Consider the following 57671-nt stretch of genomic DNA (forward strand, 5'->3'; position numbering starts at 1 on the left):
ACCGTACTGTCGATGAGTATTTCGCTGGTGGCGGTGTTCCTGCCGCTGCTCTTGATGGCGGGCCTGCCTGGTCGGCTACTGCGGGAATTCGCCGTGACGCTATCCGTGGCGATTGGTATTTCGCTGGCGATCTCGCTGACACTGACTCCCATGATGTGCGGCTGGCTGCTGAAACGCCATCAGCCGCGTTCGCGTACCCGTGAACGCGGCGTAGGTCGCCTGTTGATTGCCCTTCAGCAACACTATGCCCGCTCTTTAAAATGGGTGCTAAACCATGCCCGCCTGGTCGGTGTGGTACTGCTCGCCACCATCGCGCTAAATATCTGGATGTATATCACCATCCCCAAAACGTTTTTCCCGGAGCAGGATACCGGTGTGCTGATGGGTGGCATTCAGGCAGATCAGAGCATCTCCTTCCAGGCGATGCGTATTAAGTTGCAGGATTTTATGAAGATCATCCGCGACGATCCGGCGGTGGATAATGTTACCGGTTTTACCGGTGGCTCGCGGGTTAACAGCGGCATGATGTTTATTACCCTGAAATCTCGCGATGTGCGCCATGAAACCGCCCAGCAGGTGATTGATCGTCTGCGTGGCAAGCTGGCGAAAGAGCCGGGTGCGAGTCTGTTTTTAGTGGCAGTACAGGATATTCGCGTCGGCGGCAGACAAGCCAATGCCAGCTATCAGTATGCGCTGCTGTCGGATGATCTGAGCGCGCTGCGCGAGTGGGAGCCAAAGATCCGTAAAGCCCTCGCCGCCCTGCCTGAACTGGCGGACGTGAACTCTGATCAGCAAGATAATGGCGCTGAAATGAATCTGGTTTATGACCGCGCCACCATGTCGCGCCTTGGCATCAGCGTGCAGGAAGCCAACAGCCTGCTGAATAACGCGTTTGGTCAGCGGCAGATTTCGACCATCTATCAACCGTTGAACCAGTACAAAGTAGTGATGGAGGTCGATCCGCGCTACACCCAGGACATAAGCGCGCTGGATAAAATGTTTATCATCAACAGCGAAGGCAAATCGATCCCGCTCTCCGATTTTGCGCACTGGCGTCCGGCCAATGCGCCGCTGTCGGTAAACCATCAAGGATTGTCTGCGGCCTCGACCATCGCATTTAACCTGGCGACCGGCTCGTCGTTATCTCAGGCCAGCGATGCCATTAACCGCACCATGACCCAGCTCGGCGTTCCCTCCAGCGTGCGAGGCAGTTTTGCCGGAACTGCTCAGGTGTTCCAGGAGACGATGAATTCCCAGGTGATCCTGATCCTGGCGGCCATCGCCACGGTCTATATCGTACTGGGTATTTTGTATGAGAGTTATGTCCATCCGCTGACTATCCTCTCAACCCTGCCTTCGGCCGGGGTAGGCGCACTGCTGGCGCTGGAACTGTTCAATGCTCCTTTTAGCCTGATTGCATTAATTGGCATTATGCTATTGATTGGCATCGTGAAGAAAAACGCCATTATGATGGTCGACTTCGCCCTCGAAGCACAGCGCCAGGGTAACCTGAATGCCGAAGAGGCTATTTTCCAGGCCTGCCTGCTGCGTTTTCGCCCGATTATGATGACCACGCTGGCGGCGCTGTTTGGCGCCCTACCGCTGGTGATTTCTGGCGGCGATGGGTCGGAACTGCGTCAGCCGCTGGGGATCACCATTGTTGGCGGTCTGGTAATGAGTCAGTTACTCACGCTGTATACCACGCCAGTGGTCTATCTGTTTTTTGATCGCCTGCGCCTGCGTTTTCGCCGCCATGAGAGAGAGCCCGTTAGTGAATGAATGAACTCCCTAAAAACATACGCTGGCAACTCTGGATCGTCGCCTTTGGCTTCTTTATGCAATCACTGGACACGACGATTGTGAATACCGCCCTCCCCTCCATGGCCACCAGCCTGGGGGAGAGCCCGTTGCATATGCATATGGTGGTGGTTTCTTACGTTCTGACAGTGGCCGTTATGCTGCCCGCCAGCGGCTGGCTGGCGGATCGGGTCGGCGTGCGCAATATTTTCTTCGTCGCTATCGTGCTGTTTACCGCCGGCTCCCTGTTCTGCGCGCAAGCCTCCACGCTCGATCAACTGGTGATGGCGCGTGTGCTACAAGGCGTTGGCGGTGCAATGATGGTGCCTGTCGGCAGGCTGACGGTGATGAAGATCGTGCCGCGCGATCAATACATGGCGGCCATGACCTTCGTCACCCTGCCCGGCCAGGTGGGGCCACTGCTCGGCCCGGCGCTGGGGGGCATGTTGGTGGAGTACGCCTCCTGGCACTGGATTTTCCTGATTAACCTGCCCGTGGGGATTATCGGCGCTATCGCGACCCTCACCCTGATGCCGAATTACACATTGCAAACCCGCCGTTTTGATATCGCCGGTTTTGTTTTGCTGGCTTGCGGCATGGCAACGCTAACGCTGGCTCTCGACGGGCATAAAGGGCTGGGGCTTTCCCCCCTGGCGCTCGCGCTGCTGGTCGCCGTGGGCGCGGTTGCCATTATCACCTACCTGCTGCATGCAAAAGGCAATGATGGCGCATTGTTTAATTTACGTTTGTTCCGTACCCCAACCTTTTCACTTGGTCTGGCAGGCAGTTTTGCCGGGCGAGTGGGCAGCGGCATGTTGCCGTTTATGACGCCGGTGTTTTTACAAATTGGCCTCGGCTTTTCCCCGTTTCATGCGGGGTTAATGATGATCCCCATGGTGCTGGGTAGCATGGGAATGAAACGTATCGTTGTGCAGGTAGTCAACCGTTTCGGCTACCGCCGGGTGCTGGTCTGCTCAACGCTTGGACTGGCATTAGTAAGCTTGTTGTTTATGAGTGTGGCCCTGCTTGGCTGGTACTACGTGTTGCCTGTTGTGTTGTTCTGCCAGGGGATGATTAACTCCATGCGTTTCTCTTCAATGAACACCCTGACGCTCAAAGATCTGCCGGACGAACTGGCCAGCAGCGGCAACAGCCTGTTATCGATGATTATGCAGTTATCAATGAGTATTGGTGTCACTGTCGCGGGTCTGCTGTTGGGGCTCTTTGGCTCGCAGCATCTGTCGGCTGGCAGCGGTATGGCGCATCATGTTTTTCTGTACGCTTATCTCAGCATGGCAGTGGTGATTGCACTACCGGCGTTGCTTTTCGCTCGCGTCCCGGATGACGCCAGCAAAAACGTCGTCATTGCCCGGCGCAAAAGGAGTCAATCATGAAATTCTGGCGGCCGGGCATTACGGCCAAACTGTTTCTCGCCATTTTGACGACCTGCATTGTGCTGCTGATCACCATGCACTGGGCGGTGCGAATCAGTTTTGAGCGCGGCTTTATCGATTACGTTAAGCGGGGTAATGAGCAACGTCTGCAGATGCTGAGCGACTCGCTGGCAGAACAGTACGCCCAGAACGGCAGCTGGCAGTTCTTACGTAACAATAACCGGATGATTTTCCAGTTGCTGCGATCGTTTGAGCGCGAAAATGAGCATGACGAGGATCATGGTGGCAACCCGCCGTACACTAACATTCGTGGCCCTGGAGCCAGTATGGAAGAAGGCATGGGCGGCGAAAGAGATCGTGACATGCCTCCCGTTCCGGAAGGTGAGCCCGAACGGGAACCGGGCCCGCCAGGGCCGGGGATGCCACCGCCTGGCTGGCGCACCCGGTTTTGGGTGGTTGATCTGGATAACAACGTCCTGGTCGGGCCCCGTTCGCCTGTACCGGACGACGGTACCCGCAAAGCCATTCAGGTTAATCACAAGACCGTGGGCTGGGTTATCGCCTCGCCCATTGAGCGGCTGACACGTAATACCGACATCAATTTTGACCGCCAACAACAGCGCACCAGTTGGTTAATTGTGGCGCTTGCCACCCTGCTGGCGGCGATCGCCACCTTCCCGCTGGCGCGCGGCTTGCTGGCACCGGTTAAACGGCTGGTCGAAGGGACGCATAAACTGGCTTCCGGCGACTTTTCAACCCGGGTGACACCCGGCAGCCATGATGAGCTGGGGCGCCTGGCACGCGATTTTAATCTGCTGGCCAGTACGCTGGAGAAAAACCAGCAGATGCGCCGCGACTTTATGGCTGACATCTCCCACGAGTTGCGCACCCCGCTGGCGGTCCTGCGTGGTGAACTGGAAGCGATTCAGGACGGCGTGCGTAAGTTCACTCCCGAGTCGGTGATGTCCTTGCAGGCGGAAGTGGGCACACTTACCAAACTGGTGGATGATTTGCACCAGCTCTCAATGTCTGATGAAGGCGCACTGGCCTATCAGCGTGCGCCGTTGGATGTGGTTTCGCTGCTGGAGATTGCCGCGGGCGCGTTTCGCGAGCGCTTCGCCAGCCGCAACCTGACACTGTCACTGGAAGCGCCACCGCGTGCCATTGTGTTTGGCGATCCTGACAGGCTGATGCAACTGTTCAATAACCTGCTGGAGAACAGTTTACGGTATACCGATGCCGGTGGCGGAACGTCTATCCGGGCGACAACCCAGAATGGCAAGCTGCTCATGTCTTTTGCCGACAGCGCGCCAGGGGTGAGTGATGAGCAGCTAACCCGGCTGTTCGAACGCTTCTATCGCACGGAAGGTTCCCGTAACCGCGCCAGCGGCGGTTCCGGGTTAGGGCTTGCTATCTGTTTAAATATTGTGGAGGCGCACGGTGGCGCTATCCATGCCGCGCACTCGCCTTTTGGCGGGGTTAGCATTACAGTTGAACTACCGCTTGAACGCGAAAAATCGAGAGACATATGACTGAGTTACCCATTGATGAAAACACGCCACGCATTTTGATCGTTGAGGATGAACCCAAGCTGGGGCAGTTGTTGATCGACTATCTGCGCGCGGCCAGCTATGCACCAACGCTGATCAATCATGGTGACCAGGTGCTGGCGTATGTGCGCCAGACGCCACCGGATTTGATGCTGCTTGATTTGATGCTGCCGGGAACCGATGGCCTGACGCTGTGCCGTGAAATTCGCCGTTTCAGCAATGTGCCCATCATTATGGTGACCGCGAAAATCGAAGAGATTGACCGCCTGCTGGGGCTGGAGATTGGCGCAGATGATTACATCTGCAAACCTTACAGCCCACGCGAAGTGGTGGCGCGGGTGAAAACCATTCTGCGCCGCTGCAAACCACAACGTGAGCTGCAGGCGCTGGATGCAGAAAGCCCACTAATCGTAGACGAGGGGCGTTTCCAGGCGAGCTGGCACAACAAATTGCTGGATTTAACACCGGCGGAGTTCCGCCTGCTGAAGACCCTCTCCAGCGAGCCGGGTAAAGTCTTCTCTCGCGAGCAGCTGCTCAATCATCTTTATGATGACTACCGTGTAGTGACCGACCGGACAATAGACAGCCATATCAAGAATCTGCGCCGTAAACTGGAAGCGCTGGACGAGGAGCAATCTTTCATCCGCGCGGTGTATGGCGTGGGGTATCGCTGGGAAGCAGACGCCTGCAAACTGGCATAACCGCGCGTGTCGGGCGGGCTAACCGCCCGACACAGGCTTATTTGCGCACCAGACGCTGTAAACGCTGCTTTTGCCACTGCGCAATCCACCCGTCAAACACAAACAAACGCAACCCTTTCACCAGCAACAATCCTCCCCACATTGCCGCTACCCACAGTGACCAGATGCTTTCCGGCGCGGTACTGCGATTCAGGAAAAAGAGAAAAACGCAAACAATCACCCCCGTCAGCAGCGAACGCCAGAATTTACCCTCGGCCTCGACCTTTTCCCGCGCGGCTTGCACCCGTTGATCCAGCGCGTCGTCACCCGCTTCATCCTGACCGGACAACGCCGTCACGCTCACGCCGAAGACGGCTGCCAGTGCACTCAATGTCTCCAGTGAAGGATGATCGCCATTCTCAATACGCTGCACCGTTCTGACACTCAACGCGGCCATCTCTGCAAGCTGCTCCTGAGACCAGGCGCGGGCAAGACGCAGCGTTTTTACTTTATTGCTACTCATCTTTTCTCTCCACAGATAACCGGCTTGCAGTGTCGCTTAATCCTGGCGCCGGGAACACGATCCTGACCCGACAGCCGCCCGACACGGCCCCGACAGCCCACCGTCAGTATAAGCTGGGGAGCAACACAGGCGACAGACCCATCTTTACTGGTAGGGTATTTTACCGCGAACAAGGGCACCATCCTCTGTATGATAGCTCCCGCAAAAATGGCCGTTTTATCGACAGTCATAACACCAGGCGATGCGGCAAATCGCGTGGCCCACAAAAAAGGAAAGGGATGATGAGGAAATATGGTTACGGCGCGCTGACGCTGCTATTTGCTGCGTTTGGCTGCCAGGCGGAGATTACCGAGGCTCAAATTGCCGCCGACTGCGCCAAAATTACCGATTACGCCAAACAGGGCAACCAATATTATCAGGCCAAAAATTACCCCAAAGCCAGAGAGGCTTTCGAACAGCAAGCCGCATGGATTGAGCAATGTGAATATGGCAAAGATCAGCCCAATGATGTGCTCATGGCGACGGCTTACAATAACGTGGCGCTGACGTGGATCCGCCAGGGCGAATATCGCAAGGCACAAGCCTGGCTGCAAATCATGCCAGACGATCAGAAGTCGCAGTACAATCTGTCGCGCATTCAGGACAAGCTGCAAGCGCTGCCCAAGCCGACCTCTGCCGCCGGGGAGTACTGGCAATACGCCGGGCGTGGTGAATGGGAAGTGCTGACGCTGAAAGCAGACGGCAATGCGCGCTATCAGGCCGATTGGGCAGGTTACTCGTTTGGGATCATGGGGCTTTATTCCGGGCCAAACCTCGGGGAGTTCTCCGAGAAAGTGACGCTTACAAACGGTAAAGGCGACATTAAGCTGCATGATGATATTTCGCAATGCACCATTTCGCTGGCGCTATCGGCAGATATGCAAACCCTGGAAGCCCAGACCGATGACCCGATGAATTGCGGTTTTGGTCATAACGTCAGTGCCGACGGTAAATACCTGCGCGTGCAGTAACGCGCAGGTTTACTCCCCCCGCCCGCAGCGCTACAATTCCCGCCCTAAATTTAGGGGAACTCCCCTACGGCTTCACCCCGGTGAAGCTATCTGACCTGTCATCAGAATGAGAACATCATGTTTAAACCGGAACTCCTTTCCCCGGCGGGAACGCTGAAAAATATGCGTTACGCTTTCGCCTACGGCGCAGATGCCGTTTACGCGGGCCAGCCGCGCTATTCCTTGCGCGTGCGTAATAACGAATTCAACCACGAAAACCTGCAAATCGGCATTAATGAAGCCCATGCGCTGGGAAAACAATTTTACGTGGTGGTGAATATTGCTCCGCATAACGCCAAGCTGAAAACGTTTATCCGCGACCTGAAACCGGTGGTGGATATGGGGCCGGATGCGCTGATCATGTCCGATCCGGGGTTAATCATGATGGTGCGCGAAAACTTCCCGCACATGCCAATTCACCTCTCCGTTCAGGCGAATGCCGTCAACTGGGCAACGGTGAAGTTCTGGCAACAAATGGGTCTGAGCCGGGTGATCCTTTCCCGTGAACTGTCGCTGGAAGAGATCGAAGAGATTCGCACCCAGGTGCCGGATATGGAAATTGAGATTTTCGTTCACGGCGCACTGTGCATGGCCTACTCCGGTCGCTGCCTGCTGTCGGGTTATATCAATAAACGCGACCCGAACCAGGGCACCTGCACCAACGCCTGCCGCTGGGAATACAAGGTGCAGGAAGGCAAAGAAGATGCCATTGGCAATATCGTCCATGTTCATGAGCCGATCCCGGTGCAAAACATCGAACCTACACTGGGCGTCGGCGCGCCGACCGACAAAGTGTTTATGATTGAAGAGGCCCAGCGTCCGGGTGAGTACATGACCGCGTTTGAAGACGAGCATGGTACTTACATCATGAACTCGAAAGATCTGCGCGCCATCGCGCATGTTGAGCGGCTAACAAAAATGGGCGTGCACTCGCTGAAAATTGAAGGCCGCACGAAGTCTTTCTACTACTGTGCCCGCACTGCGCAGGTGTACCGTAAGGCCATTGACGATGCCGCCGCAGGTAAACCGTTCGACGCCTCGCTGTTAGAAACGCTGGAAGGACTGGCGCACCGCGGTTATACCGAAGGTTTCTTGCGCCGCCATACCCATGATGATTATCAGAACTACGAGTACGGTTACTCCGTCTCAGAGCGCCAGCAGTTCGTTGGCGAATTTACCGGCGAACGCAAAGGCCACCTCGCGGCAGTGGCGGTCAAAAACAAATTCTCGGTGGGCGATAGCCTCGAACTGATGACGCCGCAGGGCAACGTCAATTTTACCCTTGAGCATATGGAAAACGCCAAAGGCGAAGCCATGCCTGTCGCCCCTGGCGACGGATACACAGTCTGGTTCCCCGTACCGGAAGATATGGCGCTGGAATACGCATTGTTGATGCGTAATTTTACCGGGCAGTCGACGCGAAATCCGCACGCCTGAGTGCAGAGGGATAGTTAAGCACGGTTATTTATTGCAGGGTAAGATTCTTAGAATCGGATCACATACCGTTGCGGTTAATATGGGTATTATCGCTGTCGCTGAAAAACATAACCCATAAATGCTAGCTGTACCAGGAACCACCTCCTTAGCCTGCGTAATCTCCCTTACGCAGGCTGATTTTTTCTCTCTTCATCCGCTTTTACTCAACTACCCTTTTTCATGAGATACACTTTCTAATGTTATTCAGCCAGGATGAAAAAGGATGCGCAAATTTCCCACAAGCTTATTGATCCTCAACGGTAAAAGCGCCGGTGACGAGACGCTACGCGAGGCAGTGACACTCCTTCGCGAAGAAGGTATGGATATTCAGGTTCGGGTTACCTGGGAAAAAGGCGATGCCGGACGTTACGTCAAAGAGGCAGAGCAGCTTGGCGTCGCAACGGTGATTGCGGCCGGTGGCGACGGAACCATCAACGAAGTGGCAACAGCGTTGGTGGAATGCGCAGGCGACGCTGTACCGGCACTGGGCATTTTACCGCTCGGCACCGCCAATGATTTTGCTACCAGCGCCGCCATACCCGAAACGCTGGATAAAGCGCTGCAACTGGCGATTGTTGGCAAAGCCGTACCGGTAGATATCGCCAGGGTTAATGATGAAACCTGTTTTATTAATATGGCGACGGGCGGCTTTGGGACGCGCATTACCAGCGAAACGCCGGAAAAACTGAAAGCGGCGCTAGGCGGAGTGTCTTACCTGATCCACGGATTGATGCGCATGGATATGCTGAAAGCCGACCGCTGTGAAATTCGTGGCGACAATTTTCACTGGCAGGGCGATGCGCTGGTGATTGGCATAGGTAACGGGCGCCAGGCGGGCGGCGGGCAACAGCTTTGCCCGCAGGCGTTGATCAACGATGGCTTATTGCAGTTGCGTATTTTTACCGGCGATGAACTGCTGCCTGCCCTGTTCACCACCCTGACACAGCCGGATGACAACCCGCACATTGTCGACGGTCAGTCGGCGTGGTTTGAAATCAGTGCCCCTCATGAGATCACTTTTAACCTCGACGGCGAACCGCTGCGCGGCGAACATTTTCGCATAGAAGTGTTACCCAACGCCTTGCAATGCCGGCTGCCGCCAGATTGCCCGTTACTGCGCTAGTCGCACGCCAGGCCGGATCAGGCACAACTGCCTTCTCCGGCCTGCCTTCCTTTAATACGCTGCCACTTCCCGCGCCATTTCACGGCTGTAGCGCTGGCTGGCATTGACCAGCATTTGCGTATACGGCGTTTGCGCTGCCCCGCTGACCAGGTCATCCACCGTGAGCGTTTCCAGGATCCTGCCGTGTTGCATCACCGCGACTTTCTGGCACAGGTGGGCAATCACGCCAAGGTCGTGAGTGACCATCAGGTAAGTCAGGTGCGACTCCTGATGCAATGCCGCCAGCAAATTGAGGATCTCCGCCTGCACCGACACATCCAGCGCCGAGGTCGGCTCATCCAGTAGCAGTACGCGAGGCTCAAGGATCAGCGCCCGGGCAATCGCCACACGCTGACGCTGCCCGCCAGAGAGTTGATGAGGATAGCGATCGCGAAACGCGCGGCTCAATCCGACCTTATCCAGCAAGGTATTCATACGCCGATCGCGGTCGTGAATGCCATGAATGTGTAGCGGCTCTTCAAGAATATCGCCAATGGTATGGCGCGGGTGCAGCGACCCGTAGGGATCCTGAAACACCATTTGTACCAGCCGGCAACGCGGCTGACTAAGGCGTTTTTCCAGCGGCTGATGATTGATGGAAAGCGCGCCATCCCAGTGGGTAAACAGCCCGGCAAGGCACTTCAGCACGGTGGTTTTACCCGACCCAGATTCCCCGACCAGGCCGAAGATCTCGCCAGCCTGCACCGAAAAACAGACATCGCTCAGTACCTGGTTCCGCTTCTCCCCTTCGCCAAACGCCAGGTTGAGGTTTTGCACAGTGATCATTTTGCGCTCCTTATTCGCCCAGCCAGCTGGCCTGGCGCTGCAACACCGGCAGTACCGGGCGGCGATGATGAATTTCCGGCAGGGCGTGGATCAGCCCCTGCGTATAGGGGTGTTGCGCCTGATCTAAGTCTTTCGCCGCAATGGACTCCACGACACGCCCGGCGTACATCACCAGCACCCGGTCACAAAAACTGCGCACCAGGTTGATATCGTGACTGATGAAAATCAGCCCAAGGCCGCGTGACTGGACCAGATCATCCAGCAATCCCAGCACCTGCAAGCGCACAGAGACATCAAGCGCCGAGGTTGGCTCATCAGCAATGACCAGTTCCGGGTCGGTGATCAGCATCATCGCAATCATGATGCGCTGCCCCTGACCGCCCGAGATCTCGTGCGGGTAGAGATGATAAACACGCTCTGGCTGGCGAATACGCACCACATCCAGCATTTCAAGTACTTTGGCCTTTGCGTCAGCTTTCTTACCCGGATGATGCGTTAACCAGGCTTCGGCAATCTGGTCGCCCACGCAAACTACCGGGTTCAGCGAATATTTCGGATCCTGCATAATCATCGAAATCCGTTTGCCACGAATGCCGCGCATTTGCGCTTCATCCACTTTCAACAGGTCGATATTGCCAAACTGCATGCTGTCGGCATGAATGCGCGCTTTTGCCGGGTGCAGACGCAGTAATGCCCGCCCGACGGTAGATTTTCCGGAACCGGACTCACCAACAATCGCCAGTTTTTCCCGCCCAAGCGTGAAAGAGACACCACGCACCGCATGCGTGACTGCCTGGCCGTTGACAAAGTCGACATGCAGATTTTGCACATCAAGAAGCGGCGAATTATTCGCTGCGAGGATCGAGGATGTCACGTAATCCGTCTCCCAAGAAGTTAAACGCCAGACTGTTGATTAAAATCGCCAGCCCCGGAATGGTTACTACCCACCAGCACTCCATCATGTAAGTGCGCCCACTGGAGATCATCGCGCCCCATTCCGGATCCGGCGGCTGCGCCCCCAGTCCTAAGAAGCCCAATCCGGCGGCGGTAAGGATGATACCGGCCATATTCATGGTGATACGGATAATCACCGACGGCAGACAGAGCGGCACAATGTGATGCCACAGCACCCGCACCGGCGAGGCTCCCTGCAAGCGTACCGCTGAAATAAAATCGGCCTGCCGCAACGACAGTGTTTCGGCCCTCGCCAGACGCGCAATTGGCGGCCAGGCGGTGAGTGTAATGGCAATCACCACATGCTCAAGACCCGGGCCAAGTGCCGCCACAAACGCCAGCGCCAGCACCAGGCTTGGGAAAGAGATAAAGATATCGGTCACGCGCATCAGGATCGTATCGACCTTGCCGCCAAAGTAACCGGCGGTAACGCCCAGCAGCAGGCCGAGCGGGCCCACGGTAACGGACACCAGCAACACGATGTAGAGCGTAATCCGCGAGCCATAAACCAGCCGGCTAAAGATATCGCGCCCGAACTCATCAGTGCCGAACCAGTGCGCGGCGCTGGGTGGCGAAAGCGCGCTGTCCAGATCCTGCACCAACGGGTTGTAGGGTGCGATAAACGGCGCAAAGAGCGCCACAATGAGCAGCAGCAAAACAATGCCGCCACCGATAGCGGTCAGCGGATTACGCGCCATTTTGCCAACAAAACCCGCCGCGCGTCCGACGCGCTTTCTCAGCCGCACACGACGCTCATGGCGGGCAGAAGAAACCGGCGAATCAAAAGAGACCGTCATGATTTCGTCCTCGGATCAAAGAGTTGGTACAGCATGTCGGAGAGCAGATTGAGCAGCACGAAGATCACCCCGACCAGGAGCACACAGCCCATCACCGCGTTCATATCACCCAGCAGCAGGCTGCCGGTCAGGTAAGAGCCAAACCCCGGCCAGGAAAAGACGGTTTCAATCAATACCGCCCCTTCCAGCAATGCGCCATAAGCCAGCGCCACCACCGTTAACAACTGCACCAGGATATTGCGAAAGGCGTGATTCCAGATCACCTGCCGCTCGGTCAGCCCTTTCACCCGCGCGGTAATAATGAACTCCTGTGACAGCTGCGCCAGCATAAAACTACGGGTCATACGGCTGATGTACGCCAGCGAATGAAAACCAAGCAACGAAGCAGGTAACACCAGATGGTTGAGCGCATTCCAGAACACCTGACCATTGCCCGCCAGCAACGCATCGACGGTCATAAGCCCGGTGCGACGCGGCACCACACCGTCCAGCCCAAGATCCAGCCGCCCGGCACCGCCAACCCACCCCAGCCAGGCGTAGAACAGCAGCAACCCCATCATGCCGACCCAGAAAATCGGTGTGGAATAACCTGCCAGGCTGATAATGCGCACCACATAGTCAGAGAGACTGTTACGGCGGGCGGCGGCCAGCACGCCGAGCGGGATCCCTAAACCCGCCCCCACGAGAATCGCCATCGTTGCCAGTTCCAGCGTCGCCGGGAAGACACGAACAATGTCGTCCAGCACGGGCTTACCGGTCAGCAGTGCATTCCCCAGGTTGCCATGCAGGAGATTATTCAGGTAAATGCCAAACTGAGTGAGCAGCGACTTATCAAAACCTAACTGCTGGTAGACCTGCTGGTAGGTGCTTTGATCCGCATCCGGGCCGACAATCGCCAGAACCGGGTCGACAGGCATTACCCGGCCGATAAAGAACGTCAGCAGCAATAAACCAAACAGCGTGACAATAACCTGCGTCAGCCGTTTTGACAGACGTCTGGCCCGCGAGCCAGGCGCAAGTATCAGCGTACTCATCCTTTCTCTCCTCCGGTAGACGGGCTTTTATAGACTTCGCGCAGGAAGGTGGTTGCCGAGGGGTGCGACTGGAAATTTTTCACGTCATTACGCACTACCACCGAATCCACCATTTGCGACAACGGGATAAGGGCCGGTATAAGCTGGTCATACCGCAACTGGATTTGCTGATAGTCGGTTTTCTGCTTCTCCGGGTCGCGCTCCAGTAGGGCCTTGTCGATCATCTCATTCAGCGGCTTGTCATAAAAACTGGTACGCCAGCCCTGAAAATTGGTCAGCCGCGCTTCATCGCTGTTGTCCGGGTTATAGACCAGCGCGCGCAGGCTTGAATGGGGGTGCGGCTCAACGCCGCTGCCGCCGCGACCGACCAGCATGTCGAATTTCCGTTCACGCATCGCACCGTAAATCTGGTTGCCAGTGCCGGTGACGATTTTGGCGTTGATCCCTGCCTGCATCAGTGTCGACTGCACGGCAATGGCGATATTCAAAAACGGCTGATCGGCCAGTACCCGAAGAGTGGTATCAAAACCGTCCGGATAACCGGCTTCTGCCAGTAACTTTTTAGCGCGGGGGATATCCAGCCGGTACCCAGGATCTGGCAAGGTCGAGGGCATACCCGCTTTAATAGGGCGCTGATGCAGCACACCGTAACCCGGCATCAAGGCTTTATTTATGCCCTGATAATCAATCAGGTAACGCACTGCTTCGCGCACTTTCGGGTTAGCAAAATGCGGCTCTTTCATGCTCATCGCCACGTAATACACCGTGCCCTTTTGCACCGCTTCTACCGTGACATTGGGGTCTTTACGTAGCGCATTGATATCGGACACCGCCATATTGTTGGCGATATCCAGATCGCCTTTCGCCAGCATCAGACGCAGGGTTTGCGACTCCTGGAAGTGGCGCAGCACCACGCGGCTGAGCTTCGGCGCTTCACGCCAGTAGCCCGGGTTGCGCTTCATACGCAGGACATCTTTTGCCTGCCAGGTTTCCAGCATAAAGGGGCCGGATCCCGCCTCATTGGTGGTCAGCCAGCGGTTGCCCCAGTCATTATTCACGGCATGGCTTTGCACCGTTTTGCTGTCCAGCACCCCCAGATTACCCAGCGCGCCCAGTGAATAAATCACCAGTTGCGGATCGTTGGCCTTAGGCAGACGAATTTGTACCGTGTAGGCATCCGGGGCGGAAATCTGGTCATCAATATTTTTCTTACTGAAACCGTAAGATTTCCATACCGAGGCCTGCGCAAGGTTAAGATGCAGCAAACGGCGCATCGACCACACCACATCCTCTGAGGTCAGCGGATTCCCGGAATGAAATTTGACGTTTTTGCGCAGATGAAAGGTCAGCGTTTTGCCATCCGGACTGATCGCCCACGACTCTGCCAGCGCCGGTTTGACGTTGGTCTGTTCGTTCGGATCCAGTTCCACCAGCGAGTCGTAAAGATTAACCACAATACCGACCACTTCGTTGCCGGTCATGGCCGCCGGATCGAGAGTCAGCAGGTTGTTCATGTTCATGCCAATGATGAGCTGGTCGGGCGGTGTCGCTGCACGCGCCGCTCCACTCCCCATCATCAGCGAGAGCGCAACGAGACACGCTCCGGCAAGCGAGGATTTTTTCATCTTTGTCTACCGTTTGTAGGGTACGTTTTGCCAGATGGCTACTGCCTTACCGGCTTGCGTGGCCCGAAAGTCAGTGCTTCCGGGCTATTGTTATGGGTCAGTCGTGGCTGAGCGTATTGGCTTCGATATAGGCAAAATTGATGTCTTCACCGAGCCCGGGGCGCTGTGGCAGATGGACATAACCGTCCTCATCCATCGGATCGACAAGACTATTGAGGTAGGCCGCCGGTTGGTCGTAATCCAGGAACGGATGCAACAGCCCGCGCTCATACCAACGGCAGTTACGGATAGCACCAATTACCGCCAGACTTGCCGCCCCGTTACCGTGGACTTCACAATCCATGCCAAACGATTCGGCAAGGTTGGCGACTTTCAGCGTCGGCGAGATACCGCCTACGCCATTCGCCCCGGCACGCAGGATGTCGCAGGCCCCCGCTTTCACCCAATCGGCGCGGCTGTGATGCTTACCTCCCAGGCTTTCCGGCCCGATGACGGGAATCGACAGGTTTTCCGCCAGCCAGGCGTAAGAGGACATGCTCTCCTCTTCCATCGGCTCCTCAAACCAGGCGAAGTTGAGTTTCTCCAGCGCCTTGCCGATGTAGAGCGCTTCGGTACGGCTGTACCAGTGATAGCCATCAATCATTAAATCGATATCCGGCCCTACCGCCTCACGCACCGCGGCGCAGGCTTTCACGTCCATTTTTGGGTCTGGCGCGAATTTGACGGGCGGCATCCAGGTATGCAGTTTGATGGCTTTATAGCCCCGGGCCACCAGTTGTTCGGCAAACGCGGCATACTCTTCCGGGGTCGACAGCCCGCCCTCCAGTTCATCGCCGCACATGGTGCTGCCATAGGCCGGGACTTTATCGCGGTAGCCACCCAACAATTTATAAACGGGCATATTGAGTTTACGGCCAATCAAATCCCACAGTGCCTGCTCGACAAAAGACAGTGCGCGTTCGGTCAGCTGATGAGCGCTGCCACGCTGCCAGTGCACCAGATCCTGCCAGATGCGTTCACGGTTAAACGGATCCTGACCCACCATCACTTTGCGGAAAAACGCATTAAGGACAAAGGGACGCACCACTTCCGGCGGCGCAAACGAATACCCTTTGCTGCCATCGTCTGCAGTAATGGTCAGCATGGCCATTTTCGCCTGCGTCTCCGGGCCGGGATGAGAGTGCCCGGCGCTGTCGGAAACCCGTCGCGTTGGGTGCTGAAAGACGGTGACATTTACAGATTCAATTTTCATCATGGATCCTTGGTGTTTTTGAAAAGCTGTTTCATTACAAAATATATGCACAAAAATACGCCGTATCCTCGGACAATCTCCGCTAAGCGGCGGTCATTTTCTGGGCATACGCACAAGGATGCGTGACATTTTTCACAAAAGGTTACGGAAATGTGATGAAGATCGGGAAGGAGAATTCAGGCAATTAAGGCGTTGTTTTAAAGCATTATCCCCTCTGCGAGAGAGGGGATAACGTCCATCAGGCAATGGTGACTTTGGGATCGAGGTAAACATCCTGTACGGCGTTAATCAGCTTCACGCCATCGGCCATCGATTTCTTAAAGGCTTTACGGCCGAGGATCAACCCCATGCCGCCCGCACGTTTATTAATGACCGCCGTGCGCACGGCATCACTCATGTCGGTGTCGCCCCCTGCCGCGCCGCCGGAGTTGATAAGCCCAGCACGGCCCATATAGCAGTTCGCCAGTTGATAGCGCACCAGATCGATTGGGTTGTCGCTGGTCAGCTTGCTGTAAACGCGCTCATCGGTGTAACCGAAATTCACCGCGTTATAGCCGCCGTTATTTTCCGCCATTTTCTGCTTCACAATGTCAGCGCCGATGGTAGCGGCAATGTGGTTCGCCTGGCCGGTCAAATCGGCGGAGGCATGGTAATCGACGCCCTCTTTTTTGAAGGCAGAATTGCGAAGGTAGGCCCACAACACAGTCACCATGCCCAGTTCGTGAGCACGTTCAAAAGCAGCGGAGATCTCTTCAATCTGGCGGCGGGACTCCTGTGAACCAAAGTAGATTGTCGCGCCAACGGCCACTGCCCCCATATTAAACGCCTGCTCGACGCTGGCGTACAGGGTCTGATCATACTCGGTGGGGTAACTCAGCGTTTCGTTATGGTTAAGTTTAACCAGGAACGGAATGCGGTGCGCATAACGACGGGAAACTGAAGCCAGCACGCCGTAGGTCGACGCGACGCAGTTACAGCCAGCTTCAATCGCCAGTTCGACAATATTCTTCGGATCGAAATAGAGCGGATTCGCCGCAAACGACGCGCCCGCAGAGTGTTCGATGCCCTGATCGACAGGCAAAATGGACAGATACCCGGTGCCAGCCAGACGCCCGTGGTTATACAGCGTCTGCATATTACGCAGCACCGCAGGCGGGCGATTGTTATCCACCATCACGCGATCGACGTAATCCTCCCCCGGCAGATAGAGCTGATCAGCGGAGATGGTAATACAACGGTGTTGCAGAAGGCTGTCGGCGTCTTTGCCAAGTAACTGCACAATATCAGTCATAGCTATGCTCCCGTAAGCTTCGCACAGGGCGAAATGGATTGTCCTTACCCATCTGACGATGGGCAGCAATAATCCTGGTCTTCCTGTGCGCGATTTTCCACCGCGAGCGCACTTTTTCAGCATAATCTGCTGGCACGTTTCGTATGCCGGTTTACCACCACTGATGGAAGTGGTGCACCGGCCCAATGCCATGGCCGACCTCCAGCGAGTCCGCCTGTAACAGCGCCGCTGTTAGCCACCCTTTCGCCTCGGCGACAGTGGCCGCCCAGTTGGCATGACGCGGGCGTAACGCCGCCAGTGCAGCCGAGAGCGTGCATCCTGTGCCGTGGGTATTTTTCGTCATCACGCGCGGGGTGGTAAAACGCTGCGCGCCATCACGGGTGAATAACCAGTCCGGGCTTTCGGCGTCGTTAAGGTGGCCCCCTTTCATCAACACCGCTTCACAGCCCAACGCCAATAACGCTTCGCCCTGCGCATGCATCTCCTGTTCGCTACCTGCAAGCGGCGCCTCCAACAGCGCTGCCGCCTCCGGCAAATTAGGCGTAATAAGCGAAACTTGCGGCAGTAAATGCTGCCGCAGCGCCGACACCGCCGATGGCGACAACAGCGGATCGCCGCTCTTGGCAAGCATCACCGTATCCAGCACAACATGACGCACTTGATAGTGCCGCAGCCGCTCTGCCACCGCTTCGACGATGTCCGTCTCTGCCAGCATGCCGATTTTAGTGCTATCAATGCGCACATCGCTTAGCACGGCGTCGAGTTGCGCTGCCACAAAATCCGGTTCGATACGATAAACCGATTGCACGCCACGGGTGTTTTGCGCCACCAGCGCGGTGATCACCGAGCAGCCATACGCCCCCAGTGCAGAAAAGGTTTTTAAATCAGCCTGAATTCCCGCGCCACCGCTGGGATCGGTGCCAGCGATAGTCAGTGCGTTAATACGTTTCATGCATCTGCCCCTGCTGAATGCAGCGCATCAAGGAAGGCCGCCACAAAACTGCCGGGTCCTTCGCTGCGGGCCACCGCCTGGCTCCCGGCTTGCGACATCAACGCGCAGGCCGCGGCGACATTCGCCAGCCGATCGCCAGCAAGCGCGCAGCTGGCCGCCACAACAGCCGACAATGCGCAGCCAGTGCCCACTACTCGCGTCATGATCGCATCGCCACCGGTGACCATCAGGGTGCGTTGCCCGTCAGTGATGTAATCCACTTCGCCACTCACCGCAACGACAGCGCCCGTCTGCCTTGCCAGTGTTTGCGCTGCGGGTAACGCTGCGCTGGCGGTGTCCGTGGTATCGACGCCGCGCCCGCCGCTGCTCATTCCGGCAAGGGCAAGAATTTCCGAGGCATTCCCGCGGATCGCCGCAGGGTGCAAAGTAAGGAGTTGTGCGCAGAAAGAGGTTCGGTAAGTAAGCGCGCCGACGGCAACAGGATCTAACGTCCACGGCGTATCTGCTGCCTGCGCGCTGTCGATGGCCGCGCGCATTGCTTCGGCACGATCACGAGTAAGGGTACCGACGTTAATCAACAACGCATCGGCAATCGCTGCAAACTGCTGTGCCTCTTCGGGTTCAATCACCATCGCGGGCGACGCGCCCAAAGCCAGCAGCACATTGGCTGTAAAAGTCTGAACCACGTCATTGGTCATACAGTGCACTAGGGGAAAACGGCGGCGGAATTGCTGTAACACATGCGCGGTCTGCGCACGATCAAGCAGGTCAGGTTGCATAAATTCGCTCCTGCCCGGCGTGAAGAAGGGATGCCGGGCAGGCATCTGACTTCCCTACGCTGGCATTATCCAGATCAGGTGGTACGGGTATTTCTCAGCCTTCATACGAAGGGCACCCCGAGTCAAAGGGACAGTGCGTCCCGGTCAGCAGAGTAAGGGAATGTGCAGGCGAATACAAGGGAGCCCAAAAAGAGGCGATGGCAGATAATCTGGCGTTGATAAATATCCGCTGATGGCCCCCTGTCGCTCAAGGATCGGGCGCAGTGGCGAAGCAATGGATGTTCGGTGGCCTGCCATTCCCGGCTACGGCTGCGCTACAGGCTGTGGCGATTTTCACTGCTTAAGGATAAGTGCTGCTCCGTTTTACGGGTTTTTCATCATGACGGCGTTGTCTACCCTTACCGGCACTGAGATAAATAACGCATTAACGGAGTATTTATGAAAGCAATCGCCATTACCCACGCGGCCCCAAACGGTAACAACCTGGCCTTCCTGAACGATATCCAACTGCCGCAGCCGCAGGCCAGCGGCCATGACCTGCTGGTGGAGGTGAAAGCCATCTCTGTTAACCCGGTCGATACTAAAGTGCGCGCCGGTTTCAATGCCGAAACGCCTCGCGTGCTGGGCTGGGACGCCGTCGGCGTGGTGAAAGAGGTGGGAGAAGCTGTCACGCTTTTTCGACCGGGCGATGAAGTGTGGTATGCCGGGGCATTAACGCGGCCAGGCAGTAACAGCGAATTTCAACTAGTGGATGAGCGGATTACAGCGCTGAAACCCAAAACGCTGGATAACGCCTCTGCCGCGGCCCTGCCGTTAACCGCTATCACCGCCTGGGAGATGTTGTTTGACCGGCTTGGCATTCGCGAAAACGGCAACGAAGGGGATGTACTGCTGATCGTTGGCGCGGCAGGCGGCGTCGGCTCAATCATTACCCAACTGGCGCGCAAATTGACGCGCATGACGGTGATTGGAACCGCTTCACGCCCCGCCAGCCAGCAATGGGTTCTGGAGCGCGGTGCTCATCATGTGATTGATCACAGCAAGCCACTGACCGAAGAGCTGGCACGGATTGGCATAAAAGAGGTGACGCATGTCGCCAGCCTTACCAACACGCAGGACCATTATCAGCAATTGATTAATGCCCTGAAACCGCAAGGCAAGCTGGCGCTCATTGATGATCCCGACAGTCTTGATGCACTGCCGCTGAAGGCAAAAAGTGTGTCCCTGCACTGGGAGTTTATGTTTACCCGGTCGATGTTTACCACGGACGATATGATTGCCCAGCACCGGTTACTGACACGCGTCGCCGCGTTGATTGACGAAGGTGTATTACAAACGACGCTCGGGGAACACTTTGGTGCCATCAATGCGACTAATCTGCGTAAAGCCCATGCCCTGCTCGAAAGCCAGCGTGCAGTCGGTAAAATCGTGCTGGAAGGCTTTACGGACTGACGGGATGCCAGGATTATTCCCAAAGGTTACAAGCGGATAGCGGAAATTGCTGTTCGCTTTTCCTGCTTTCTCCTGGGTTTGCTTACACTTTTTACCAAAGCGTTATTTTTTCGTTGTTGCTCCCCCGTAAGTTAACGGCAATGATGGCATGCTAATTTATGCAACCGCGTGAAATGGATAAGAACAACCTGGAGAGAGTATGCGTAAAACAAAAATGATGCTTCTGGGCGCGCTGTTGGCAACCGCAACTTCTGCCTTTGCCGAATCGCAGACCACACTGGCTAGTGGGCCGCAATCCTACGAGGTGAAGGAGTTCGTGGCCGATTTCACCAAGTTTAACATCGGTGATACGGTGCCGGAGATGTACCGCAGTCAGGAGTACAACATTAAACAGTGGCAGTTACGCAACCTGCCAGCACCAGATGCGGGTAGCCACTGGACCTATATGGGCGGCAACTATGTGCTGATCACCGATACCGACGGCAAAATTCTTAAAGCCTATAATGGTGATATCTTCTATCACCGCTAAGTAAGGGGCTGGTTTGATTATTCGCCGCTGGCAAGAAAGTGACAGGCCGTTTTTACGTACTCTTTATCTGCGTGCCCGCAAAAGCGGCTGGACGTGGCTCGATGGCAGTGACTGGCAGCTGGAAGATTTCGATGCCGCTGTGCTGGGCGAAACGGTGTGGGTCGCCGAAGAGGAAGGGCACCGTCTTGGGTTCGCCTCGGTCTACGAGAACGACAACTTCCTGCATAACTTGTTTATTGACCCGGATGCACAGGGCAAGGGCGTTGGCAGTGCATTACTCAGGCATGTGCAATCGACCTTTACCCATACCGGATCGCTGAAATGCCTGTTGCTGAATAAAAAAGCGCTGGCGTTTTATCAACGCCACGGCTGGCATATCGAAGCGCAGGGTGCCTCGCCACAAGGGGATTATTTGCTGCTGCACTATGTGCTGAAGTGATGATGCTGAAGTGATGAATGGCAGTAAAACGATGACAGCCGGGCGGCATAAACCGCCCGGCTGTCTGTTTTACACTGCGCGGAAGGCGATGTCGCCGGGGATCACCTCTCCCTGCCAGTAAAGCTGCGCCGCAACGCGCCCGGCGAGCTGGCGGTAAATAGCCGTGAACTCGCTATCCGGGCGGCTCACGACAGTCGGCGTACCGTTATCCAGATCTTCACGCAACGTAATATGCAGCGGCAACTGGCCTAACAGTTGCGTATGGTACTGCTGCGCCAGTTTTTCCGCACCGCCAGTACCGAAAATTGGCTCATGATGACCGCAGTTGCTGCAAATATGCATGCTCATGTTTTCCACAATGCCCAGCACCGGAACTTCCACTTTCTCGAACATGACGATGCCTTTTTTCGCATCGATAAGCGCGATATCTTGCGGCGTGGTCACCACCAGCGCACCGGTTACCGGAATATTCTGCGCCAGCGTCAGCTGAATATCACCGGTGCCTGGCGGCATATCCAGCACCAGATAATCCAGGTCCGGCCACAGCGACTCCTGCAACAGTTGCAGCAGCGCCTTGCTGGCCATTGGGCCGCGCCAGACCATCGCGTTGTCGTCTGTGACCAGATAGCCAATCGAATTGGTGGCTAAGCCGTGAGACATGATCGGCGCCATATGGGTACCGTCCGGCGAGGTCGGGCGCTCATTTTCTGCCCCCAGCATCAGCGGAATGGACGGGCCATAGATGTCGGCATCCAGAATACCGACTTTCGCCCCTTCCGCCGCCAGCGCCAGCGCAAGGTTGACCGCCGTCGACGACTTCCCTACCCCGCCTTTGCCGGAACTGACCGCAATAATGTTTTTCACGCCGTTAACGCCCGGCTGATTTTTCACCCGTTTCAAGGTGGCGATGTTATGCGACAGCTTCCAGTCGATGGCTTTCGCGCCAGTAATGCGTAGCAGCTCAGCGCTGGTTTCTTCTTTCAATACTTCAAACGCGCTGCGCCAGACAAACGGCATGATCAGTTCAATGTGCAGACTGTCGTCCAGCCATGCGACGTGGTGCACGGCTTTCAATGCGGTGAGATTGTGCTTCAGGGTTGGGTGCTGAAAGTTGGCCAGCGTTCCGGCAACCATTGCACGTAAGGCTTCCGGGGATTTGGCCTGGGATTGCGAACTCATCCCGACTCCTTTGTAGTTATGCTGAAAACGACATTGTAGCGGCCAAGTTTACCGCACACGTAATAATTATCCATTTATGGATTAATGCCCTAATCGCTTGGCGCATTAATTCCCCTTTTGGTACTATCGATACCCCTTTTTCTCAAGAAGATGTAATGCCTACTATGACTCAAGTCGCGAAGAAAATTCTGGTAACGTGCGCGCTGCCGTACGCCAACGGCTCCATCCACCTCGGCCATATGCTGGAGCACATCCAGGCTGATGTCTGGGTCCGTTACCAGCGAATGCGCGGCCATCAGGTCAATTTCATCTGCGCGGACGATGCTCACGGCACGCCGATTATGCTGAAAGCACAGCAACTGGGCATTACGCCAGAGCAGATGATTGGCGAAATGAGTCAGGAACATCAAACGGATTTCGCTGGCTTTGACATCAGCTATGACAACTATCACTCCACCCATAGCGACGAAAACCGCGTGCTGTCGGAGCTGATTTACACCCGTCTGAAAGAGAACGGTTTTATTAAAAACCGCACCATTTCTCAGCTCTACGATCCGGAAAAAGGGATGTTTTTACCGGACCGTTTTGTTAAAGGCACCTGCCCGAAATGCAAATCGCCGGATCAGTACGGCGATAACTGTGAAGTGTGTGGCGCCACCTACAGCCCGACCGAACTGATTGAACCGAAATCGGTGGTGTCCGGTGCCACGCCGGTGATGCGCGATTCAGAGCACTTCTTCTTCGATCTGCCCTCGTTCAGCGAAATGTTGCAGGCATGGACCCGTAGCGGCGCGCTGCAGGAGCAGGTGGCGAATAAAATGCAGGAGTGGTTCGAATCGGGTCTGCAGCAGTGGGATATCTCCCGTGATGCGCCCTATTTCGGTTTCGAAATTCCCAATGCGCCGGGCAAATATTTCTACGTCTGGCTCGATGCGCCGATCGGCTACATGGGCTCGTTTAAAAACCTGTGCGACAAGCGCAACGATCTGAACTTCGACGACTGGTGGAAGAAAGATTCCGACGCCGAGCTGTATCACTTCATCGGCAAAGATATTGTCTACTTCCACAGCCTGTTCTGGCCGGCCATGCTGGAAGGCAGTGGTTTCCGCAAACCGACCAATCTGTTTGTGCACGGTTATGTCACGGTGAACGGCGCGAAAATGTCTAAATCTCGCGGCACCTTTATCAAAGCCAGCACCTGGCTCAACCACTTCGATGCCGACAGCCTGCGCTACTACTATGCCGCTAAGCTCTCATCACGCATTGACGATATCGACCTGAACCTGGAAGATTTCGTTCAGCGCGTGAATGCCGATATTGTGAACAAAGTGGTTAACCTGGCTTCGCGCAATGCCGGTTTTATTGCTAAACGCTTCGACGGCGTGCTGGCCGCTGAACTGGCGGATCCGGCACTGTATAAAACCTTTACCGATGCGGCAGCCACCATTGGCGAAGCGTGGGAGAGCCGCGAGTTTGGTAAAGCGGTACGCGAAATTATGGCGCTGGCAGATGTGGCGAACCGTTATGTCGACGAACAGGCACCGTGGGTGGTGGCAAAACAGGAAGGCCGCGATGCCGATCTGCAGGCCATCTGCTCTATGGGTATCAACCTGTTCCGCGTGCTGCTTACCTACCTGAAACCGGTACTGCCGTCGCTGTCGGCACGTGCTGAGGCGTTCCTGAACACGCAACTTGAGTGGGACGCTATTCAGCAACCGCTGCTCGGCCATAAGGTGAACGCGTTTAAAGCGCTGTACAACCGTATTGAAATGAAACAGGTCGAGGCGCTGGTTGAAGCTTCGAAAGAGGAAGTGAAAGCCGCCGCACCGGCTACCGGCGAACTGGCCGACAACCCAATTCAGGAAACCATCAGCTTTGATGACTTTGCCAAAATCGACCTGCGCGTAGCGCTGATTGAGAACGCGGAGTTTGTTGAAGGGTCTGATAAGTTGCTGCGTCTGACGCTGGATCTGGACGGCGAAAAACGCAATGTTTTCTCCGGCATCCGCTCTGCATACCCGGATCCGGGCGCGCTGATTGGCCGCCTGACGGTGATGGTAGCAAACCTCGCTCCGCGTAAAATGCGCTTCGGCATCTCCGAAGGGATGGTGATGGCCGCAGGCCCTGGCGGGAAAGATATCTTCCTGTTAAGCCCGGACAGCGGCGCAAAAGCCGGTCAGCAAGTTAAGTAAAAAATAAGGCGCTGGATTCAGCGCCTTTTTCTATACTCAAATCGGTGTTACACAAATCAATACTTCACATGGAAAACAGGGGATTATCGTGAAATTCAGTAAGCTCATTGCCGCACTCTTTTCTGTTGCTTTACTTACCGGCCTGGCAGGCTGTGGAGAGAAAGAGCAGAGCAAGACCTTCAGCTGGTCACAGGCGGGCACCGAAGTGACGCTCACTTATTACTACAAGGGCGACCAGGTTGAGCGCCAGACGGCGAAAAACAAAATTGAATACGCTTCAATCGGCGCGAAAACCAAAGATGAGGCGATGAAAGTGCTGGATCCCATTAGCAAGAAATACCAGAGCGTGAAAGGGATCAAAGAGAGCGTGGTTTATGAAGAAACCTACGCGCAGGAGACGCTGGATGTGGATTACAACGAAGTTGATTTCTCGGCGTTGAATAGTCTGCAGGGCTCTGAGTTTACCGGCACGGTCAATGGCAAAATTAGCATGAAGCAGTCTGAGCAGTTGCTGAAAGCGCGCGGCTTTAAAGAAGTGCAATAACACCCTGCCCGGCAGCATATTGCTGACCGGGCATGCATCATTTTACAGGCCGGAGCGGGTCATACCGTCATTCGGCCTGTTTTGTTTAGCTCTGTGGTTTCTGGACCCGGCTGGCTAATCCGCGCAGGAAATAGCGCAGGAACTGATCGCCACATTCACGAAAGTTTTTATGCTCCGGTGCGCGCATCATGGCCGTGATTTCCGGCATCGAGACGCGGAATTTTTGCTCGGTCAGGATCGCCAGGATGTCATCGGTTTTTAACGAGAACGCAATCCGCAATTTCTTCAGCACAATATTGTTGTTCAGCTTACGCTCGGCCACCAGCGGTGGAGCGGTGTCATCTTTGCCGCGTTTTTCGTAAATCAACCCGTTCAGAAAGGCAGACAACACAATATCCGGGCAAGGCGCATAACCTGCCTCATCCTCTTTACGCAGCCAGGGTGCGAGCTGTTCAACCGTGACCACCGTGTCTGTGAGTGCCAGAATGCGCACCAACGCACTGTTGTCCACTTGCAGTGTGTAACGCAGGCTACGCAGGATATCGTTATTAAGCATGTTGTTTCCCGGAAATAATGAACCAGCGCGCAGTTTAGGCATCGCACAGGAATTTACAAGCCCAGCGCCTCTTTTAAATTCTTCAGATAACGCCGGCTCACTGGCACCGTCAGGCCATCACGCAGTAATAATTCCGCCTGGCCGTTATCTTCAAGACGGATCTCTTTTAAATGCGCCAGGTTGACCAGATACTGACGATGGCAGCGGATCAGCGGCGTACGGCTCTCCAGCGTGCGCAAGGTCAGCTCGGTAAAGCCTTCTTTGCCCTCATGGCTGGTAACAAACACCCCGCTCATGCGGCTGCTGACAAAAGCAACCTCGTCCATTTGCAATAGCCAGATTCGGCTGTGACCGGTACAGGGAATAAACTTCAGCGCCTCCTGATTCTCCGGCAGCACGGAAACATCCTGTTCATTACGCTCCTGGCGCAGGCGGCTAAGCGTTTTTTCCAGTCGGCGCGCTTCTATCGGTTTGAGTAAATAATCAAAGGCATGTTCTTCAAAAGCCTGAATTGCATACTCATCAAATGCCGTCAGAAAAACCACATAGGGGCGGTTTTCCGGGTCGAGCATACCGACCATTTCCAGCCCGCTGATACGTGGCATCTGGATATCAAGAAAGAGTACATCCGGGCGCAGCTTATGCACCGCGCCGATGGCTTCAACCGCATTGCTGCACTCGCCCACCACATCAATGTCACGCTCTTCCTGAAGCAAAATACGCAGGTTTTCCCGGGCCAGCGGTTCGTCATCAACAATCAGCACTTTTAACATGCGTTTTCCTCCAGCGGGAGTCGCAGAGTGATTCGGGTAAAAATGTCCGGCTCGCAGGCGATGGTCATGCCGCACTCGCTGCCGTAGCGGGCGTGCAGCCGCTTATCCACCAGGCTCATTCCCAGCCCGCTGGCATCGCCCTTCGGTTGATACAGCCCGGCATTGTCTTCTATCGCCAGCAGCAAATACTCCCCTTCCAGGCTGGCATTAATGGTTATTTCACCCACACCCAGCAGTTGCGAGGTGCCATGCTTAATGGCGTTTTCCACTATCGGTTGCAGGGTAAAGGCCGGGAGATGCAGATGAGAGAGCGCGTCCGGCACATGCAACTGCACCTGCAGACGTGACTGGAAGCGCGCCTTTTCTATTTGCAGGTAAGCATTAACATGCTCGATTTCGTCTGCCAGCGTCACAATCTCGGAATGACGTTTGAGGTTCTTACGAAAGAAGGTCGACAGATACTGCACCAGTAAGCCTGCCTGGTCGCTGTCGCGGCGGATCACTGCTTTGAGGGTATTGAGCGCGTTGAACAAAAAATGGGGATTCACCTGCGCGTGCAATAGCTTGATTTCCGACTGGGTAAGCAACGCTTTTTGGCGTTCGTACTGTCCGGCAAGGATCTGCGCCGACAGCAGTTGCGCAATGCCCTCCCCCAACGTGCGGTTGATGGAACTGAACAGGCGGTTTTTTGCTTCATACAACTTAATGGTGCCGACGACGCGCTGGTTTTCGCCACGCAGCGGGATCACCAGTGTCGACCCCAGTTTGCAATGCGGATGCAATGAGCAGCGATATGGCACTTCATTGCCATCAGCGTAGACCACTTCTCCTGTCTCAATAGCGCGCTGCGTCCAGACAGAGGAAATAGGCCGCCCCGGCAGATGGTGATCGTCACCGGTACCGGTAAAAGCGAGGAGCTTTTCCCGATCGGTAATCGCCACCGCACCGATCTCAAGCTCCTGATAGAGCACCTGTGCCACCTTCATGCTGTTCTCTTCGTTAAAGCCCTGACGCAGAAAGCCTTCGGTCGAGGCGGCGACTTTCAATGCCGTAGCAGAGAACGCCGAGGTGTATTTTTCAAACATGGCGCGCTTATCAAGCAGAATGCGCATAAATAGCGCCGCACCCACGGTGTTCGTCACCATCATCGGCGCCGCAATGCTCTGCACCAGATGCAGTGCGCTGTCGAAGGGACGGGCGATCAGCAGGATGATCAGCATCTGAATTAGCTCGGCCACGCACGTCACCGCCCCGGCGGTGAAAGGGCTGAACACCAAATCAGTGCGCCCGCGTTTAATCAGGATGCTGTGCATCAGCCCGCCAAGCAGCCCTTCTACGAAGGTTGAAATCATGCAACTCAGCGCGGTCATGCCGCCCATCGAATAGCGGTGCAGGCCGCCGGTCAGGCCTACCAGCCCACCAACCAGCGGGCCGCCCAGCAAGCCGCCCATCACCGCCCCGATCGCGCGCGTATTGGCAATCGAATCTTCGATGTGCAGACCAAAGTAGGTGCCGAGAATGCAAAAAATAGAAAACGTGACGTAGCACAATAGCTTGTGCGGCAAGCGGACAGTGACCTGCATCAGCGGAATAAACAGACGCGTTTTGCTCATCAGCCAGGCGATAACCAGAAACACGCACATTTGCTGTAGCAACAACAACACCAGATTAAACTCGTACATACCCGCCATACCGCATCAACCGAAACCGCGTACCATACAGGGAGTCGCCTTTCGTTTCTTTGAAGCTTTCCAAAAAAATGCCAAATCGTGCTCAATATCACACCGTGGCGCAGCCTGAAGATACCTTAAGGTAAATCCCGCAGCGCCGGGGGTGGCAGCGGTACGAAAACATCACGGCAGGATGCGGTGGCAACAACCGGCGTTGTCTTACTGGCATTTAATGTTTTATCAACAACACGGCAGCCTTTATACTGAGCCGTCTTAACAAAAGGAGCATGCCATGAAGCCTGGTAAAATTCTCGTCGTCACCCTTTTTCTGCTGATGGCGATCGGCGGGATCAGCGGGGTGATGCTGGCGGGGTATTCGTTTATTGTGCGTGGCGGTGTCGGTTAAGCGCCCGCGCTAACCGTTCAAATCCTCTGTCGACAATGATGGCGGCCAGCGCGACCAGAATCGCCCCTTGCAGCACATAAGCCGTATTAAAACCGCTCAGGCCGATGATAATCGGCGTTCCCAGCGTACTGGCACCCACCGTTGAAGCAATGGTGGCGGTACCAATATTAATGATCACCGAGGTGCGAACCCCGGCGATGATCACCGGCGCTGCCAGCGGCAGTTCCACTTTCAGCAGACGCTGGCTGCCGCTCATTCCCATCCCCTGCGCCACGCTTTGCACGCTCTCTGGCACAGCGGCAATACCCGCCAGCGTCCCCTGCAGGATCGGTAAAACCCCATACAGAACCAGTGCGATAATCGCCGGCTCTTTACCAAACCCCAGTACCGGAACGGCAATCGCCAGGACGGCGACCGGCGGGAAGGTTTGCCCAACCGCAGCAATGGTTTCCGCCAGCGGACGAAACTCTCGCCCCGCCGGACGGGTCACGGCCACCGCCACGCCAATGCCCAGTACAATGGCAATAATGCTGGAAACCGCAACCAGTGAGAAATGGGCGGCAGTCAGCGCGACAAAACTCTCCTGCAAATAGACCGGGCGCGGCTGTTGCGGAAACAGCATGCTAAACAACGCCGTACTGTGCGGTAGCCAGAGTAGCAGCGCAACAAATAGCGCCACCAGCCATAACAACGGATCACGCAGGCAGGTCACCGGCAGCCTCCACGCGCAATAAATCGCGAAAATGTAAAGTGCCGCAACGCTGCCCCTGTGCGTCCTGCACAGGCAGGACTTCCTGCTGGCGGGCAACAAAGGCAGACAGCGCCTCGCGCAGCGACATATCGTCCCGCAGGGGATCACCTTCGACAAACTGGTCGTGGCGCACGTAACCGCGCACCTGGCGCAGCGACAACAAGCGAATACCCAGCTCGCTACGACCAAAAAATTCGCGCACAAAATCATTATGCGGGGCGGTCAGCATCTCCAGCGGTGTGCCCTGCTGCACCACTTCACCGCTGTCCATCAGCACCAGGTGATCGGCCAGTTGCAACGCTTCATCAATATCATGGGTTACCAGCACAATGGTGCGCCCCAGCAGACGGTGAATACGCACCATCTCCTGCTGCAAGGCGCTGCGCGTGACCGGATCCAGTGCACCAAAAGGCTCATCCATGAGTAACACTTCTGGATCGGCGGCCAGTGCCCGGGCAACCCCGACCCGCTGCTGCTGCCCACCGGAAAGCTGGTGTGGAAAACGATCGCGGAGCGACGGCTCCAGACCAAGCAGCGCCATCAGTTCATCAACTCGCGCGTGACGCTTGCTGCGCGACCATTTTTGCAGTTGCAGCACCGTGGCGATGTTTTGCGCCACCGTCCAGTGCGGAAACAGGCCAATCGACTGGATGGCATAGCCCATCCGACGGCGCAACTCCAGAACCGGCTGGCGACGAATATCCTCCCCGGCAAAGCAGATGGTGCCTTCATCATGCTCAACCAGCCGGTTGATCATCTTCAGAGTGGTGGATTTCCCGGAGCCGGACGTGCCAATCAACACTGAAAACGCACCGGTTTTGACGTGCAGATCCAGATGGCTCACTGCCCGCTGTCCGGCAAAAATTTTACTGACATTCTTAAACTCAATCATGGCTGTTTTACCTTCAGCAATGCGATGCCCAGACCGAACAGGGCATCCACGATCACCGCCAGTGCGATGACCGGAATCACGCCGAGTAGCACCAGATCCAGCGCACTACTCAGCAGCCCCTGAAACACCAGCGAGCCAAAACCGCCCGCCCCAATCAAGGCAGCAATCACCGCCATGCCGACCGTCTGCACCGCCACCACCCGCAGGCTGCGGAGCAGCAGCGGCAAGGCCAGCGGCACACGGACACGCCAGAATCGTTGCTGGCGATTCATGCCCATTGCTTTGGCGCTTTCCAGCACTTCTGGCGGAACCTGATTTAATCCTGCGACCACGCCGCGAACCAGCGGCAGCAAGGCATAGAGAATTAATGCGATCAGCGCAGGTGTCAGCCCGGTTCCGGCAATGCCAAACCGCGAGAGCCACGGAAAGTGCTGCACCAGCCCGGCCAGCGGCGCAATCAGCAAGCCGAACAATGCGACAGAAGGAACGGTCTGAATAATATTCAACAGCGTAAAGACGGGCCCCTGACGCAAGGGATGGCGGTAGCACCATAGGCCGATAGCGAAACCGATCACCAGTGCCGGGAATAATGTTCCGAACAACAAGGTAAGATGCTGAGCAAGCGCATCGTTAAATACATCCTGACGGTTGCTGTACTCGCGCAGCAGCGAGAGATCATCCAGTTCGCCGCTCAGCAGTAACCCCAAAGGGACACACCAGATTTGTGCGTGCAGTAACCAGCGCCACACCGGATGGTGGGCAAAACGGCGGATGGCGTCGCTACAGGCCAGCAGCGACAGGGCCAGCCACAGCCATAAGCCGCTACCGGGGGAGGTGCGGGCCAGCGCGCTACCGGATTGTGCGAGATCCGTTGCCGCCCTCCCGGCGCTCCAGACCAGCAACCAGACCAGCCCTTCTGCCAGCAGCAGAGTCGCCACCTGCGCACGCCGTCCGGGCAGGAAGCTGAACACCAGCAGCAGGCAGGGCATCAGCAACCATTGTGCCGGGAACAGTTGCCATAACGCACGGCTTTCGCCAGACACCAGCCGGTTCGGCGCATAATTGATAAACGGCAACGCGGTGGCGACCAGCGCCAGCACTATTAACAGCAGCAGTACGCGGTTATGGCAGCGTATCGAAACATCCATTGTGCGACTTATTTCACCAGGCCTTTTTCATGCAGATAATTCGCCGCCACTTTCTTCGCGTCCAGCCCTTCAACGGCAATGCTGGCATTCAGTTTTTGCAGCGTCTTTTCATCCAGGCTGGCGAAGACCGGCTTCAGCCATTCATCCAGTTTGGGATAAGCTTTCAGTACTGCTTCGCGTACCACCGGCGTGGGCGCATAAATCGGTTGCACGCCTTTCGGATCGCTCAGTGTTTGCAGCCCCAGCGCCGCCACCGGGCCATCGGTGCCATACGCCATGGCGGCATTCACCCCGGAGGTTTGCTGCGCGGCCGCTTTAATGGTGACCGCCGTATCACCACCCGCCAGCGACAGTAGCTGGTCCTGCTTAAGTGTAAAACCGTAGGCTTTTTCAAAAGCAGGCAGCGCATCGGTGCGTTCTATAAATTCTGCAGAAGCGGCCAGTTTGAAGGCCCCGCCCTCTTTCAGATAACGGCTGAGATCGTCAAGGGAGGTCAGTTTATTTTTCTGCGCCAGATCCTGACGCACGGCGATGGTCCAGGTGTTATTGGCCGGAGCAGGCGTGAGCCAGACCAGTTTGTTCTGTTCAGCGTCGAGCTTTTTCACTTTTTCGTAGCCCTGCTGCGCATTTTTCCATGCTGCATCTTTTTCATCTTTAAAGAAAAAAGCGCCGTTACCGGTATATTCTGGATAGATATCCAGCTCGCCGGACGTGATGGCCCCGCGCACCACCGGTGTGGTGCCAAGCTGAACTTTATTGACTGTTTTTACGCCATGACTTTCCAGTACCTGCAAAATAATATTGCCCAGCAGCGCACCTTCCGTATCGATTTTAGAACCTACTTTTACCGGTTCTGCTGCCTGCAAAGGTAAACTCACCGCCGCCAGCAGCGCCAGTGAGCGGGCAATCTTCTTCGTGATTGTCATTCTGTTTTCCTCAGTTTTACTGCCTTTTTCAGCAGCTTGAGAAAAAAGCGTAGCTGAAAAACAGCGGCTTTGTCGTGTGAACACGTTAAACGATATAGGAATAAGGTATAGCCGGAGGGATCAGGCCGGTTTCCCGGCCTGCAAGGGATTAACGCAACTCAAACTCGCCCTGTTTAACACGGGCAGAATCGACACCGATAAAGACATTAAATTTGCCCGGTTCCGCGTCGTATTTCATGCGCTGGTTCCAGAACTTCAGGGCTTCAACATCAATCGGGAAGCTGACGGTTTTGGTTTCGCCAGGCTTCAGGTTGACCTTGTCAAAACCGCGCAATTGTTTCACCGGGCGGCTCATCGAGGCGGTAACATCCTGAATGTACATTTGCAGAACCGTATCCCCTTCGCGTTTGCCCGTGTTGGTCACCTGTACGCTGGCGGTCACTTTGCCGCTACGCGTCAGCGTCGGTGCCGACATTTTCACATCGGAGACAGTGAACGTAGTGTAACTCAGGCCATAACCAAACGGATACAACGGGCCATTGGCTTCATCAAAATAGCGGGAGGTGTATTTGTTCGGTTGATCGGCATTGTACGGACGCCCCGTATTCAGGTGGCTGTAGTACACCGGGATCTGCCCGACAGAGCGCGGGAACGACATTGGCAGTTTACCGGACGGGTTGTAATCGCCGAACAGCACATCGGCAATCGCATTACCGCCTTCCGTCCCGGCGAACCAGGTTTCCAGGATCGCATCCGCTTGCTGATTTTCTTTCACCAGTGCCAGCGGGCGACCGTTCATCAGCACCAGCACCAGCGGCTTGCCAGTGGCTTTCAGCGCCGCGATCAAGTCACGCTGGCTCTGCGGAATGGTGATATCGGTCCGGCTGGAGGCTTCATGGGCCATGCCCTGCGCTTCACCGACAACAGCCACCACCACGTCAGACTTTTTCGCTGTGGCGACCGCTTCATCAATCATTTGCTGCGGCGAACGCGGATCAACCACTACCGCCGGTTCATACAAATTCAGGAAGTTAACGATGTCTTTATCGTTGGTGATGTTGGCCCCTTTGGCATAAACCACCTCGCCTTTACCGGCGAGCGCGTTGCGAATGCCGGTCAGCACCGTCACTGACTGGTCAGCCACGCCTGCCGCAGACCAACTGCCCATGGAGTCACGTTTGCTGTCCGCCAGCGGCCCAATCACCGCCACCGTGCCGGATTTTTTCAGCGGCAGCGTGTTGAGACGGTTTTTCAACAACACCAGGCTTTCGCGCGCCACTTCACGTGCTTCTTTACGGTGCAGACGGCTCTCGGCATTGGTGTCCTGCGGATCGGTTTCTTTCGCGCCCAGATGGCTGTACGGATCGTTAAACAGTCCCATATCGTATTTCACGTTCAGCACATGGCGGGTCGCATCATCCAGTTCTGCCATCGTTACTTTGCCGGACTTCACCAATCCCGGCAGGTATTTGCTGTAGTACTCGTCGCTCATACTCATATTGATGCCGGACTTCAGCGCCACGCGCACGGCATCTTCCGGGTCCGCCGCGGTACCATGTTTGATGAGCTCTTTAATGGCGCCATGGTCAGAAATGGTAATGCCTTTGAAGCCCCACTCATCGCGCAGCAGATCTTTCAGCAGCCAGGCGTCCGACGACGCAGGCGTGCCGTTAAGGGAGTTAAGCGCCACCATCACGCCACCGCTACCAGCATCCAGCGCGGCTTTATACGGCGGCATATAGTCGTTGAACAGACGTTGCGGGCTCATGTCTACCGTGTTGTACTCTTTGCCGCCCTCCACAGCGCCATATGCGGCGAAATGCTTCACGCTGGTCATCACCGAATAGCGATCCGCCGGGCTTTTGCCCTGCATCGCTTCAACCATCGTGCGGCCCAGGGTTTCCGTCAGGAAGGTGTCTTCGCCAAAGCCTTCGGATACGCGCCCCCAGCGCGGATCGCGGGAGACATCCACCATCGGTGCCCATGTCATGTTCAGGCCATCGTCAGCGGCTTCATACGCCGAAACCCGGCCGACCGTTTTCACCGCATCAAGGTTAAAACTGGAGGCAAGGCCAAGGCTTATTGGAAACACAGTGCGCTGACCGTGCACCACGTCGTAGGCGAAAAAGAGAGGAATTTTCAGCCGGCTAAGCTGCATCGCCTGATCCTGCATCGCGCGGATGTCCTGGCGGGTGACGGTGTTGAAAATGGCCCCAACCTGGCTCACTTTGATCATGTCGCGGATCGCCTCTTTCGGGTTATCCGGGCCGACGCTAATCAAACGCAATTGACCGATTTTTTCATCGACGGTCATTTTTTTGAGCAACTCAGTGACAAATGCATCCCTTGCTTCTGGCGTCAGCGGATGATTGCCGAACATCTCTTCAGCCAGCGCGGGTTGCAGCGCAAGGCTCACAGCGACACCTACAGAACATAGCCATTTCATGTCGTTTCACTCTCTTGTATTTTCACCCAAAACCGCGGAACGGGCCGCGAAAGCACGCAGTGTGACATAATCCTGGCACGTCTTGCAGAGTTGAACTCTGATTTTTATGCGAATTCACTCCCTCCGCCCGGTTAACAGGACTACTATCAATAGGCGAAAAAAGCCATGTTTAGCCAAAGGAGGGGAACATGCCACACGAAAATAATACCTTTATTACCGAACTTAAACGGCTGGTTGGCCCATCTCACCTGCTTACCGATCCGGCAAAAACTGCCCGCTACCGTCGGGGTTTCCGCTCCGGCCAGGGCGATGCGCTGGCGGTTGTTTTTCCCGGTACGCTGCTCGAACTGTGGCGCGTACTGGATGCCTGTGTCCGCGCCGATAAAATTATCCTGATGCAGGCGGCGAATACCGGCCTGACCGAGGGCTCCACGCCAAACGGCAACGATTATGATCGCCAGATAGTGATTATCAGCACACTCAGGCTGGATAAATTACACCTGCTGGATAACGGTCAGCAGGTGCTGGCGTGGCCGGGCGCCACACTCTATTCACTGGAAAAAGCCCTGAAACCACTGGGTCGCGAGCCGCATTCCGTCATCGGTTCGTCATGCATTGGTGCATCGGTCATTGGCGGTATCTGTAATAATTCCGGCGGCTCGCTGGTGCAGCGTGGCCCGGCCTATACCGAAATGTCGCTCTTTGCGCGCATTGATGAACAGGGCAAATTGCAACTGGTGAATCATCTTGGTATCGACCTGGGTTCCTCACCAGAAGCAATCCTCAGTAAGCTCGATGATGAACGCCTTCAGGAGAGCGATGTACGATACGATCAGCGCCACGGCCACGATCACGATTACGTGACCCGCGTACGCGATATCGACGCTGACACCCCGGCACGTTACAATGCCGATCCTGAACGACTGTTTGAGTCCTCCGGGTGCGCGGGCAAGCTGGCTGTCTTCGCTGTACGCCTCGATACCTTCGCCGCCGAAGCGCAGCAGCAGGTCTTTTACATCGGCACCAACGACACGGCAGTGCTCACTCATATCCGCCGCCATATTCTGGCCAACTTCACGCATCTTCCCGTCGCCGGGGAGTATATGCACCGGGATATTTACGATATTACCGAGCGTTACGGCAAAGATACCTTCCTGATGATCGACAAACTCGGTACCGACAAAATGCCGTTCTTCTTCACCATGAAAGGGCGCACAGAAGCGCTGCTGGAAAAAGCCGCTCTGTTCAAGCCGCATCTTGTTGACCGTTCGCTGCAAAAAATCAGCGCCCTGTTCCCGTCGCACCTGCCGCCGCGCATGAAAACCTGGCGCGATAAGTACGAGCATCACCTGCTGCTGAAAATGTCCGGCGGGGGCATCGACGAAGCACAAAACTGGCTGAAGAACTATTTTGCCGAAGCGGAGGGCGACTTTTTCGTCTGTACGCCGGAAGAAGGCAGCAAAGCCTTTTTACACCGTTTTGCAGCGGCGGGGGCCGCCATCCGTTACCAGGCTGTGCATGCCGACGAAGTGGAGGATATCCTGCCGCTGGATATTGCCCTGCGGCGTAACGATACCGAGTGGTTCGAGCACCTGCCGCCAGAGATAGACAGCCAACTGGTGCATAAACTCTACTATGGCCATTTTATGTGCCATGTTTTTCACCAGGATTACATTGTGAAAAAAGGGGTAGATGCCCATGCGCTTAAAGAGCAAATGCTGGCACTGCTTCGCGCTCGTGGAGCGCAATATCCGGCTGAGCATAATGTCGGTCACTTGTACGAAGCGACAGAAGCGTTAAAACGGTTTTATCGGGAAAATGACCCAACGAACAGTATGAATCCCGGGATTGGTAAAACCAGCAAGCGTAAATTCTGGCAAGAAAGCGAAGCGCCGGATAATCGTCACTGAACGCGGGCAAAGTAACCGTACAACACGCTGTATTGTGTGCTCCATTCATACTAGAGTAGCGAAAAGGCCATAGAAACGTTTCTATGGCTTCCTGCTTTGAAGGAGCACACCGGTTATGTCTGCTGTTGATGTCTTATCTGGCCCTGCGGTCGTGGTGCGTGATGCCTGCCCTGAAGATGTGCACGCGATTACGTCCCTTTACAGCTGGCATGTCCTCCACGGTCGCGCTTCCTTCGAAGAAGTCCCCCCCACCATTGAAGAAATGCGTGCCCGCATGGCGAAAGTGGCCAGCGACGGTTTACCCTGGATGGTCGCCCTCTATCATGGCATTGTCGTCGGCTACTGCTATGCCAGTTTCTATCGCCCACGAGAGGCTTACCGCTACACACTCGAAGAGTCGATTTATGTCGACGCCAGCATGCCGGGGCACGGTATTGGCAGCACCTTAATGCAGGCGCTGATTACACGTTGTGAAGAGGGGCCGTGGCGGCAGCTTATTGCGGTGATCGGCGATGGCAACAACAATGCCGGCTCGTTGCGTCTGCATAAGAAATACGGTTTTGAGCTTGCCGGGCAGTTGCGCAGCGTCGGCTATAAAAAAGGGGACTGGCGGGATACGTTGATTATGCAGCGCCCACTCAACGACGGTGACTGGACGCTGCCGGAATAGTTAATCGTTTTGCGCGGTTTGCGCGCCAGCCTCAGACGGGTTTTGCGCCATCTGCGCTGCTTTCTGGCGCTTATAACTCAACGCCGATGCGGGAACAGGCTGAACTTTGCCGGTTTCAATCCAGGTCCGCAGGCGGCTGGCATCGGCAAAGTGGGTGAACTTGCCAAATGCATCCATCACCACCAGTGCCACCGGTTTATTGTTGATAACCGTGCGCATCACCAGGCAGTGCCCGGCCGCATTGGTAAAGCCGGTTTTTGTCAACTGAATATTCCAGTTATCGCGGTACACCAAATGGTTGGTATTGCGGAACGGCAGCGTATATGCCGGGTTAGCAAAGGTCGCCATCTCTTCACGCGTGGTGCTCAGTTGCCCGATCAGCGGGTACTGTTTTGTCGCGATCAACAGTTTGGTCAGGTCACGTGCGGTCGAAACGTTATGAATCGACAGCCCGGTTGGTTCCACATAGCGGGTGTTGGTCATACCCAGCGCTTTGGCTTTAGCATTCATCGCCGCTATAAACGCGTTGTAACCGCCTGGGTAGTGGTGCGCAAGGCTGGCGGCAGCGCGGTTTTCCGACGACATCAGCGCCAGCAGCAGCATATTGCGGCGGCTGATTTCGCTGTTCAGACGCACGCGGGAATAAATCCCCTTCATTTCCGGTGTCTGACTAATGTCGACAGAGAGTTTCTCATCAAGGGGTTGCCGGGCATCCAGTACCACCATTGCCGTCATCAACTTGGTGATGGAGGCAATCGGGCGGACCAGATCCGGGTGACTGGAATAGATCACTTGATTGGTTTGCAGATCGACGATCATCGCGCTACCTGAAGCAATTTCAGGTTGAGCGGCAGTGACCGGAGCAGTCGTTTTCGCAACAGCGAACGGCGCCACAGGCGCAGCCAACAATAAAGCCAGGCTTAATAAGGAAACTCGAAATTTCTGCATGGTGAGACTTCTGAAAATTATTCACGCACGTTATTACGCACACCGCATCTGTAAGTCAGAGCTATGACAGAGCTGGCTTTGGCATAATAGCCGTCAGTCAGGGTTGTCGCCACAGGAGAATGATTGCCAGAGATTGCGTTGCCAGCTTTTACACCAGCAACGCACAGGGATCATACGGCATCAGAACAGGCGGTAACCGTAGCCCCACAGGATGACGGTCAGCGCCAGCAACACTTCCAGAACCAGTACACCAATAGCCAGCGTTGAACTGGAGAAGTTCATCCCCTCTTCCTTATTGATATTCAGGAAGGTTGGAATGCCCACATAAAGCAGATAGCCGGTATAGAACAGCGCCACGGTACCGACCAGCGCGCACAGCCATACTAATGGGTAAAGTGCGACCAGCCCGCTGAGGAATAACGGCGTTGCCACATAACCGGCAAATACCATACAGCGCCCCAGCGAAGGCCGTTGCGGGTAGCTGCGTGCCATCCACCAAATCACGCGCCCCATCACCGCCACGCCTGCCAGCATAAGTGCATAGAACAGAACGGCCAGATAGAAACCGGTAAACAATGACAGCGTCACCACACTGTTTTCACCAAAATTCCAGCCGATTTGCGTTGTACCAATAAAGGCGCAGATAACCGGAATCGCCGCCATAAACAGCACGTGGTGGGTATAGTGATGCGAAATTGTCTCGTTTTCGCCCTTGATAAGCTGCATTTCACGATCGGGATGGGAAAGAAGTCCCCAGACATGGTTCATAACGCCCCCTTGCTAATGCCCGAACATCGACACGTTCAGTATAATTCACTCTAGCGGTTATTTTATGTACAACACAAAAAAGACCGCATCGGCGGTTTTGTTTGTTCCGGCGAGAACGCGTTATCGGGTGTATGCTTAAAGGCGTTTTACCGGGAGGACGTAATAACCAATGGATATCAATAATCTGATTAGCCAGTATGGCTATGCTGCTCTGGTGATTGGTAGTGTTGCTGAAGGGGAAACCATTACCCTGCTGGGCGGCGTCGCGGCACATCAGGGGTTGCTGCGCTTCTGGCTGGTGGTCGTATCGGTGGCGTTAGGCGGAATGATTGGCGACCAGTTGCTCTACCTGGTTGGCCGCCGCTATGGCACCAAAATCCTGCGTCGGTTTACCCGCTACCGGGAGAAAATTCATCAGGCGCAGTCACTGATCCGCCGCCATCCTTACTTGTTCGTTATCGGTTCACGCTTTATGTATGGCTTTCGCATTATCGGCCCGATATTAATCGGTACCAGCCATCTGCGACCGAAAATTTTCCTGCCGCTGAATATTATTGGTGCCATCGTCTGGGCGTTGATTTTCACGACTCTCGGCTATGTAGGCGGGGAAGTGATTGGCCCGTGGCTGCACCAGTTCGACCAGCATGTAAAACGCTGGATCTGGCTGGCGATTGCGCTGGTGCTGGTACTTTGCCTGCGCGGCTGGATCCACCACCGGCGCAAAAAACGCCGTAACCCTCCGTCAGAACATTAGGACGTTTTCGGTTTGAATTGCGGGTTCGCCAGCATAAAACCGCCATCAATAATAAACGATTGCCCGGTGGTGTAGCTGGCGTCAGCCGAACAGAGCCAGGCCACCATACTGGCAATCTCACGGGTCTTACCGGGCCGCGCCAGCGGGATGATAGGCATGGAACCGGGTTTTGCATCCTCGTCCTGCATATTATTCATTGGCGTTGCGATGGCCCCCGGTGCCACGGCGTTCACCAGAATGTTGTGCTCCACCAGCTCCAGCGCCATCGACTGCGTTAAACCACCGAGCGCGTGTTTGGCGGCTGTGTACGCACTGGCCTCCGGTAGCGGCGTATGCTCATGTACCGAGGTAATATTGACGATACGTCCGCCCTCCCCCTGGCTTACCATCTGGCGGGCAGCAATTTGCGAACATAAAAATGCCCCATCGACATCCACGGTAAAAATGCTGCGCCACGCCTCAAATGTCACATCAAGAAACGGCGCTTTGCTCATCGCCCCGGCATTATTGACCAGCGCATCAAGACGCCCGAAGCGTTCAATCAATGTACGGATAGCCTGTGCGCCTTGCGGCAACTGGCTAAGATCAAGCTGGATGGTCTCGGCGCGCCGGCCCTGCGCTTCAACCTCGCGGGCGGTTTCTTTCGCGCCGGCTTCGTCGGTGTACCAGGTGATGCCGATATCAAACCCTTGTTCAGCCAGCATTAGCGCGCACTGCTTGCCAATTCCGGAATCTGCTGCGGTCACAATCGCTACTTTTGATCCAGACATGTCATGCCCTCCCCCTCGAATCGTAAACAGCTAAGTATAGAAAAAAGGCAGAAATGCAGGAGATTGCCTAAGCTTGCACTACGCATAAAATCAGGAGGGCACGGAAAATGTTGAAGATTTTACTTTGGGTAATACTGATTATCTTTTTAATTGGGCTGTTAGTCGTTACCGGCGTGTTTAAAATGATCTTCTGATCCCCAGCCGGAGGGCAGTGCCCTCCGGCCAGATAGTTACTCTCACTGCGCACTGTAATTGATCGGGACCCAGCGATAGCCCTGATCGGCTTTCATCACTTTGCCGATGCCAGGAAAGGCGATATGTGCCGCCGCTATCCAGTCCCCCTCGCGTGCGACCTGCGCCAGCACTTTTTCCCGTGTCGCTACAGCCTGTTGCTGATTCACATCAAAATGGATAGCGACCTCAGGCTGCGGTAACTGCACGGGATGCGCATGGATAATATCGCCCCATAACATCAACGTTTTGCCGCCATGATTGACCCGATAAATCACGCTGCCCGGCGTATGACCCGGTGCGGGAATGGCGTCAATGCCTGGCAGGATCTGTTCCGGAGCTTGGAAGGTACTGAGTTTGCCAGCCTCAATGACCGGACGCAGAGAACGTTCAGATTCCGCAAACGTATGACGTTGCCCCTCTTCCACCCTGTTCTTATTGGCCACATTCAACCAGAAGTCGACATCGCGTTGATCGACCCGGACAGTTGCGTTCCTGAACACTGGCTTTCCGTCGCGCTGTACGCCACCGGAGTGGTCAGCATGAATATGGGTCAGCAACACGGTATCTATAGCGTCCGGATCGATACCCGCCGCCCGCAGGTTCTCGAGAAGATGCCCGCCCGCCTTTCCAAACAGCTGCCCGGCTCCGGCATCGACCAGAATCAGTTGCATACCGGTGTTGATCACAAAAGCATTGATGGAAGTTTCGGCATTCACCGGCAGGTTGGCCTGCGCCATCCGCTGTTGCATCTGTTGCGGCGTAATGTGCGTCAGTAATTTATCAAATGGTACCGCCACCGTGCCGTCGGAAACGGCAGTGATTTGCCAGTCTCCCATCGCCATTCGGTAGTAGCCGGGTGCCTGCGATTGTTGTGTCGACAATGGCGCGCCCACGGCGCTTTGCATCATACCGGTGGTTAACAAAGCCAGTAAAAGTGGATAACGTTTCATTATTCCCTCCGCGAGTTTCTGTTGCATCAGTATCCCGCCACCGCTACTATCACTCCAATTGATTGGAGCAATAATGACTATCAAAGAAAATGATTTCCGCAAGATCGATCTGAATCTGCTGATCGCCTTTGCTGTGCTGTTTCGCGAACAGAGTGTCTCTGCAGCCGCCGATAAACTGCATCTTGGGCAACCGGCGGTGAGCGGTGTGCTGTCACGCCTGCGCAATTTGTTCGACGATCCGCTATTTATCCGCAGCGGTCATCGCATGCAGCCCACAGCGCGGGCAACAGAACTGCACAGCGAATTGCTGCCGTTGCTGGAGCAATTGCAAAGCGCGTTGTTCCAGCAGGCGGCTTTCGATCCGCACACGGTGAGCGCCACGCTGACGCTGGGAATGGCCGACTGGGTTGAAATGTGGCTCATGCCGACGCTGATCCCTGCGCTGCAATGCGCGGCTCCCGGCATTCGGCTGAACGTTGTAGCCAGCGATCCCTTCAGCGATGCTGCGCGCCTGGAAGGGGGCGAAATGGATCTTGCCATCAGCGTCGCGCCAGCCGGGCCACGCTGGCTTGAGCGCGAAGTGCTGGCGACCATGCCATTTGTCACTCTCTGGCACCCGAAGCAGCTGACGCTAACTGCCCCCCTGGATACTGATACCTTTGCCGCTCTGCCGCATTTGATGGTCAGTTACCGGGAAGCGACCGGCAGCCACTTTGACACGTTGCTGGCAAAAACCGGCCACCAGCGGCAGATCCTCTATACGACGCCGCATTTCTCGGCCCTGCCGGGATTGCTGGAAACCCTGCCTGCACTGGCAACGGTTCCGGGAGGACTGGCAACGGAGTGGCAACGAACACGGGGTTTGCTGGCAAGCCCGCTCCCGCTCGAGGTGGAACCGGTAGAGATCGCTATGCTCTGGCATCAGCGCCACAGCAGCGATCCGGCAGTGATGTGGCTAAAAGGATTTATCGCTGAGTTACTGCAGTGAGGAGCTGCCCGGCGGCAATGCGCGCACCGGGCAGGTAAAGCTTACTTCAGAGTTGCGCCATTGCTGGCAATCACGTCCCGGTACCAGTAGAAGCTTTTCTTACGACTACGCGCCAGCGTGCCATTGCCTTCATCGTCACGATCGACATAGATAAAGCCGTAGCGCTTGGAGATCTCGGCTTTTGAAGCGCTGACCAGATCAATCGGGCCCCAACTGGTATAACCCATCACCTCAACACCGTCTTCAATCGCTTCGCGCACTTGCACCAGGTGATCGTTCAGATAGTTAATACGGTAGTCATCGTTAATGGTGCCATCCGCTTCCACCTTGTCTTTCGCACCCAGCCCATTTTCGACAATAAACAACGGCTTTTGCCAGCGATCCCACAACATATTCAGCAGGGTGCGCAGGCCAATCGGATCGATCTGCCAGCCCCACTCGGAACTCGCCAGGTGCGGGTTTTGAACCATGCTAAGAATGTTGCCGCGCGCTTTCTGGTTCAGCGCTTCATCGGTGGTGACACAACCGGTCATGTAGTAGCTGAAGGAGATAAAATCGACCGTCGATTTCAGCGCTTCCCGATCGGCATCTGTGATCTCAATGGCGATGCCATTGTCCTGGAAATAGCGCAGCATATAGCCCGGATAAGCACCACGGCACTGCACATCGCCAAAGAACTGCCAACTGCGGTTTTGTTGCAGTGTCTCGAAGATATCTTCCGGTTTACAGGTCAGGGGGTACATCAGACCGCCCAGCAGCATATTGCCGATTTTCCCGTCAGGAATGATCTCGTGGCAGGCTTTGACTGCCAGCGCGCTAGCAACCAGTTGATGGTGGATGGCCTGATACACATCCGCTTTGCTGCTGTTTTCCGGCAAACCTACCCCCGTCAGCGGCGCGTGCAGGGACATATTGATTTCGTTAAACGTCAGCCACAGCTTGACCTTGTGCTGGTAACGGGTAAATACCGTACGCGCATAGCGTTCAAAACAGCCAATGGTATGGCGGTTACCCCAGCCGCCATACTGTTTTACCAGCCCCCACGGCATCTCATAGTGAGAAAGGGTGACCAGCGGCGTGATGCCATGTTTGGCTAGCTCATCGAAGAGGTTGTCGTAAAAAGCCAGCCCGGCTTCGTTTGGCGTGGTTTCGTCGCCATTCGGGAAAATACGCGTCCAGGCAATGGAGACGCGCAAACAGCTGAAGCCCATTTCTGCAAACAGCGCAATATCTTCCGGGTAGCGATGGTAGAAGTCGATAGCGACATCTTTCAGGGCAGCATCACCCGGCACACGCTCAACCACATCGCCAAACACCCCTTTCGGCTGTACGTCCGACGTGGAGAGGCCTTTCCCGTCCTCCAGATAAGCGCCTTCTACCTGATTCGCGGCAATCGCACCGCCCCATAAGAACGTTTTCGGGAATAATTTCATTGCAGACTCCTTTGATTAACGGGCCACCGCCAGCAGCGGCATCCCGGCTTGAACTGAGCTTGTTGCGACGGTGCTGACCCCACCGAAGCTGTCGCTGTTACTGATAATAATTGGCGTGGCGAGATCGAACCCGCTGGCAATGATCGCTGCGCGATCGAACTCCAGTAGCAGATCGCCGGCCTGCACTTTGTCGCCAACGCGGACATGCGCCGTAAAAGGTTTACCGCCCAGTTTTACGGTGTCGATACCGACATGGATCAGCACTTCAATGCCGTTATCGCTTAGCAGGCCAATGGCATGTTTCGTTTCAAACAGCGAGGCTACTTCCCCCGCAAACGGTGCGGTTACCCGCCCATCCGCCGGAATAATCGCTACTCCCTCGCCCAGCAGGCCGCTGGCAAAAGTAGAATCAGGGACTTGTTCCAGCGCTAACACGGTGCCGCTCATCGGTGCCAGCAACGTATTGTCATCCACTTCTGCCGGGGTAATGGGAGCATTTTCTGCCTGCATTTTTGGCAGGCCGGCGACGCACGTCAGCACGGTAGAGAATATGAACGCCACCGCGCAGCCGAGGATCCCGCCCCACAGGGTGGCATCCACTCCGCCCGGCGGGATCATTTGTGCCAGCGTGAAGATATTCGCAAAGCCGAACGAATAAACCTGCGTATGACTAAAACCAACAATGGCTCCGCCCAGTGCACCAGCGGTGCAGCCAAAAATAAATGGACGTCGCAGAGGTAAGGTCAGCCCGTAGACTGCCGGTTCGGTAATGCCGAAAATCCCTGCTGCGATCGCCGAGCCTGCCAGCGCTTTCTGCCGCCCGTCGCGGGTGCGCAGAAAGATACCTAATGTGGCCCCAACCTGACCAAACACGGCAGGTAACAGAATCGGCAGCATGGTGTCATGACCAAACACCGCAATGTTGTTGATCATCAGCGGTACCAGTCCCCAGTGCAGGCCAAAAATTACGCAAACCTGCCACAGTGCACCCAGAGCCGCACCGGCTGCCCATGGTGCCAGCGTGTAAATTGTCTGGTAACCCAGCGCCAGCATCTGGCTAAGCCAGGTAGCAACCGGGCCAATGATCAGGAACGTTAGCGGTACAGTGATGGCGATACAGATCAGCGGCGTAATAAAATTTTTCACCGATGAGTGCAGCAGGCGGTTGCCCTGTTTTTCCAGCCAGCAGCTTACCCAGGCGGCAAGAATAATCGGGATCACCGAACCGCTGTAATTCAAAAAGGTGACGGGAATACCGAGGAAAGATTCACTCACCGCCCCCGCGGCCTGGCTGGCGCTGAAGGCGCTGATCATCAGTGGGTGGGTCAGCGCGCCGCCCACCACCATAGTAACGAACGGGTTGCCGCCAAATTTTTTCCCGGCGGTATAGCCCAAAACCAACGGCAGGAAGAAAAAGAGGGCATCGCTAGTAGCAAACCAGATTTTATAGGTGCCACTGTCCGTACTGAGCCAGCCGCAGACCGTTGCCAGCGACAGCAGACCTTTGAGGATCCCCGATGCGGCGAGAATGCCAATAAACGGCGTAAAAATGCCGGACACAATGTCGATTAACCGGCCAAGCAGATTGCCTTTTTCTTCGGTTGCTTCGACCGGCGTGTCATCCGTCAACCCAGCTTCTGCGCGTACCGCCTGCCAGACGTCGTGAACGTGATTGCCAATCACCACCTGAAACTGGCCGCCGCTCTCCACAACCATGATCACACCGGGGTTGGCTTTAAGCCCTTCGGCATCGGCTTTTTGCGTCTCTTTTAACTTAAAGCGCAACCGCGTAGCGCAGTGCACCAGACTGTTGATGTTTTCCTTTCCACCAACGTGGCTAAGGATCTCTTTCGCCAGCGCTTGATATTCCATGCTGTGTTCCTTGCTTCTTGCCCGAAGGCGGTGACTGAGTAAAAAAAAACCTGAGACCCGCATCTTGCGATGCCGGACTCAGGTTTTGCCTGCGTTTTACCACGCAGTAACAATCCAGATGGTCTTCGAAGCCAGCGCTTAGCGCCGGTCCTTTCTCACTCGCTCAATATGAATGGCGAGAAACATGATCTCTTCTGTCGTCAGGTCACGCTGGTAGTTGCTGACCAGATGACGCGCCACTTTTTCAGCGCAGGTCCAGGCCAGCGCGTAATTCTCTTTCACCGCCTGGTGCAGCGAGAGATCGTCATCTTCGACTACCGTGCGGCTCAGCATGCGCTGAGAGAAAAACTTCAGGTGCGTAACAAAGCGATGGTAGCTCAGCGATTCTTCATCGTACTCCAGCTTGAGCTGGTACTTCACGATATGGAGAATTTCCTGCATCACTTTGGTGATGTGCATCACCTCTGGCATTTCGCTATTCAGCTGCGCCGTGACCAGATGTAAAGCGATAAAACCGGCCTCATCTTCCGGCAATTCCACGCCGAGACGTTTGGCGATGATCGCCCGTGCTTCCTGCCCCAGTTGAAACTCTTTGGGATAGAGGCGTTTAATTTCCCATAACAGCACATTACGGATCACTGCGCCCTTTTTCTGCCGTTCGATAGCAAAAAAACAGTGGTCTGTCAGCGTGATGTAAAGACTCTCCTGCAGTTTACCGAGCCGGCCACGCGCGAGATCAATAATGCGGTCGCAGGCCGTCATCACCTCCAGCGGGATCTGACTCAGCAGTTCGCTCAGGCGGCGCACCAGCTCATCGCTTTGCAGTGCAAACACTTTCTCGACGCTGGCTTCATCCAGTCGATCGCCGGGACGTTTTTGAAAGGCAATACCTCTGCCCATCACCACTTGCTCGCGCTGATGCTCGTCCAGCACCACCACGACATTGTTATTTAAGACTTTGGCGATCTTCATCCCGACCCCGGAAACAAAAAAACCTGACATCCGACAGAAGCCAGATAATCAGGTTTAGCCTGCTTGCGCAGTAACAATCCACCCGTGCACTCTACCAGCTTCACCGTAACGAACAATGAGACGGCAAACAAAATGTGATCGCCGTCTCAGCCGTTTAGTTATTGAAAAATGGCTTTGTATTGAGGCTCATACTGTGGCGCATTCCATTCGCCGTCCAGCAACGACCAGGTAATGTACCCTTTATTCAGCCAACCGGTATCGGTATCTGCCTCGCTGGGTTCCAACACTTTTTGGCTCATGATTTGTTGAGCACGCCCATCTGCAAGCAATTTGTAGGTGTGTTGGGGCGCCGGAAACTGCTCATTGGCCACGTATTTTTGCCCTTTAATCTCCTTTTTCGTCAGTGGCGGATAGTTAATGCTTACACCGGAACCTTTTGGCAACACCGGCTGCCCGGTCTGCCAGTTACTGTTGATTTGATCGACCAGCGAGACCACATAATCCACAGAGTCCGGCCAATATTTATGGGTAGCTGGCCAGCCCGCTTTCATCTCCTCCGCTGTCAACAAGTATCCAATACTGGCTGCAATAGCCGGATAGCCATAGCGCACTGCGCGTACTGCTGCGCCAACCGTACCGGAATTGAGTTGCGCTACACCGGTATTTGGCCCGTCGTTAACGCCCGATATCACCAGATCTGGCGGGTTATCTTTCAGCACCCCAAGCAAGCCGAAATCCAGCGCATCCGCCGGCGTGCCGGGAAAGCAGTAGCGTTTATCCGCCACCTTTTTTACGTCAAAAATTTTATTGGGTTTAAAGGTGATCGCCGACCCGATACCACTCTGATTGGTGGCAGGTGCCACCATCCATACCTCATAGCCTTTGGCGGCCAGTTTTTCTTGCAGCGAGATCGTGCCAACAGACTCGCAGCCGTCATCGTTCACCAGCAATATCCGCATTGCCTGTTCAGCGGCCTGAGCGTGAGCCATGGTCAGCATGCTTAACAGCAATCCCAGTACTGTTTTTTTCATTATTAATTCCTTTTATTTATATTAGCCTTTTAATTCAGCAGACCAAATTTGTATTCCATCGACACCGTGCCGCCAATGCCTTTTGCTCGATGGAAGGTGCGTTTATCTTCTGTCAACCAGGGTTTACCATTTATTAATTTCCAGCTATAGCTTGGTCCGATTCCGGCGAACAAGGAAAAACCCTTAATCATTTTCGGTGTCCAGGCAAAATAACCGCCATATTCCCACTGGGTTAGCGCCGTATCTTGATATTTCGCGCCAAAGCCATAATTACCAAACAACCCGACAGTCAATTCCGGCGAAAATTTATATCTCCCATACCAATAGAGCATTTGTTCGCCGTCATTGACATAATCGTTTCCTTCTCCGTCGGCAGGACTATTAAATGCACCCCGGGTATTTTTACCTAAATGCCAGTAGAAACTGCCCAGGCCATTTTTCAGCGGCGCTTTTGTTTTTGACCAGCCTATTCCGGATTCAATATCGTTATATTGGTAACCCACCAGAGCAAAAAGATGCCGGGCGCTACGGTTAAAGCCACGTGTGCCTTCCCATTCACTTAAGCCACGGTTGTAATACCAGCTTCCACGCAACAGGAGTTTTTCCTGCACGCCAAGCGGCATTGAGAATTGTGTTTCTAAACCGTGGCGTTGTAAATAGTGCTGACTCTCGCCACTCAGCCACGTTATGCGCATGTTTTTTGTTGGGCTCCAGTTCACGTCGCCAGTGACGATATAGTCAATCGGTTTGCCGCTTTGCAAAGTATAAAAGCGGCGTTTCTCTGGCTCGTCGCGCTCAGAAAAACGAGAAACCCAGGCGCCACGGGCAGACAGGTCCTCCCATTGTGTGACCAGGCTTACGCCCTGCCACGAGCTTGGCGCAGCGCGACTACGGGTGACGTTGAGGATGCCGAATTTGTACAACTGCTGCCAGCCAGCATTGAGCTGCGCGTATTTTTTGTCCTCTCCCCATTTCAGTTTGGCGTAGAGCTGGCCAACTTTGTTGAAGCCTTCCGCCTTGCCGTTGGCATCGCGCACCAGATCCCTGCCAGCGAAGTTGTCGTTGGCATAGAGTTTCGCCACGCTATACCAGGAGGCATCTATGCCCAGCGTATCCTGATACCAACCGCTTTGATAATCCAGCAGCACGCCTTGCGCCCAGGCGCGCTGTTCGCCGACGCCGGCTTGCTCAAGTTGATCGCCGGTATTGAACATCCATATATTTTTTAGCGTAACGTTAAACAGACTCTCTTCAAAAAATCCCTGGGTGGCGAAAGGTAAATCATCAGCGGAAAATGCCGGGCTATTACAACCCATAATGAAAACCAGAGGTAAAGCGAATTTAAATGACGCCATACGGTTCTTTCCATTTTATATTTAGATATGCAAAAAGCATATATCCAGAAAAATACAGATAATTATTAGATGATTGTTTAACTATTTCACTTAAATAGTTATAAAAATAAAGCAAAAAAAACCCAAACCGTAAACCCATGGAAGATGGATTTAAACGCTTTAGGTTTTGCCTGTATTACAGTGACAATCCTGAGTTGCTGCGCGAATATCAATAACACTCCGCCTTGCAATGATCCAGCGACTTATTTTATAAATCTGCAGAAACGTGATTTAGCTCGCGGGAAATAGCTGCTGCAATTTCATTTGCGGTTTTATAGGTGCGAATAGTGGCAAAAAGATCGCCCGCTTCAATATATTCTTTTCGTAAATAACTTAGCCACTGTTTTATACGTGCGACATGATATAAACCGGTATCACCCTGTTTTTCCAGCTGCGTATATTTGACTAACAGCGCGACCACCTGCGGCCATGGCATTCGGGGCTCATTATATTTTACAACCCGGCTCAAATTGGGCACATTTAATGCGCCACGCCCGATCATGACCGCATCGCAGCCAGTAGCCGCCAGGCAGTGCTGAGCGCTTTGCCAGTCCCAGATCTCCCCGTTCGCGACCACGGGAATGGTTAACCGCTGGCGGATTTCACCAATCGCCTGCCAGTTAATACGCTCGGCTTTATAGCCATCCTCTTTGGTACGCCCGTGTACGACAAGTTCGCTTGCGCCAGCCTGCTCCACGGCATCGGCAATTTCGAACTGCCGCGATGGGCTGTCCCAACCCAGCCGTACTTTTACTGTCACCGGGAGATGAGCGGGTACTGCTTCGCGCATGGCTTTTGCACCACGATAAATCAACTCGGGGTCTTTAAGCAGCGTGGCCCCCCCGCCACTGCCATTGACCAGTTTCGACGGGCAACCGCAGTTAAGATCTACCCCCCACGACCCCAGTTCCACCGCACGGGCTGCGTTTTCCGCCAGCCACTCCGGGTATTGCCCAAGCAGCTGGATGCGCACCCGCGTGCCGGATGAAGTGCGGCTTTGCCGATGCAGTTCAGGGCAGATTTTATAAAACGATTTTACCGGCAACAGTTGATCCACCACGCGCAAGAATTCGGTGATGCATAAATCGTAATCGTTTACCTCGGTCAGCAGCTCGCGCACCAGCGAATCGAGCACACCTTCCATTGGCGCCAGTAACACACGCATAAATCGCCCCGGAAAAAATGAGGCGCCATAGTAGCGTCTCTGCTGCAGCGTGGAAAGTGCCTTTGTGGTAGTGCAAAACTACACTTTGCTGGGAGTCAGCCGGAAAAATCATGTGGGAATGCATAACGTTCCAAAAAGGAATGTTTGGTATGCTCATAATTCATGATGTGATCGGTAGCACGTTTTTAGCTTTAATTGTATGATGAATGCGTTTAGGCAAGGGCTTTCACCATGAGTAAATCATTGAATATTATCTGGCAATATCTTCGTGCTTTTGTACTTATCTATGCCTGCCTGTACGCAGGGATCTTTGTGGCTTCGCTGCTGCCTATTGCCATTCCTGGCAGCATTATCGGTATGCTGATTATGTTTGTGCTGCTGGCGCTGCAAATCCTGCCCGCGAAATGGGTTAATCCCGGCTGCTTTATATTGATCCGCTACATGGCGCTGTTATTTGTGCCGATTGGCGTTGGCGTCATGCAGTATTACGACCTGCTGCGCGCACAGTTTGGCCCGATCATCGTCTCCTGTGCTATCAGCACGGTGATTGTCTTTTTGGTGGTGAGCTGGAGCACACATCTGGCGCACGGTGAACGTAAAGTGGCGGGGCAAAAAGGTAGCAAACAATGATGACGTATATTTGGTGGTCGTTGCCGCTGACACTGGCCGTTTTTTTTGCCGCACGTAAGCTGGCCGCACGTTTCAAAATCCCGCTGCTTAACCCGCTTCTGGTGGCCATGGTGGTGATCATCCCAATCCTGCTGATCACCGGTACACCGTACGACCACTATTTTCAGGGCAGCAAAATCCTTAACGACTTATTACAACCTGCGGTGGTGGCGCTGGCCTTTCCACTTTATGAGCAACTGCACCAGATTCGCGCCCGCTGGAAGTCGATCATCACAATCTGTTTTGTCGGTAGCCTGGTGGCAATGGTCTCAGGCACGGCTATCGCACTGTTAATGGGAGCGACACCGGAAATCGCCGCCTCAATATTACCGAAGTCGGTAACAACGCCGATTGCCATGGCGGTGGGCGGTAGCATCGGCGGTATTCCTGCGATAAGCGCAGTGTGTGTGATTTTTGTCGGTGTACTGGGCGCGGTCTTTGGCCATACCCTGCTAAACCTGATGCGTATCCACACCAAATCTGCCCGCGGCCTTGCAATGGGCACTGCCTCGCATGCATTGGGCACGGCGCGCTGCGCAGAACTGGATTATCAGGAAGGGGCGTTCAGTTCACTGGCGCTGGTAATCTGCGGCATTATTACCTCATTGATTGCGCCGTTTTTGTTTCCGCTGATCGTCGCCGTAATGCGTTAAAATTTGCGATTCGTCGCGCATTTTTCATTTGAGTTTCATTAGTTGCACATACAGTGTGAAGTGAATCACACATAAGGGCTATTTAGCCCCGTAAACTACGATTCCAACACACTGTTACGAGGCAACGCCATGCATTCACGTTTTCACACTGCGTTTTCCGGGCTTGCGGAGAATGTGCAATCCGCGCTGGCTCCCCTGTTGGCGGATGTGCATTTCCCCGCCATGCTGAGCGCGGAGCAGGTGGCAACCTTGCACAGCGCCTGCGGGATGGACGAAAACGCACTGGCTTTTGCGCTGCTGCCGCTGGCCGCCGCCTGCGCCCGCACGGAACTGTCCCATTTCAATGTCGGCGCTATTGCCCGGGGAGTCAGCGGAGCCTGGTATTTTGGCGCCAATATGGAATTCCTCGGTGCTACCATGCAGCAGACTGTCCATGCGGAACAGAGCGCCATTAGCCATGCCTGGGCGCGCGGCGAGAAAGCACTCGCATCAGTGACAGTCAACTACACGCCTTGCGGCCACTGCCGTCAGTTTATGAATGAACTGAATAGCGGGCTGGATCTGCGCATTCATCTGCCAGGACGCGCGGTGCACACCCTGGCCGACTACCTGCCGGATGCTTTCGGCCCGAAAGATCTGTCGATCAAAACGCTGCTGATGGATGAGCAAAACCACGGTTTTACCCACAGCGGCGACGCACTGGCGCAGGCTGCCGTTAACGCGGCGAACAGAAGCCACTCGCCGTATACACACTCCCCTTCCGGCGTGGCGATTGAATGCCGTGATGGCCGTATTTTCTACGGCAGCTACGCAGAAAACGCCGCCTTTAACCCCACGCTACCGCCGTTACAAGGGGCCCTCAATTTACTCAACCTGAGCGGATATGATTATGTGGATATGCAACGCGCCATCCTGGCAGAACGTGCCGACGCGCCGCTGACGCAATGGGATGCCACCGTGGCAACGCTGCGGGCGCTGGGTTGCCAGAATATTGAACGAGTTCTGTTGGCGTGACGCACATCACTGCGGAGTCACACCCGCAGTGATGAAAAAGCCCGCAATTGAGCTGCCGTTTCTTGCGCTTGCCGGACGGGTAAAGTAGCCTGAGTGAAATTTCAATCCTGCACCGAGTCTCCCGCATGTTAAAGCGTTTGTTATACAGCCTGTTAGTCCTGGTCGGCTTGCTGCTGTTAACCGCGCTTGGCCTCGATCGCTGGATGAGCTGGAAAACCGCGCCCTATATCTACGACGATTTGCAGGATCTCCCCTGGCGGCAAGTGGGCGTCGTGCTCGGTACCGCCAAGTACTACCGCACTGGCGTCATCAATCAATACTATCGTTATCGTATTCAGGGTGCGCTGAACGCCTATAACAGTGGCAAGGTGAATTACCTGCTGCTCAGCGGTGATAATGCTCTGCAAAGCTATAACGAACCGATGACCATGCGTAAGGATTTGATTGCTGCGGGGGTTGACCCTTCGGATATCGTGCTGGACTACGCGGGCTTTCGCACCCTGGACTCTATCGTTCGCACCAGAAAAGTGTTTGATACTAATGATTTTATTATCATTACGCAGCGTTTCCACTGTGAACGTGCGCTGTTTATTGCCCTGCATATGGGCATTCAGGCGCAGTGTTATGCGGTACCATCGCCGAAAGATATGTGGAGCGTGCGTGTACGTGAGTTTGGTGCACGCCTGGGAACCATTGCCGACCTGTATATGTTTAAACGCGAGCCGCGCTTCTTAGGGCCGCTGGTCCCCATTCCCTCACTGCAGGAAGTCCCGGACAATGCCCAGGGCTACCCGGCCGTTACCGCCGAGCAGCTTCTCGATATTCAGAAAAAAGGGAAAAATTAAGACGGTTAATTAATATACCGGGGCATTGCGGTTAATATTTTTGGCCGGGCGGACAAGCGTAAACTTACGCTCTACAAACGCCCGGACATCGATCACCACTTGTGCATTCTTATCCAGCGTCCATTGCCCATTCAACGCGTTAAACGCGAAGGTCTGCTCACCCTGGGGGGTATCAACCAGATACTCACCCGTTTTTAAATAGCCAGCAGAGCAGTGAATGCGCGCTGGCGCCCCGCTTTTGATGCGGTACTCAATTTTACGAAACCCGGTTGGCACCGTGCAAAAGCGGTACACCGGCAATGTATCGACCTTCACATCGCCCAACGAGACGACGACTTCGCCATCGCGAAGTAGCTCAACACCCTTAAGGGAGAAACTGCCGTGACTGGTTTTTTCATGCGGAAGGTTATCAACTTTAAAATACACTAGATTCATAGGCGCCCCTGAGCTGCGGATACTAATTTCAGAGATGTATAGGTAAAGCGTAAGTACCCGTAGCGCTTATGGCATTCAGAATTGACTTAAATGTTAAATATTTAATGGCAAGTTGTTCATTTAGGTAAGAAAATTGCATAAGGCAATCACTACCGCGCAGTGCGCAAACGATCACGTCTGCGAGGTAGTCTCGTCAGCGGGGTTATCAGGCCACTTTATCTTCGAACTGATGCAAACTTAACTCTAAATCGTAGATCAGACTTCTGACCATTTCCGGGGTTAAACTGAAAAACTGCGAATCAAAGGTTGTCGCCCCTGGTCCATACGGCGACGTGCTGTAACCAAATTTCATTACCACACCATTCACATTTTCCACTGGCCCCACCTGCCAACCGGTAACCGGAAAAGCAGGAAACGCTAATTCTTTCTCCATTAGAATTACCTCATTTATGCTGTGCCTTATTTGAGCGTAGCACCGGAGTGAAAAATTTAACAACTTCCCGGCCGTAAAGTTTTTTCACGATCCCCCCTTCCCGTCGTGTGCAGGTAAAAAAAAGCCCGCTGCGAGCAGCGGGCCGGATAAACAGAGTGTGCTTATTTTTTACGTGCGTATTTCAGAGAATCGAGCGCCACCGCGAAAATGATGATGCCGCCTTTAATAATATACTGCCAGTAAGGGTTAATGCCGATATAGGTCAGACCGTAGTTGATAACCGTAAAGATGATGACACCGGTTACCACGCCGAGCACAGTACCCACACCGCCGCTAAAGGAGACGCCGCCGACCACACAGGCTGCGATGGCATCCAGTTCGTACATAAAGCCGAGGTTGTTCGTTGCCGAGCCAATACGGCCCGCTTCCAGCATACCGCCGAAGGCGTAGAACACGCCGGACAGGGCATAAATCATCAGCAGGTTCAGCGCAACGTTAACACCAGAGACTTTGGCCGCTTCCGGGTTACCACCGATGGCGAAAATGTTTTTCCCAAAACGGGTTTTATTCCACAGCACCCACACAAAGCCAACGGCGATTAACGCGTAGAACGTAATGTAAGAGAGACGGAAACTGCCCAGCGCAATAAAGCCTTGCGTAAAGGTCGAAAAGCCACTGTCAAAGCCGGAAATCGGCGACGCGCCCACGAAGTCGTAGTACAGAGAGTTAATACCATAAACGATAATCATCGTACCCAGCGTGGTGATAAACGGCGTCACGTTGAGGTAAGCGATCACAATGCCATTTACCAGACCAATAATGGCGCCGATTGCGCAGACAATCAGGATCACCACCGGAATAGGCATGGTGGCCATATCCGGGAACACTTTATTAGCGTTTTCCATGGATTGCAGCAGCGTGGCGGCAACCACCGCCGCAAGGCCAACCTGACGCCCGGCAGAGAGGTCTGTCCCCTGGGTGACAATCAACCCTGCCACGCCCAGTGCAATAATAATACGCACCGAGGATTGCGTCAGAATATTACTTAAGTTCAGCAAACTTAAGAACGTAGGGTCCTGGAAAATGATAATGGCCAGTAACACTAAAAGAACAACGTAAATACCGCCGTCTTTCAGATAAGTGAGAAAAGTTTTTTTATTTAACGCACTCATGAGGAGCCCCTGATCTTAAAGGTGCAAAGACGCAAGACGGAGAATTTCGTTTTGCGTTGTGGTTTTAGTGTCAACAATTCCAGCGACGAGGCCATTGCTCATTACCAGAATACGGTCAGTAATGCCTAATAGTTCAGGCATTTCAGAGGAAATAATAATAATCCCCTTATTCTTTTTGGCCAGCTCAGCGATTAGCTGATAGATTTCGAACTTTGCGCCCACATCAATACCGCGCGTGGGTTCATCGAGCATCAGAATTTCCGGCTGGGTTAATAGCCAGCGACCGATAATCACTTTCTGCTGGTTACCACCAGATAATGAGCCGATTTGTGTGCGGTGGCCTGGTGTTTTCACTCGCATGGAATCGATAACCCATTGGGTATCGCTTTTCATGCGACTATTATCCAGCAGACCTACTTTGTTCTTATAATTCTGAATATTCGAAATCAGCGAGTTAAAGCCAATATCGAGATAAGCATAAATACCGGTTGAACGGCGCTCTTCGGTGACGAGTGCAAAACCATTGTTAATGGCTTCATTGGCGTTGTGATTATTGATCGTTTTGCCGTGCAGCTTAATGGTGCCGCCGGATTTCTCACGAATACCAAACAGCGTTTCCACGATGTCTGTACGTTTTGCGCCGACCAGACCGGCGATCCCAAGGATTTCGCCTTTACGCAGGTCAAAAGAGATATCGCGAATCGAAGGCTGGCGTAACGATGTAAGGTTACGGACTTCGAGGATTGTCTCGCCCGGCTCGTTTTGTTTGTCGGGGAAACGCTGGTTCAGGGAACGGCCGACCATCATGGCGATAATCTTGTCCATGTCCAGCCCTTCCAGCGGTTGGGTGGCAATCCACTGACCGTCGCGCAGGACAGTGATCTCATCGCACAGCTGGAATATTTCTTCCATTTTGTGGGAGATATAAACAATACCGCAGCCGCGTTCTTTCAGCTTACGGATAATCTTAAAGAGATGATTAACCTCTTTTTCGGTCAGTGATGATGTTGGCTCATCCATAATAACGATTTTAGCGTCATAGGAGAAAGCTTTCGCAATTTCGATCATCTGCATCTGTGAAACGGATAAAGTTCCCACGCGTGCACGCGGATCAATATCAATATCCAGTTCATCAAAAATAGCTTTGGTATCACGAAACATTTTGTCCTGATCGACAAACATGCCTTTGGTGGGATAACGACCCAGCCACATGTTATCCATAACAGAACGTTGCAGCACCAGGTTAAGTTCCTGGTGAACCATCGAGATACCATTTTCCAGTGCTTCTTTAGCGGAATGGAAATCGATCTCTTTTCCCTGAAAAAGGATGCTGCCGGAATCTTTTTGATAGATCCCAAAAAGACATTTTAATAATGTTGATTTACCCGCGCCATTCTCACCCATTAATGCATGAATGGAATGAGGACGGACTTTTAAATTGACATTATCGAGTGCCTTAACGCCTGGAAAAGACTTGTTGATATTGCTCATTTCCAACAAGAATTCACCTGACGACTGAGTATTATTGCTGACCATAATTATACCTTGTTGGCCTGGCATATCGTGTTATAAAGGGCGCAACAAAGG

Annotated in this window: 54 protein-coding genes and 1 riboswitch (1 of these 55 only partly in view); of the genes, 21 read left to right on the forward strand and 33 right to left on the reverse strand. The window is 54.6% G+C overall.

Annotated features, from left to right (window positions below; translation table 11 throughout):
* The 4 genes in view from mdtC to baeR are tightly spaced (each overlapping or abutting the next) and all read left to right on the forward strand, a layout consistent with a single transcriptional unit that may run on beyond the window.
* Positions 1–1779, forward strand: the 3' portion of a protein-coding gene (gene mdtC, locus RTX30_RS05915; protein ID WP_312687777.1) for a multidrug efflux RND transporter permease subunit MdtC. Its footprint begins 1299 nt before the window's first position; 1779 of the gene's 3078 nt are visible here — the last part of the coding sequence; its start codon lies off the left edge, out of view; the stop codon is at positions 1777–1779.
* Positions 1776–3191 carry an MFS transporter gene (locus RTX30_RS05920; protein WP_312687779.1) on the forward strand — a complete coding sequence of 472 codons (1416 nt, stop codon included), beginning with the start codon at positions 1776–1778 and terminating at the stop codon, positions 3189–3191. The genes mdtC and RTX30_RS05920 overlap by 4 nt, the downstream gene beginning before the upstream one ends.
* Positions 3188–4723, forward strand: coding sequence for a two-component system sensor histidine kinase BaeS (baeS, locus tag RTX30_RS05925; protein WP_312687781.1), 1536 nt, complete (start codon positions 3188–3190; stop codon positions 4721–4723). The genes RTX30_RS05920 and baeS overlap by 4 nt, the downstream gene beginning before the upstream one ends.
* The gene (gene baeR, locus RTX30_RS05930) at positions 4720–5442 is read left to right on the forward strand and encodes a two-component system response regulator BaeR (RefSeq protein ID WP_312687783.1); all 723 of its coding nucleotides are present in this window, start codon (positions 4720–4722) and stop codon (positions 5440–5442) included. Before baeS ends, baeR begins: the two co-directional genes overlap by 4 nt.
* 37 nt (positions 5443–5479) lie before the next feature.
* Here the strand turns inward: baeR and RTX30_RS05935 are convergent, their stop codons facing one another.
* Entirely contained in the window at positions 5480–5944 is a 465-nt protein-coding gene (locus RTX30_RS05935; protein WP_312687785.1) for a helix-turn-helix domain-containing protein, read from the reverse strand.
* A 281-nt stretch (positions 5945–6225) separates the two neighbouring features.
* On the opposite strand from RTX30_RS05935, the gene RTX30_RS05940 reads away from it, so the two are divergent.
* From RTX30_RS05940 to yegS, 3 genes are all read left to right on the forward strand, one after another.
* Positions 6226–6954, forward strand: coding sequence for a tetratricopeptide repeat protein (locus RTX30_RS05940; RefSeq protein WP_312688214.1), 729 nt, complete (start codon positions 6226–6228; stop codon positions 6952–6954).
* Between the two features lie 117 nt (positions 6955–7071).
* A complete protein-coding gene (gene yegQ / locus RTX30_RS05945; protein WP_312687787.1) occupies positions 7072–8430 on the forward strand; it encodes a tRNA 5-hydroxyuridine modification protein YegQ in 1359 nt (452 codons plus the stop codon).
* A gap of 262 nt (positions 8431–8692) precedes the next feature.
* Positions 8693–9592 (forward strand): lipid kinase YegS, encoded by a 900-nt coding sequence (gene yegS / locus RTX30_RS05950; RefSeq protein ID WP_312687789.1) that lies wholly within the window; start codon positions 8693–8695, stop codon positions 9590–9592.
* A 51-nt stretch (positions 9593–9643) separates the two neighbouring features.
* On the opposite strand, the gene RTX30_RS05955 is transcribed toward yegS, so the two are convergent.
* The 9 genes from RTX30_RS05955 to thiM all read right to left on the reverse strand — a co-directional run bounded on the left by RTX30_RS05955 (position 9644) and on the right by thiM (position 19101).
* Positions 9644–10417 carry an ABC transporter ATP-binding protein gene (locus RTX30_RS05955; RefSeq protein ID WP_312687791.1) on the reverse strand — a complete coding sequence of 258 codons (774 nt, stop codon included), beginning with the start codon at positions 10415–10417 and terminating at the stop codon, positions 9644–9646.
* A 10-nt stretch (positions 10418–10427) separates the two neighbouring features.
* A complete protein-coding gene (locus RTX30_RS05960) occupies positions 10428–11291 on the reverse strand; it encodes an ABC transporter ATP-binding protein (RefSeq protein WP_312687793.1) in 864 nt (287 codons plus the stop codon).
* Positions 11263–12168, reverse strand: coding sequence for an ABC transporter permease (locus tag RTX30_RS05965; protein WP_312687795.1), 906 nt, complete (start codon positions 12166–12168; stop codon positions 11263–11265). Before RTX30_RS05965 ends, RTX30_RS05960 begins: the two co-directional genes overlap by 29 nt.
* A complete protein-coding gene (locus RTX30_RS05970; RefSeq protein WP_312687797.1) occupies positions 12165–13202 on the reverse strand; it encodes an ABC transporter permease in 1038 nt (345 codons plus the stop codon). Before RTX30_RS05970 ends, RTX30_RS05965 begins: the two co-directional genes overlap by 4 nt.
* Positions 13199–14827: an ABC transporter substrate-binding protein gene (locus tag RTX30_RS05975; RefSeq protein ID WP_312687800.1), complete on the reverse strand. Its 1629-nt coding sequence runs from the start codon at positions 14825–14827 to the stop codon at positions 13199–13201. The genes RTX30_RS05970 and RTX30_RS05975 overlap by 4 nt, the downstream gene beginning before the upstream one ends.
* A 97-nt stretch (positions 14828–14924) precedes the next feature.
* Positions 14925–16079, reverse strand: coding sequence for a mandelate racemase family protein (locus RTX30_RS05980; RefSeq protein ID WP_312688216.1), 1155 nt, complete (start codon positions 16077–16079; stop codon positions 14925–14927).
* Between the two features lie 238 nt (positions 16080–16317).
* On the reverse strand, positions 16318–17370 hold the full coding sequence (fbaB, locus tag RTX30_RS05985; RefSeq protein WP_312687803.1) for a class I fructose-bisphosphate aldolase: 1053 nt from the start codon (positions 17368–17370) through the stop codon (positions 16318–16320).
* Positions 17371–17521: 151 nt separating this feature from the next.
* On the reverse strand, positions 17522–18322 hold the full coding sequence (gene thiD, locus RTX30_RS05990; protein WP_312687806.1) for a bifunctional hydroxymethylpyrimidine kinase/phosphomethylpyrimidine kinase: 801 nt from the start codon (positions 18320–18322) through the stop codon (positions 17522–17524).
* Positions 18319–19101 (reverse strand): hydroxyethylthiazole kinase, encoded by a 783-nt coding sequence (gene thiM / locus RTX30_RS05995; protein WP_312687808.1) that lies wholly within the window; start codon positions 19099–19101, stop codon positions 18319–18321. Before thiM ends, thiD begins: the two co-directional genes overlap by 4 nt.
* 34 nt (positions 19102–19135) lie before the next feature.
* Positions 19136–19231, reverse strand: a riboswitch (TPP riboswitch).
* A gap of 308 nt (positions 19232–19539) precedes the next feature.
* On the opposite strand from thiM, the gene RTX30_RS06000 reads away from it, so the two are divergent.
* The 3 genes from RTX30_RS06000 (at position 19540) to RTX30_RS06010 (ending at position 21521) form a co-directional block, all read left to right on the forward strand.
* Positions 19540–20553 (forward strand): zinc-binding alcohol dehydrogenase family protein, encoded by a 1014-nt coding sequence (locus RTX30_RS06000; RefSeq protein WP_312687809.1) that lies wholly within the window; start codon positions 19540–19542, stop codon positions 20551–20553.
* A gap of 199 nt (positions 20554–20752) precedes the next feature.
* Positions 20753–21082 carry an RcnB family protein gene (locus RTX30_RS06005; RefSeq protein ID WP_312687810.1) on the forward strand — a complete coding sequence of 110 codons (330 nt, stop codon included), beginning with the start codon at positions 20753–20755 and terminating at the stop codon, positions 21080–21082.
* A gap of 13 nt (positions 21083–21095) precedes the next feature.
* Complete coding sequence (locus RTX30_RS06010) at positions 21096–21521, forward strand: GNAT family N-acetyltransferase (RefSeq protein WP_312687812.1); 426 nt, start codon at positions 21096–21098, stop codon at positions 21519–21521.
* 69 nt (positions 21522–21590) lie between these two features.
* On the opposite strand, the gene apbC is transcribed toward RTX30_RS06010, so the two are convergent.
* Entirely contained in the window at positions 21591–22700 is a 1110-nt protein-coding gene (gene apbC, locus RTX30_RS06015; RefSeq protein WP_312687814.1) for an iron-sulfur cluster carrier protein ApbC, read from the reverse strand.
* 164 nt (positions 22701–22864) lie between these two features.
* On the opposite strand from apbC, the gene metG reads away from it, so the two are divergent.
* Entirely contained in the window at positions 22865–24892 is a 2028-nt protein-coding gene (metG, locus tag RTX30_RS06020; RefSeq protein ID WP_312688219.1) for a methionine--tRNA ligase, read from the forward strand.
* A gap of 88 nt (positions 24893–24980) precedes the next feature.
* A complete protein-coding gene (locus tag RTX30_RS06025) occupies positions 24981–25436 on the forward strand; it encodes a YehR family lipoprotein (RefSeq protein ID WP_312687815.1) in 456 nt (151 codons plus the stop codon).
* A gap of 85 nt (positions 25437–25521) precedes the next feature.
* Here the strand turns inward: RTX30_RS06025 and RTX30_RS06030 are convergent, their stop codons facing one another.
* The 3 genes from RTX30_RS06030 to RTX30_RS06040 are packed head-to-tail and all read right to left on the reverse strand — an operon-like array spanning position 25522 to position 28447.
* Positions 25522–25992 carry a DUF1456 family protein gene (locus tag RTX30_RS06030; RefSeq protein WP_312687817.1) on the reverse strand — a complete coding sequence of 157 codons (471 nt, stop codon included), beginning with the start codon at positions 25990–25992 and terminating at the stop codon, positions 25522–25524.
* A gap of 53 nt (positions 25993–26045) precedes the next feature.
* On the reverse strand, positions 26046–26765 hold the full coding sequence (gene btsR, locus RTX30_RS06035; protein WP_312687819.1) for a two-component system response regulator BtsR: 720 nt from the start codon (positions 26763–26765) through the stop codon (positions 26046–26048).
* The gene (locus RTX30_RS06040; protein WP_312687820.1) at positions 26759–28447 is read right to left on the reverse strand and encodes a sensor histidine kinase; all 1689 of its coding nucleotides are present in this window, start codon (positions 28445–28447) and stop codon (positions 26759–26761) included. The genes btsR and RTX30_RS06040 overlap by 7 nt, the downstream gene beginning before the upstream one ends.
* Positions 28448–28727: 280 nt before the next feature.
* Between RTX30_RS06040 and RTX30_RS06045 the strand changes: the two genes are divergently transcribed.
* A complete protein-coding gene (locus RTX30_RS06045; protein ID WP_312687822.1) occupies positions 28728–28841 on the forward strand; it encodes a protein YohO in 114 nt (37 codons plus the stop codon).
* Here the strand turns inward: RTX30_RS06045 and RTX30_RS06050 are convergent.
* The 5 genes from RTX30_RS06050 to bglX form a co-directional block, all read right to left on the reverse strand.
* Entirely contained in the window at positions 28816–29553 is a 738-nt protein-coding gene (locus RTX30_RS06050) for an ABC transporter permease (protein ID WP_312687823.1), read from the reverse strand. The genes RTX30_RS06045 and RTX30_RS06050 overlap by 26 nt on opposite strands.
* Positions 29537–30484, reverse strand: a complete 948-nt coding sequence (locus tag RTX30_RS06055) for an ABC transporter ATP-binding protein (RefSeq protein ID WP_312687825.1) — start codon at positions 30482–30484, stop codon at positions 29537–29539. Before RTX30_RS06055 ends, RTX30_RS06050 begins: the two co-directional genes overlap by 17 nt.
* Positions 30481–31632 (reverse strand): ABC transporter permease, encoded by a 1152-nt coding sequence (locus RTX30_RS06060; RefSeq protein WP_312687827.1) that lies wholly within the window; start codon positions 31630–31632, stop codon positions 30481–30483. Before RTX30_RS06060 ends, RTX30_RS06055 begins: the two co-directional genes overlap by 4 nt.
* An 8-nt stretch (positions 31633–31640) precedes the next feature.
* The gene (locus tag RTX30_RS06065) at positions 31641–32558 is read right to left on the reverse strand and encodes an ABC transporter substrate-binding protein (protein WP_312687829.1); all 918 of its coding nucleotides are present in this window, start codon (positions 32556–32558) and stop codon (positions 31641–31643) included.
* 148 nt (positions 32559–32706) lie between these two features.
* Positions 32707–35004, reverse strand: a complete 2298-nt coding sequence (bglX, locus tag RTX30_RS06070) for a beta-glucosidase BglX (RefSeq protein ID WP_312687832.1) — start codon at positions 35002–35004, stop codon at positions 32707–32709.
* A 188-nt stretch (positions 35005–35192) separates the two neighbouring features.
* Between bglX and dld the strand changes: the two genes are divergently transcribed.
* Both dld and RTX30_RS06080 read left to right on the forward strand, forming a co-directional pair.
* Entirely contained in the window at positions 35193–36914 is a 1722-nt protein-coding gene (gene dld / locus RTX30_RS06075) for a D-lactate dehydrogenase (RefSeq protein ID WP_312687834.1), read from the forward strand.
* Between the two features lie 115 nt (positions 36915–37029).
* The gene (locus tag RTX30_RS06080) at positions 37030–37584 is read left to right on the forward strand and encodes an N-acetyltransferase family protein (RefSeq protein WP_312687836.1); all 555 of its coding nucleotides are present in this window, start codon (positions 37030–37032) and stop codon (positions 37582–37584) included.
* Here RTX30_RS06080 and pbpG read toward each other — a convergent pair whose 3' ends face one another.
* Together pbpG and RTX30_RS06090 are read right to left on the reverse strand one after the other, a co-directional pair.
* Positions 37585–38532 (reverse strand): D-alanyl-D-alanine endopeptidase, encoded by a 948-nt coding sequence (pbpG, locus tag RTX30_RS06085; protein ID WP_312687838.1) that lies wholly within the window; start codon positions 38530–38532, stop codon positions 37585–37587.
* A gap of 180 nt (positions 38533–38712) precedes the next feature.
* Complete coding sequence (locus tag RTX30_RS06090) at positions 38713–39300, reverse strand: Yip1 family protein (protein ID WP_312687841.1); 588 nt, start codon at positions 39298–39300, stop codon at positions 38713–38715.
* A gap of 169 nt (positions 39301–39469) precedes the next feature.
* Here RTX30_RS06090 and RTX30_RS06095 point away from each other — a divergent pair, with 169 nt between their 5' ends.
* Positions 39470–40054 carry a DedA family protein gene (locus tag RTX30_RS06095; protein WP_312687844.1) on the forward strand — a complete coding sequence of 195 codons (585 nt, stop codon included), beginning with the start codon at positions 39470–39472 and terminating at the stop codon, positions 40052–40054.
* On the opposite strand, the gene RTX30_RS06100 is transcribed toward RTX30_RS06095, so the two are convergent.
* Positions 40051–40824 (reverse strand): SDR family oxidoreductase, encoded by a 774-nt coding sequence (locus tag RTX30_RS06100; RefSeq protein ID WP_312687847.1) that lies wholly within the window; start codon positions 40822–40824, stop codon positions 40051–40053. The two genes, RTX30_RS06095 and RTX30_RS06100, sit on opposite strands and share 4 nt — an antisense overlap.
* 236 nt (positions 40825–41060) lie before the next feature.
* The gene (locus RTX30_RS06105) at positions 41061–42008 is read right to left on the reverse strand and encodes an MBL fold metallo-hydrolase (RefSeq protein WP_312687849.1); all 948 of its coding nucleotides are present in this window, start codon (positions 42006–42008) and stop codon (positions 41061–41063) included.
* A 73-nt stretch (positions 42009–42081) separates the two neighbouring features.
* Here RTX30_RS06105 and RTX30_RS06110 point away from each other — a divergent pair, with 73 nt between their 5' ends.
* Complete coding sequence (locus RTX30_RS06110) at positions 42082–42996, forward strand: LysR substrate-binding domain-containing protein (RefSeq protein WP_312687851.1); 915 nt, start codon at positions 42082–42084, stop codon at positions 42994–42996.
* 41 nt (positions 42997–43037) lie between these two features.
* Here RTX30_RS06110 and RTX30_RS06115 read toward each other — a convergent pair whose 3' ends face one another.
* From RTX30_RS06115 to dusC, 6 genes are all read right to left on the reverse strand, one after another.
* Entirely contained in the window at positions 43038–44429 is a 1392-nt protein-coding gene (locus tag RTX30_RS06115) for a 6-phospho-beta-glucosidase (RefSeq protein WP_312687854.1), read from the reverse strand.
* A gap of 15 nt (positions 44430–44444) precedes the next feature.
* Positions 44445–46301 (reverse strand): PTS beta-glucoside transporter subunit IIABC, encoded by a 1857-nt coding sequence (gene bglF, locus RTX30_RS06120; RefSeq protein ID WP_312687857.1) that lies wholly within the window; start codon positions 46299–46301, stop codon positions 44445–44447.
* A gap of 138 nt (positions 46302–46439) precedes the next feature.
* Entirely contained in the window at positions 46440–47273 is an 834-nt protein-coding gene (bglG, locus tag RTX30_RS06125) for a transcriptional antiterminator BglG (RefSeq protein WP_312687859.1), read from the reverse strand.
* A gap of 158 nt (positions 47274–47431) precedes the next feature.
* A complete protein-coding gene (surE, locus tag RTX30_RS06130) occupies positions 47432–48304 on the reverse strand; it encodes a 5'/3'-nucleotidase SurE (RefSeq protein WP_312687861.1) in 873 nt (290 codons plus the stop codon).
* 29 nt (positions 48305–48333) lie between these two features.
* Positions 48334–49659 carry an OprD family outer membrane porin gene (locus RTX30_RS06135; RefSeq protein ID WP_312687866.1) on the reverse strand — a complete coding sequence of 442 codons (1326 nt, stop codon included), beginning with the start codon at positions 49657–49659 and terminating at the stop codon, positions 48334–48336.
* A 247-nt stretch (positions 49660–49906) separates the two neighbouring features.
* Positions 49907–50863 carry a tRNA dihydrouridine(16) synthase DusC gene (gene dusC, locus RTX30_RS06140; protein ID WP_312687869.1) on the reverse strand — a complete coding sequence of 319 codons (957 nt, stop codon included), beginning with the start codon at positions 50861–50863 and terminating at the stop codon, positions 49907–49909.
* Between the two features lie 231 nt (positions 50864–51094).
* Between dusC and RTX30_RS06145 the strand changes: the two genes are divergently transcribed.
* The 4 genes from RTX30_RS06145 (at position 51095) to sanA (ending at position 54044) form a co-directional block, all read left to right on the forward strand.
* Positions 51095–51493, forward strand: coding sequence for a CidA/LrgA family protein (locus tag RTX30_RS06145; RefSeq protein WP_312687871.1), 399 nt, complete (start codon positions 51095–51097; stop codon positions 51491–51493).
* Positions 51490–52185 (forward strand): CidB/LrgB family autolysis modulator, encoded by a 696-nt coding sequence (locus RTX30_RS06150; protein ID WP_312687873.1) that lies wholly within the window; start codon positions 51490–51492, stop codon positions 52183–52185. The genes RTX30_RS06145 and RTX30_RS06150 overlap by 4 nt, the downstream gene beginning before the upstream one ends.
* Before the next feature lie 129 nt (positions 52186–52314).
* Positions 52315–53199, forward strand: coding sequence for a cytidine deaminase (cdd, locus tag RTX30_RS06155; RefSeq protein ID WP_312687876.1), 885 nt, complete (start codon positions 52315–52317; stop codon positions 53197–53199).
* Between the two features lie 125 nt (positions 53200–53324).
* A complete protein-coding gene (gene sanA, locus RTX30_RS06160) occupies positions 53325–54044 on the forward strand; it encodes an outer membrane permeability protein SanA (protein ID WP_312687878.1) in 720 nt (239 codons plus the stop codon).
* Positions 54045–54053: 9 nt separating this feature from the next.
* Here sanA and RTX30_RS06165 read toward each other — a convergent pair whose 3' ends face one another.
* The 4 genes from RTX30_RS06165 to mglA form a co-directional block, all read right to left on the reverse strand.
* A complete protein-coding gene (locus tag RTX30_RS06165) occupies positions 54054–54479 on the reverse strand; it encodes a hypothetical protein (protein WP_312687881.1) in 426 nt (141 codons plus the stop codon).
* A 205-nt stretch (positions 54480–54684) separates the two neighbouring features.
* Positions 54685–54912 carry a hypothetical protein gene (locus RTX30_RS06170; protein ID WP_312687884.1) on the reverse strand — a complete coding sequence of 76 codons (228 nt, stop codon included), beginning with the start codon at positions 54910–54912 and terminating at the stop codon, positions 54685–54687.
* A gap of 161 nt (positions 54913–55073) precedes the next feature.
* Positions 55074–56084 carry a galactose/methyl galactoside ABC transporter permease MglC gene (gene mglC, locus RTX30_RS06175; protein ID WP_312687885.1) on the reverse strand — a complete coding sequence of 337 codons (1011 nt, stop codon included), beginning with the start codon at positions 56082–56084 and terminating at the stop codon, positions 55074–55076.
* A gap of 15 nt (positions 56085–56099) precedes the next feature.
* Positions 56100–57620 (reverse strand): galactose/methyl galactoside ABC transporter ATP-binding protein MglA, encoded by a 1521-nt coding sequence (gene mglA, locus RTX30_RS06180; protein WP_312687887.1) that lies wholly within the window; start codon positions 57618–57620, stop codon positions 56100–56102.
* Positions 57621–57671 lie beyond the last annotated feature (51 nt).

This window comes from Kosakonia sp. (genome assembly GCF_032052965.1).
GTDB lineage: Bacteria > Pseudomonadota > Gammaproteobacteria > Enterobacterales > Enterobacteriaceae > Kosakonia.

Bases quoted from the DNA above. Each gene is read 5' to 3' on its own strand.
- RTX30_RS05940 (WP_312688214.1), top strand. From the start codon at position 6,226: ATGAGGAAATATGGTTACGGCGCGCTGACGCTGCTATTTGCTGCGTTT.
- RTX30_RS06065 (WP_312687829.1), bottom strand. From the start codon at position 32,558: ATGACAATCACGAAGAAGATTGCCCGCTCACTGGCGCTGCTGGCGGCG.
- RTX30_RS05975 (WP_312687800.1), bottom strand. From the start codon at position 14,827: ATGAAAAAATCCTCGCTTGCCGGAGCGTGTCTCGTTGCGCTCTCGCTG.
- RTX30_RS05935 (WP_312687785.1), bottom strand. From the start codon at position 5,944: ATGAGTAGCAATAAAGTAAAAACGCTGCGTCTTGCCCGCGCCTGGTCT.
- RTX30_RS06090 (WP_312687841.1), bottom strand. From the start codon at position 39,300: ATGAACCATGTCTGGGGACTTCTTTCCCATCCCGATCGTGAAATGCAG.
- dld (WP_312687834.1), top strand. From the start codon at position 35,193: ATGCCACACGAAAATAATACCTTTATTACCGAACTTAAACGGCTGGTT.
- RTX30_RS06030 (WP_312687817.1), bottom strand. From the start codon at position 25,992: ATGCTTAATAACGATATCCTGCGTAGCCTGCGTTACACACTGCAAGTG.
- thiM (WP_312687808.1), bottom strand. From the start codon at position 19,101: ATGCAACCTGACCTGCTTGATCGTGCGCAGACCGCGCATGTGTTACAG.
- btsR (WP_312687819.1), bottom strand. From the start codon at position 26,765: ATGTTAAAAGTGCTGATTGTTGATGACGAACCGCTGGCCCGGGAAAAC.
- RTX30_RS06055 (WP_312687825.1), bottom strand. From the start codon at position 30,484: ATGATTGAGTTTAAGAATGTCAGTAAAATTTTTGCCGGACAGCGGGCA.
- cdd (WP_312687876.1), top strand. From the start codon at position 52,315: ATGCATTCACGTTTTCACACTGCGTTTTCCGGGCTTGCGGAGAATGTG.
- sanA (WP_312687878.1), top strand. From the start codon at position 53,325: ATGTTAAAGCGTTTGTTATACAGCCTGTTAGTCCTGGTCGGCTTGCTG.
- RTX30_RS06135 (WP_312687866.1), bottom strand. From the start codon at position 49,659: ATGGCGTCATTTAAATTCGCTTTACCTCTGGTTTTCATTATGGGTTGT.
- RTX30_RS05955 (WP_312687791.1), bottom strand. From the start codon at position 10,417: ATGATCACTGTGCAAAACCTCAACCTGGCGTTTGGCGAAGGGGAGAAG.
- apbC (WP_312687814.1), bottom strand. From the start codon at position 22,700: ATGAGTTCGCAATCCCAGGCCAAATCCCCGGAAGCCTTACGTGCAATG.
- baeR (WP_312687783.1), top strand. From the start codon at position 4,720: ATGACTGAGTTACCCATTGATGAAAACACGCCACGCATTTTGATCGTT.
- RTX30_RS06110 (WP_312687851.1), top strand. From the start codon at position 42,082: ATGACTATCAAAGAAAATGATTTCCGCAAGATCGATCTGAATCTGCTG.
- baeS (WP_312687781.1), top strand. From the start codon at position 3,188: ATGAAATTCTGGCGGCCGGGCATTACGGCCAAACTGTTTCTCGCCATT.
- RTX30_RS05965 (WP_312687795.1), bottom strand. From the start codon at position 12,168: ATGACGGTCTCTTTTGATTCGCCGGTTTCTTCTGCCCGCCATGAGCGT.
- pbpG (WP_312687838.1), bottom strand. From the start codon at position 38,532: ATGCAGAAATTTCGAGTTTCCTTATTAAGCCTGGCTTTATTGTTGGCT.
- RTX30_RS05920 (WP_312687779.1), top strand. From the start codon at position 1,776: ATGAATGAACTCCCTAAAAACATACGCTGGCAACTCTGGATCGTCGCC.
- RTX30_RS06000 (WP_312687809.1), top strand. From the start codon at position 19,540: ATGAAAGCAATCGCCATTACCCACGCGGCCCCAAACGGTAACAACCTG.
- RTX30_RS06150 (WP_312687873.1), top strand. From the start codon at position 51,490: ATGATGACGTATATTTGGTGGTCGTTGCCGCTGACACTGGCCGTTTTT.
- metG (WP_312688219.1), top strand. From the start codon at position 22,865: ATGACTCAAGTCGCGAAGAAAATTCTGGTAACGTGCGCGCTGCCGTAC.
- RTX30_RS06170 (WP_312687884.1), bottom strand. From the start codon at position 54,912: ATGGAGAAAGAATTAGCGTTTCCTGCTTTTCCGGTTACCGGTTGGCAG.
- fbaB (WP_312687803.1), bottom strand. From the start codon at position 17,370: ATGACTGATATTGTGCAGTTACTTGGCAAAGACGCCGACAGCCTTCTG.
- RTX30_RS06100 (WP_312687847.1), bottom strand. From the start codon at position 40,824: ATGTCTGGATCAAAAGTAGCGATTGTGACCGCAGCAGATTCCGGAATT.
- mglA (WP_312687887.1), bottom strand. From the start codon at position 57,620: ATGGTCAGCAATAATACTCAGTCGTCAGGTGAATTCTTGTTGGAAATG.
- yegQ (WP_312687787.1), top strand. From the start codon at position 7,072: ATGTTTAAACCGGAACTCCTTTCCCCGGCGGGAACGCTGAAAAATATG.
- RTX30_RS06115 (WP_312687854.1), bottom strand. From the start codon at position 44,429: ATGAAATTATTCCCGAAAACGTTCTTATGGGGCGGTGCGATTGCCGCG.
- RTX30_RS06005 (WP_312687810.1), top strand. From the start codon at position 20,753: ATGCGTAAAACAAAAATGATGCTTCTGGGCGCGCTGTTGGCAACCGCA.
- RTX30_RS06165 (WP_312687881.1), bottom strand. From the start codon at position 54,479: ATGAATCTAGTGTATTTTAAAGTTGATAACCTTCCGCATGAAAAAACC.
- RTX30_RS06045 (WP_312687822.1), top strand. From the start codon at position 28,728: ATGAAGCCTGGTAAAATTCTCGTCGTCACCCTTTTTCTGCTGATGGCG.
- mglC (WP_312687885.1), bottom strand. From the start codon at position 56,084: ATGAGTGCGTTAAATAAAAAAACTTTTCTCACTTATCTGAAAGACGGC.
- dusC (WP_312687869.1), bottom strand. From the start codon at position 50,863: ATGCGTGTGTTACTGGCGCCAATGGAAGGTGTGCTCGATTCGCTGGTG.
- RTX30_RS06095 (WP_312687844.1), top strand. From the start codon at position 39,470: ATGGATATCAATAATCTGATTAGCCAGTATGGCTATGCTGCTCTGGTG.
- RTX30_RS06060 (WP_312687827.1), bottom strand. From the start codon at position 31,632: ATGGATGTTTCGATACGCTGCCATAACCGCGTACTGCTGCTGTTAATA.
- surE (WP_312687861.1), bottom strand. From the start codon at position 48,304: ATGAAAAAAACAGTACTGGGATTGCTGTTAAGCATGCTGACCATGGCT.
- bglF (WP_312687857.1), bottom strand. From the start codon at position 46,301: ATGGAATATCAAGCGCTGGCGAAAGAGATCCTTAGCCACGTTGGTGGA.
- RTX30_RS05970 (WP_312687797.1), bottom strand. From the start codon at position 13,202: ATGAGTACGCTGATACTTGCGCCTGGCTCGCGGGCCAGACGTCTGTCA.
- RTX30_RS06080 (WP_312687836.1), top strand. From the start codon at position 37,030: ATGTCTGCTGTTGATGTCTTATCTGGCCCTGCGGTCGTGGTGCGTGAT.
- RTX30_RS06040 (WP_312687820.1), bottom strand. From the start codon at position 28,447: ATGTACGAGTTTAATCTGGTGTTGTTGTTGCTACAGCAAATGTGCGTG.
- RTX30_RS06105 (WP_312687849.1), bottom strand. From the start codon at position 42,008: ATGAAACGTTATCCACTTTTACTGGCTTTGTTAACCACCGGTATGATG.
- RTX30_RS06145 (WP_312687871.1), top strand. From the start codon at position 51,095: ATGAGTAAATCATTGAATATTATCTGGCAATATCTTCGTGCTTTTGTA.
- RTX30_RS05980 (WP_312688216.1), bottom strand. From the start codon at position 16,079: ATGAAAATTGAATCTGTAAATGTCACCGTCTTTCAGCACCCAACGCGA.
- thiD (WP_312687806.1), bottom strand. From the start codon at position 18,322: ATGAAACGTATTAACGCACTGACTATCGCTGGCACCGATCCCAGCGGT.
- yegS (WP_312687789.1), top strand. From the start codon at position 8,693: ATGCGCAAATTTCCCACAAGCTTATTGATCCTCAACGGTAAAAGCGCC.
- bglX (WP_312687832.1), bottom strand. From the start codon at position 35,004: ATGAAATGGCTATGTTCTGTAGGTGTCGCTGTGAGCCTTGCGCTGCAA.
- bglG (WP_312687859.1), bottom strand. From the start codon at position 47,273: ATGAAGATCGCCAAAGTCTTAAATAACAATGTCGTGGTGGTGCTGGAC.